At 62.8% G+C, this 57,671-nt stretch carries 48 protein-coding genes, 1 tRNA gene and 1 pseudogene (2 of these 50 cut by a window edge); 23 read left to right on the top strand and 27 right to left on the bottom strand.

Annotation, left to right across the window (positions count from 1 at the left end; translation table 11 throughout):
• Window positions 1–216, bottom strand: the 5' end (the start) of a protein-coding gene (locus V1277_RS22365; protein ID WP_334418139.1) for a cytochrome P450. The gene continues 1,017 nt to the left of window position 1, outside the view; the window shows 216 of its 1,233 coding nt (coding positions 1–216); its start codon is at window positions 214–216; the stop codon falls past the left edge of the window.
• Between the two features lie 108 nt (window positions 217–324).
• Between V1277_RS22365 and V1277_RS22360 the strand changes: the two genes are divergently transcribed.
• Entirely contained in the window at window positions 325–936 is a 612-nt protein-coding gene (locus V1277_RS22360; protein ID WP_334418138.1) for a TetR/AcrR family transcriptional regulator, read from the top strand.
• Window positions 937–946: 10 nt separating this feature from the next.
• Here the strand turns inward: V1277_RS22360 and V1277_RS22355 are convergent, their stop codons facing one another.
• The 7 genes and pseudogenes from V1277_RS22355 to V1277_RS22330 all read right to left on the bottom strand — a co-directional run bounded on the left by V1277_RS22355 (window position 947) and on the right by V1277_RS22330 (window position 10,637).
• Window positions 947–2,248, bottom strand: a complete 1,302-nt coding sequence (locus V1277_RS22355) for an MFS transporter (RefSeq protein WP_334418137.1) — start codon at window positions 2,246–2,248, stop codon at window positions 947–949.
• A gap of 41 nt (window positions 2,249–2,289) precedes the next feature.
• Window positions 2,290–3,555 (bottom strand): tetratricopeptide repeat protein, encoded by a 1,266-nt coding sequence (locus V1277_RS22350; protein WP_334418136.1) that lies wholly within the window; start codon window positions 3,553–3,555, stop codon window positions 2,290–2,292.
• Window positions 3,539–3,949 (bottom strand): hypothetical protein, encoded by a 411-nt coding sequence (locus V1277_RS22345; protein WP_334369862.1) that lies wholly within the window; start codon window positions 3,947–3,949, stop codon window positions 3,539–3,541. Before V1277_RS22345 ends, V1277_RS22350 begins: the two co-directional genes overlap by 17 nt.
• A gap of 73 nt (window positions 3,950–4,022) precedes the next feature.
• Window positions 4,023–7,130 (bottom strand): ATP-binding protein, encoded by a 3,108-nt coding sequence (locus V1277_RS22340; RefSeq protein WP_334418135.1) that lies wholly within the window; start codon window positions 7,128–7,130, stop codon window positions 4,023–4,025.
• Between the two features lie 105 nt (window positions 7,131–7,235).
• Window positions 7,236–7,358: pseudogene (locus V1277_RS35030) on the bottom strand (double zinc ribbon domain-containing protein); the annotation flags it as partial.
• A gap of 145 nt (window positions 7,359–7,503) precedes the next feature.
• Window positions 7,504–8,490 carry a hydroxyacid dehydrogenase gene (locus tag V1277_RS22335; protein ID WP_334418134.1) on the bottom strand — a complete coding sequence of 329 codons (987 nt, stop codon included), beginning with the start codon at window positions 8,488–8,490 and terminating at the stop codon, window positions 7,504–7,506.
• Between the two features lie 104 nt (window positions 8,491–8,594).
• Window positions 8,595–10,637, bottom strand: coding sequence for an adenylate/guanylate cyclase domain-containing protein (locus V1277_RS22330; RefSeq protein ID WP_334418133.1), 2,043 nt, complete (start codon window positions 10,635–10,637; stop codon window positions 8,595–8,597).
• A gap of 198 nt (window positions 10,638–10,835) precedes the next feature.
• Here V1277_RS22330 and V1277_RS22325 point away from each other — a divergent pair, with 198 nt between their 5' ends.
• From V1277_RS22325 to V1277_RS22285, 9 genes are all read left to right on the top strand, one after another.
• Window positions 10,836–11,567, top strand: coding sequence for a cytochrome c biogenesis CcdA family protein (locus tag V1277_RS22325; protein ID WP_334418132.1), 732 nt, complete (start codon window positions 10,836–10,838; stop codon window positions 11,565–11,567).
• Between the two features lie 114 nt (window positions 11,568–11,681).
• Window positions 11,682–12,146 carry a DoxX family protein gene (locus V1277_RS22320; RefSeq protein ID WP_334418131.1) on the top strand — a complete coding sequence of 155 codons (465 nt, stop codon included), beginning with the start codon at window positions 11,682–11,684 and terminating at the stop codon, window positions 12,144–12,146.
• Window positions 12,147–12,236: 90 nt separating this feature from the next.
• Window positions 12,237–14,021, top strand: a complete 1,785-nt coding sequence (locus V1277_RS22315; protein WP_334418130.1) for a thioredoxin domain-containing protein — start codon at window positions 12,237–12,239, stop codon at window positions 14,019–14,021.
• 386 nt (window positions 14,022–14,407) lie between these two features.
• A complete protein-coding gene (gene bufA2 / locus V1277_RS22310) occupies window positions 14,408–14,671 on the top strand; it encodes a BufA2 family periplasmic bufferin-type metallophore (RefSeq protein WP_334369871.1) in 264 nt (87 codons plus the stop codon).
• Window positions 14,672–14,868: 197 nt separating this feature from the next.
• Complete coding sequence (gene bufA2, locus V1277_RS22305) at window positions 14,869–15,126, top strand: BufA2 family periplasmic bufferin-type metallophore (protein WP_057846977.1); 258 nt, start codon at window positions 14,869–14,871, stop codon at window positions 15,124–15,126.
• Between the two features lie 112 nt (window positions 15,127–15,238).
• Complete coding sequence (bufB, locus tag V1277_RS22300) at window positions 15,239–16,144, top strand: MNIO family bufferin maturase (RefSeq protein ID WP_334418129.1); 906 nt, start codon at window positions 15,239–15,241, stop codon at window positions 16,142–16,144.
• The gene (locus tag V1277_RS22295) at window positions 16,141–16,926 is read left to right on the top strand and encodes a DNA-binding domain-containing protein (RefSeq protein WP_334418128.1); all 786 of its coding nucleotides are present in this window, start codon (window positions 16,141–16,143) and stop codon (window positions 16,924–16,926) included. Before bufB ends, V1277_RS22295 begins: the two co-directional genes overlap by 4 nt.
• Before the next feature lie 24 nt (window positions 16,927–16,950).
• Window positions 16,951–17,733, top strand: a complete 783-nt coding sequence (locus tag V1277_RS22290; protein WP_334418127.1) for a creatininase family protein — start codon at window positions 16,951–16,953, stop codon at window positions 17,731–17,733.
• Window positions 17,730–18,716, top strand: a complete 987-nt coding sequence (locus V1277_RS22285) for a hypothetical protein (RefSeq protein ID WP_334418126.1) — start codon at window positions 17,730–17,732, stop codon at window positions 18,714–18,716. Before V1277_RS22290 ends, V1277_RS22285 begins: the two co-directional genes overlap by 4 nt.
• Before the next feature lie 66 nt (window positions 18,717–18,782).
• On the opposite strand, the gene V1277_RS22280 is transcribed toward V1277_RS22285, so the two are convergent.
• Window positions 18,783–19,481 (bottom strand): outer membrane protein, encoded by a 699-nt coding sequence (locus tag V1277_RS22280; protein ID WP_334418125.1) that lies wholly within the window; start codon window positions 19,479–19,481, stop codon window positions 18,783–18,785.
• 211 nt (window positions 19,482–19,692) lie between these two features.
• Entirely contained in the window at window positions 19,693–21,111 is a 1,419-nt protein-coding gene (locus V1277_RS22275) for an FAD-binding oxidoreductase (RefSeq protein ID WP_334418124.1), read from the bottom strand.
• A gap of 82 nt (window positions 21,112–21,193) precedes the next feature.
• Between V1277_RS22275 and V1277_RS22270 the strand changes: the two genes are divergently transcribed.
• Window positions 21,194–21,718: a thioesterase family protein gene (locus V1277_RS22270; protein WP_334418123.1), complete on the top strand. Its 525-nt coding sequence runs from the start codon at window positions 21,194–21,196 to the stop codon at window positions 21,716–21,718.
• An 8-nt stretch (window positions 21,719–21,726) separates the two neighbouring features.
• Here the strand turns inward: V1277_RS22270 and V1277_RS22265 are convergent, their stop codons facing one another.
• A complete protein-coding gene (locus tag V1277_RS22265; RefSeq protein WP_334418122.1) occupies window positions 21,727–23,262 on the bottom strand; it encodes a helix-turn-helix domain-containing protein in 1,536 nt (511 codons plus the stop codon).
• Window positions 23,263–23,420: 158 nt separating this feature from the next.
• On the opposite strand from V1277_RS22265, the gene V1277_RS22260 reads away from it, so the two are divergent.
• A complete protein-coding gene (locus V1277_RS22260; protein ID WP_334418121.1) occupies window positions 23,421–24,263 on the top strand; it encodes a class I SAM-dependent methyltransferase in 843 nt (280 codons plus the stop codon).
• A gap of 76 nt (window positions 24,264–24,339) precedes the next feature.
• On the opposite strand, the gene V1277_RS22255 is transcribed toward V1277_RS22260, so the two are convergent.
• Complete coding sequence (locus tag V1277_RS22255; RefSeq protein ID WP_334418120.1) at window positions 24,340–24,513, bottom strand: DUF1328 domain-containing protein; 174 nt, start codon at window positions 24,511–24,513, stop codon at window positions 24,340–24,342.
• Window positions 24,514–24,803: 290 nt separating this feature from the next.
• Here V1277_RS22255 and V1277_RS22250 point away from each other — a divergent pair, with 290 nt between their 5' ends.
• Window positions 24,804–27,428: an ATP-dependent helicase gene (locus tag V1277_RS22250; RefSeq protein ID WP_334418119.1), complete on the top strand. Its 2,625-nt coding sequence runs from the start codon at window positions 24,804–24,806 to the stop codon at window positions 27,426–27,428.
• A 67-nt stretch (window positions 27,429–27,495) separates the two neighbouring features.
• On the opposite strand, the gene V1277_RS22245 is transcribed toward V1277_RS22250, so the two are convergent.
• A tRNA-OTHER gene (locus V1277_RS22245) sits at window positions 27,496–27,599 on the bottom strand.
• A gap of 104 nt (window positions 27,600–27,703) precedes the next feature.
• Between V1277_RS22245 and V1277_RS22240 the strand changes: the two genes are divergently transcribed.
• The 5 genes from V1277_RS22240 to V1277_RS22220 all read left to right on the top strand — a co-directional run bounded on the left by V1277_RS22240 (window position 27,704) and on the right by V1277_RS22220 (window position 32,071).
• The gene (locus V1277_RS22240; RefSeq protein WP_334418118.1) at window positions 27,704–28,684 is read left to right on the top strand and encodes a hypothetical protein; all 981 of its coding nucleotides are present in this window, start codon (window positions 27,704–27,706) and stop codon (window positions 28,682–28,684) included.
• 149 nt (window positions 28,685–28,833) lie between these two features.
• On the top strand, window positions 28,834–29,124 hold the full coding sequence (locus tag V1277_RS22235; RefSeq protein ID WP_334418117.1) for a type II toxin-antitoxin system HicB family antitoxin: 291 nt from the start codon (window positions 28,834–28,836) through the stop codon (window positions 29,122–29,124).
• Window positions 29,125–29,256: 132 nt separating this feature from the next.
• On the top strand, window positions 29,257–30,189 hold the full coding sequence (locus V1277_RS22230) for an ABC transporter ATP-binding protein (RefSeq protein WP_334418116.1): 933 nt from the start codon (window positions 29,257–29,259) through the stop codon (window positions 30,187–30,189).
• Entirely contained in the window at window positions 30,186–30,947 is a 762-nt protein-coding gene (locus V1277_RS22225) for an ABC transporter permease (RefSeq protein ID WP_334369887.1), read from the top strand. Before V1277_RS22230 ends, V1277_RS22225 begins: the two co-directional genes overlap by 4 nt.
• 332 nt (window positions 30,948–31,279) lie before the next feature.
• Complete coding sequence (locus V1277_RS22220; RefSeq protein WP_334418115.1) at window positions 31,280–32,071, top strand: L,D-transpeptidase family protein; 792 nt, start codon at window positions 31,280–31,282, stop codon at window positions 32,069–32,071.
• A 31-nt stretch (window positions 32,072–32,102) separates the two neighbouring features.
• Here the strand turns inward: V1277_RS22220 and V1277_RS22215 are convergent, their stop codons facing one another.
• From V1277_RS22215 to V1277_RS22205, 3 genes are read right to left on the bottom strand one after another with little or no spacing between them, the layout of a single operon-like run.
• Window positions 32,103–32,561 carry a DUF6691 family protein gene (locus tag V1277_RS22215; protein WP_334418114.1) on the bottom strand — a complete coding sequence of 153 codons (459 nt, stop codon included), beginning with the start codon at window positions 32,559–32,561 and terminating at the stop codon, window positions 32,103–32,105.
• Window positions 32,562–32,564: 3 nt separating this feature from the next.
• Window positions 32,565–32,990, bottom strand: a complete 426-nt coding sequence (locus V1277_RS22210; RefSeq protein ID WP_334418113.1) for a YeeE/YedE family protein — start codon at window positions 32,988–32,990, stop codon at window positions 32,565–32,567.
• Between the two features lie 57 nt (window positions 32,991–33,047).
• Window positions 33,048–35,309, bottom strand: coding sequence for a fused MFS/spermidine synthase (locus tag V1277_RS22205; RefSeq protein WP_334418112.1), 2,262 nt, complete (start codon window positions 35,307–35,309; stop codon window positions 33,048–33,050).
• Window positions 35,310–35,554: 245 nt separating this feature from the next.
• On the opposite strand from V1277_RS22205, the gene V1277_RS22200 reads away from it, so the two are divergent.
• On the top strand, window positions 35,555–37,156 hold the full coding sequence (locus V1277_RS22200; RefSeq protein WP_334418111.1) for a phytoene desaturase family protein: 1,602 nt from the start codon (window positions 35,555–35,557) through the stop codon (window positions 37,154–37,156).
• A 263-nt stretch (window positions 37,157–37,419) separates the two neighbouring features.
• The gene (locus tag V1277_RS22195; protein WP_334418110.1) at window positions 37,420–38,310 is read left to right on the top strand and encodes a 50S ribosomal protein L11 methyltransferase; all 891 of its coding nucleotides are present in this window, start codon (window positions 37,420–37,422) and stop codon (window positions 38,308–38,310) included.
• A 4-nt stretch (window positions 38,311–38,314) separates the two neighbouring features.
• Here the strand turns inward: V1277_RS22195 and V1277_RS22190 are convergent, their stop codons facing one another.
• Entirely contained in the window at window positions 38,315–38,503 is a 189-nt protein-coding gene (locus V1277_RS22190; protein ID WP_334369894.1) for a hypothetical protein, read from the bottom strand.
• 190 nt (window positions 38,504–38,693) lie between these two features.
• Here V1277_RS22190 and V1277_RS22185 point away from each other — a divergent pair, with 190 nt between their 5' ends.
• The 3 genes from V1277_RS22185 to V1277_RS22175 all read left to right on the top strand — a co-directional run bounded on the left by V1277_RS22185 (window position 38,694) and on the right by V1277_RS22175 (window position 42,905).
• On the top strand, window positions 38,694–40,529 hold the full coding sequence (locus tag V1277_RS22185; protein ID WP_334418109.1) for an aminopeptidase P family protein: 1,836 nt from the start codon (window positions 38,694–38,696) through the stop codon (window positions 40,527–40,529).
• A 331-nt stretch (window positions 40,530–40,860) separates the two neighbouring features.
• Window positions 40,861–42,138, top strand: coding sequence for a multidrug effflux MFS transporter (locus V1277_RS22180; RefSeq protein ID WP_334418108.1), 1,278 nt, complete (start codon window positions 40,861–40,863; stop codon window positions 42,136–42,138).
• Between the two features lie 176 nt (window positions 42,139–42,314).
• A complete protein-coding gene (locus V1277_RS22175) occupies window positions 42,315–42,905 on the top strand; it encodes a WG repeat-containing protein (protein WP_334418107.1) in 591 nt (196 codons plus the stop codon).
• Window positions 42,906–43,088: 183 nt separating this feature from the next.
• On the opposite strand, the gene ligA is transcribed toward V1277_RS22175, so the two are convergent.
• The 10 genes from ligA to murC form a co-directional block, all read right to left on the bottom strand.
• Window positions 43,089–45,239 (bottom strand): NAD-dependent DNA ligase LigA, encoded by a 2,151-nt coding sequence (gene ligA / locus V1277_RS22170; RefSeq protein ID WP_334418106.1) that lies wholly within the window; start codon window positions 45,237–45,239, stop codon window positions 43,089–43,091.
• Between the two features lie 172 nt (window positions 45,240–45,411).
• Window positions 45,412–47,085: a DNA repair protein RecN gene (gene recN / locus V1277_RS22165; protein WP_334418105.1), complete on the bottom strand. Its 1,674-nt coding sequence runs from the start codon at window positions 47,083–47,085 to the stop codon at window positions 45,412–45,414.
• A gap of 179 nt (window positions 47,086–47,264) precedes the next feature.
• Window positions 47,265–48,173, bottom strand: coding sequence for an outer membrane protein assembly factor BamD (locus V1277_RS22160; RefSeq protein WP_334418104.1), 909 nt, complete (start codon window positions 48,171–48,173; stop codon window positions 47,265–47,267).
• A 320-nt stretch (window positions 48,174–48,493) separates the two neighbouring features.
• On the bottom strand, window positions 48,494–49,453 hold the full coding sequence (lpxC, locus tag V1277_RS22155) for a UDP-3-O-acyl-N-acetylglucosamine deacetylase (protein WP_334418103.1): 960 nt from the start codon (window positions 49,451–49,453) through the stop codon (window positions 48,494–48,496).
• A gap of 351 nt (window positions 49,454–49,804) precedes the next feature.
• Window positions 49,805–51,610: a cell division protein FtsZ gene (gene ftsZ / locus V1277_RS22150; RefSeq protein ID WP_334418102.1), complete on the bottom strand. Its 1,806-nt coding sequence runs from the start codon at window positions 51,608–51,610 to the stop codon at window positions 49,805–49,807.
• 88 nt (window positions 51,611–51,698) lie between these two features.
• Window positions 51,699–53,018: a cell division protein FtsA gene (gene ftsA / locus V1277_RS22145; protein ID WP_065749606.1), complete on the bottom strand. Its 1,320-nt coding sequence runs from the start codon at window positions 53,016–53,018 to the stop codon at window positions 51,699–51,701.
• Window positions 53,015–54,004, bottom strand: coding sequence for a cell division protein FtsQ/DivIB (locus tag V1277_RS22140; RefSeq protein WP_334418101.1), 990 nt, complete (start codon window positions 54,002–54,004; stop codon window positions 53,015–53,017). The genes ftsA and V1277_RS22140 overlap by 4 nt, the downstream gene beginning before the upstream one ends.
• 309 nt (window positions 54,005–54,313) lie before the next feature.
• On the bottom strand, window positions 54,314–55,306 hold the full coding sequence (locus tag V1277_RS22130) for a D-alanine--D-alanine ligase family protein (protein ID WP_334418100.1): 993 nt from the start codon (window positions 55,304–55,306) through the stop codon (window positions 54,314–54,316).
• Between the two features lie 134 nt (window positions 55,307–55,440).
• Complete coding sequence (gene murB / locus V1277_RS22125) at window positions 55,441–56,361, bottom strand: UDP-N-acetylmuramate dehydrogenase (RefSeq protein ID WP_334418099.1); 921 nt, start codon at window positions 56,359–56,361, stop codon at window positions 55,441–55,443.
• A 286-nt stretch (window positions 56,362–56,647) separates the two neighbouring features.
• Window positions 56,648–57,671, bottom strand: the 3' portion of a protein-coding gene (gene murC, locus V1277_RS22120; RefSeq protein WP_334418097.1) for a UDP-N-acetylmuramate--L-alanine ligase. 380 nt of this gene lie beyond the right edge of the window; only the last 1,024 of its 1,404 coding nucleotides appear in the window; its start codon lies beyond the right edge, outside the window — the gene reads right to left on this strand; its stop codon occupies window positions 56,648–56,650.

The raw sequence follows: 57,671 nt of genomic DNA, 5'->3' as shown, positions 1-57,671 counted from the left end.
GACGGTGCGCTCGACATAATCCTTGCCGAACCGCTTGTCGCGCATGACGAGGCTGACCTCGGCATGGCGGCTAGCGACATACATGCCGAGCGGCGTCAAATGCACGGGATCGGTGGTGCGCATCCGCTCGTAATGTGGATAGGGGTTGCGAATGAATTCCGGAGCCAGCGGATTGAACAACGGCGCGCTACTGGCAGTCTGAACATGCTCGTTCATGGTGACCTCCTGCTGGCTGTGCGCCATTCAGCGCGTTTTCCCCCGGGCCGCTCGGTCGAAATTCGATACATTGTTGTATTGAGTTGCATTCTCGCCTAAACTGGACAGATGTCAAGAGTGCGAACCAGACCCACAAGGGACGACACCCGCGAAAAGCTGTTCGAGGCGGCGGCGCGCGTGTTCGAGGAACAGGGGATTGGCGGCGCCAGCATCGAGGCGATTGCGGCGGCCGCCGGCTTCACACGCGGGGCATTCTATTCGAACTTCAAGAGCAAGGACGAACTGATCATCGCCATGCTCGAAGATCACGTCGAGCAATCGATCGGGCGCATCCGCGATCTGCTCGAGCGGCATAAGAACCTCGCCGACTTCATCGACGCGCTCAAGACCATGAATAGAAGCCAGCAGGATCCGCTCGGCCGCTCGCCCCTGCTGCATATGGAAATGATCCTGTTTGTGGCGCGCGCCGAAAAGCGCCGGCCCGAACTCGCCAAGCGGCTGCGCGCCCGGCGAAAGCTGGTCACCGACATCATCGAGACCACGGCCAGGAACAGCGGCCGCACCACCATTCTCAATCCGCCATGGGCCGGCGCGCTGGTGCTGGCGCTGGAGGACGGCTTTCGCCTGCACCGCCTGATCGACCCGGAGACCACGCCGCCCGACAGCTTTTTTCGCGCCATCGGCGACCTGCAACGGGCGATGGGAATTTCATCGGCATGAGCTGTTGCGGCTACGCCTGGTCGTGCTTGATCGGCGCCTTGTGCATTTGTCCCGCGACCGCCCTCACCTTGCCTGGCGATGCCTGCCAGATCGCCACTGCCGACAGGACGCTGACGGCAATGCCGAGCGCAAAGGCGAGCGTATAGCTGCCTGAAAGGTCGTACAGCAGCCCGGTCGCCCATGGGCCCGCCGCGCCTCCGGCCAGCGCCGCCAGCATGATGGTGCCGAAGATGCTGCCGTATTGCTTGCCCTGAAAGATTTCCAGCACCACCGCGCCCATGATCGAGGTCAGGCCATAGCCGAGCGCGCCTTGCGTGAAGATCATGAGATAGACCAACGGCAGTACCGGCGCGAACTTCAAGGCGATCAGCGCCGCAAAGCAGATCGCAAAGCCGGCGCAGCTTATCGCCCAGATCCATTCGCGGCCGATCCGATCGGAAAGATGCCCGAGCCAGATCTGGCCCGGTATGCCGAGCAGGCTTACGACGCCGAGCGCCCACACCGCGACGTTGGCGCTGAAGCCGATGTCGAGCAGGTATTTGGTCTGGTGCACCTGCACCGCGTACCAGACATACAGGCCACCGAAATAGCCGAGCGAGATCCACCAGAATCGCGCGGTACGTAGCGCGCGGCGCAGCGTCCAGTCGGTAGCAGCCCACACGGGATCGACGACGTTCGAGCGAGACGCGGCCGATGTCGCCGACGGCGCCGCGTCGCCATCCGGCTCTAGACCGATGTCCTCGGGCCGCTTTCGCAGCAGAAGGTTGATCGGCGCGAGCACGGCGAGCACCAGGATGCCCATCGCGGTGCAGGCGGTGCGCCAGCCGGTCTGCTCGATCATGTGCTGCACCCAAGGCAGCAAGGTCACCGAGCCGATGCCGACGCCGGCAAAGGCGAGCCCCATCGCGAGCCCGCGGCGGCGAATGAACCAGTTCGGCAGGAACAGCGATTGGCCGGAATAGCCGAGGCACACGCTGCCCGCGCCGACCAGCACTCCGATGGTGAGATAGAGATGCCAGGGCTGCGTCGTCAGCGGCGCCAGCAACAGCCCGCCGCCCATCAGCGCAACGCCGAGCTCCATCACCGCGCGCGGACCAAGGCGATCCATCATGCGGCCGATCAGCGGGCTGACGCCGCCGGAAACCACGAAGCCGAACGAAAACGCACCCGCGGTGACGCCACGATCCCATCCGAACTCGCCGATGATCGGCGGAAAGAACAGCGAAAACGCCGTCCGCGCATTGACGCCGATCGCCATCGTGACGAACGTCACCACAACGATCAGCCAGCCGTAGAAGAAGGGAAGATGCATCACAACTTGCGAGCTCGATTACGTTTCGACAGGGAGAGAAGTCATAATCTTATGTTCGAGCGCGCCCACTGCTTGAGCGTGTCCAGGACCTCAATGTCGGGCAAATCAAATATCTCCTGACGGGAGGATATTCCGAGCGGGTCGATCTCCAGGGTTTCCTTGAACAGAAAGGCCGCCAGAAATTCCAGACCCAACTTACCGAAGCAAACGCCGGCCATGTACCGGCCGACCGAACTCGCTGGAGGGCCCAGCATCGCCGCAACGACATACGCTTCGGCCGCGCGTTGCCAATTACCCTGAAGGTAATGGACCTGACCGAGCTCAACCCAGGCCTTCGAATCGTACGGGTCTACCCGCGTTAGGTCGGAGGCCCTCGATGCTGCCAGCTCGAGATCATTCAGCCAAAGCGCTTCCTTGGTTCGGCTTTCCAACACCGCATGCAGATTCTCGCGATAAAGAATCTCCTCCGCCGCCGTCGTTGGCGCAAGGTCCCGCGCCTGGCGCTCCGCAATGTCCATTGTCCTGATCATCGCTTCCCGGTTGCCCGCAGCTTGAGGAAGGAAGCCCATTCCCCGATAAAATCTGCTTTTGAACAATTGCGCGGTAAATCCAGTCTCGCCGTCCTCCACGGCGGCAAAGGCAATCTCGAACCGCTTGCCCCAATCATCGAGTTCGGCGAGTGGCGCGCGGGCCTTGGCTTTCTGAACGAAGACCATTGCTGTTGCATTGAACCTTACGGGCGCATGGCACTGGTCATCGATCGCAATATTCTCAAAAGCGGACATGGTCCCGGAATCGTAGCTGGACGTTCGTTTCGGCAAATCGAGCATGAATTTTGCCGATGCCCGGCAGAACGCGAGTTGTGCGGCGCGAGGATCAGCATCGCTGTCACTGGACCAATCCTCCGGAATGAGTTTGAGCAATGGCTCGTACAGGCACATCGAGTGAAGAAGCGCCGCCAGCCGGCATTTGCGCGCGGACGAAAGCTTTGGCCAAAGCTCAAGGTCCTGACAAAGCTTGCGCCACCGATCAGTACGCAGATCCTTGGCAAGATCACGAGGATCGCTGACTGCATAAGGCGCGCCGGCCTGCTCTGCGAGTTGCACGCGAAAACCGGGCGACAATGCACGTTGTGGAAGGAAGGAAGGGCTATCCGGATCGGCATAGGCTTGCCAGCCGGCGTCAATAGATCTGGCATGGGTGGGTCCGGCTTGGAGCCGGCCCAGGTCAAGGTATGGACGAAGCAGCCAGGTTGAAAAGCGAGAGCCGAGGCTCTCGCTGAGTGCCAGGTTAGCCAAATCGCGCATGCATGCCGCCGCAGGCGGCGCTCTCATAGCTGGCACTCTTCTTTTTCTTCTTTAGCCAGGCGTGATAGTCGACATTCAATTTCTCAAAGTTTGCTGCATACTCCGGCGTCTCCTTCCTGAAGTATCTGATCGCCGGCTCAAGCACCTCATACATGTGACATATCGGAGTAACTTCATAGATCTTGTCTTTGGCTCTGACACCGCGCATCAGGACCGCGATCGACTCCCAGGTAACGATAAGGAGCCGAACCGCCGCGTGCTCTCTGCTATCTGATGGAGCGGCGGCCATGGTCTCCGCACCGCCATCGGTTTCTCGGCGCAGTACCTCCGCCGCGTGGTAATCGGAATCGCTTCGCATCCCCTGAATACCAAGCAGAAGCGAATTCTCATCCATGGGCCGCCTCCCCGTTGCCTTGTACAATTGCCAAGCGAACGAAATCTAGCCCGACATCTACAAGTTCACAAGCTCAGCCCCAGAAGCGCATTTCCATCGCGTCTGCCAGCGACCTGGAAATGCTGCGGTGGTGCTCTGCGCTGGATTTCCGATGGCCAAGATCGAACACGTTTGCGAGCCCCTTGTGGCAGTTCGCTTCCAGCGGTCGCATTCCTAATTCTTCAGCAAGCACTACACCTTGGGTAAGCCAACTCTCGGCATCGCTCAGCTTTGCTCGATACAGGTCGACCTCGCCCAGCATCCGCAACGAGTAAGCCTCGTTTGCTCGCTCCTCATGTTTGCGGGCGAGCTCGAGTGCACGCGTGGCCGCCTTCAGCGCCTCGCCCTCGCGCCCGAGCGAAAGGTAAGCCTCGCTGACATAAGCCAGACGCAGCGAATGACGGGCGACGAAACCTTTGGATTCGGCGACCTCGATGCTCTGCTCCAGAATTGGAATCCCCTCGTTCGCCCGGCCGGCTAGCGCAAGGGCATAGCCAAAATGCAGCGCAACGTAGGCAAAGCCGACGGGACTATCTGCGAACGCGCCGGCTGCCAGCGCGCGTTCAAATGAGCGCAGGGCGCGGCGTAAATTCCCCTGACGCAACGCGACGACACCGAGACCGAGATGCGCGTAACCGCAACTGAAGGGATGACTCGCATTTTCGGCGATGCGAAGGGCGTCTTCGCCGATGTTGAACGCTTCCGAAAATTGTCCGGTGTCGGCCAGGCCCCATGCGATAAAGCTACGCGAGAACGCGGCGGGCAGGACGAACATTCCGAAACGCTGGCTGGCCAGATTGCCCTCCAGATGGAGGACGTTCCAGCCGAAACATTCGCGCGCCTTCTTGTAATCTCCCCGCGTGTGATGCGCCAATCCTAGAGGAAGATTGGTGACGACCTGAAGAGGTAAATCGGATAGCGGCTCGGCAACCGCAAGGGCGCGTTCTCCGGCCGCGATCGATTCCTTGTATCGGCCGAGCATCCAGAACTGTTCGGTCAGATAGGACTGCACCCATCCATTACGTTGTTTGTCCCCGATTCGATCCGCCAATTGCTCCGCTTCGCGCAGCCGGGCGGCAATACGGTCGCGATCTCCGAGCGGTTGCAGAACATTGCGGATGTCGAATCGGATATCGATCGCCTTCTGAATGGCCTCCTTGCTTTGCGGCAATCCAGCCAGCGCTTCGAGGGCTTGCTCGAAGAGGATTACGGCCTCAGGATAGGCTTCTCGATCTGCAGCCTTCGTTCCGGCCTGGCGCAAATACGTCACGGCCTTTTCCTGAAGCCCGCCACGTAGCGCATGATCGGCCAGGCGCTCTACATGCTCGCCGATGCGGCCGGCATAAACCTTTTCTATCGCGAGAACGACGCGCTGATGGATGTCGCGGCGCCGCTCGCTCCGCAGGCCTCCATAGGCGACATCGTGAGTGAGAGCGTGCTTGAAGGAAAATTGAAGATCAGGAAATAACTGGGTGGGAAACACAAATTCGGCCGTCTGCAAACTGTCGAGCACTCCGCGAAGCTCGCTGTCGGGAAGACTGCTTATTTCTTTCAACAGTGAGAGCGGAACGTCGTATCCGATGACCGCAGCTTCCTGCAGCAGCCTCTTCTCGGCCTTTGCCAGCGCGTCGATACGTGCGGCGAGAACGGCCTGTACGGTGGGCGGGATTTCGTTTCCCGAAATCGGCTTGACCATCCTGTAGTTTTGTCGCGACCCCTCCAGCACCTTGCGGTCCACCAGCGTTCGAACCAGCTCTTCCACGAAGAATGGATTTCCGCCCGCGCGATCCAGAACAAAATTCTTGAGGTTTTCGAGTGCCGGGTCGGATCCCAGAAGTGAATGCAGAAGCGTGGTGAGACTTTCGCTCTGAAGAGGTTCAAGACGCAGGTTGCGGTAATTCGGCCGCCCCCTCCAATCGTCATGGAATTCCGGACGGTAGGTTACCAACAGCAGCAAGCGCGCATCGCGCGCATTGACGACGATTTCGTTCAGAAGGCCCAAGGTAAGAGAATCGTTCCAGTGCAAATCCTCGAACACGGCGACGACCGGCTGCACATGGTTTTCGCGCAACAGCAATCTGGTAATCGCCTGGTAAGTGTGCTGCCGGTGCTGGAGCGGATCCAGCGATTGGAACGGATGACCTGCATCCAAAGCGTCCAACAGATCGAGCAGCGGCGGGATTACGTCCTGCAGCGAAGGATCGAGTGCCAGGATCTTTTCTGTCACCTTTTCGCGGATCGACTTGGCGTTGTCGCGTTGACTGATCTTGAAATAATAGTGCCGGAGCAATTCGATCACCGGCAGGTACGATGCCGCATGGCCGTATGAAGCCGAGTTTGTTTCAAGAACCAGGCAGTCTTCGGTCCGGAACGAGTGAACGAACTCGTGAATCAGGCGCGATTTGCCCATGCCGGGCTCCCCGACGACTGCCACGACCTGACCATGACCGCCTCGGGCGTGATCCAGCGCCTGAGTGAGTTGTTGAATTTCCAGTTCGCGACCGACAAACGGCGTCAACCCGCGCGAGGCGGCAGCCTGCAACTTTGTCCGCTCAAAGCCCCCCTCGGTGATCTCGAAGACTTCAACTGGGTTCGCGAGACCCTTGATCGTCATTTCGCCGAGTGACTTGGCTTCGACGTATCCTTCAACGAGGCGGATAGTATCGGCAGTGGCGAGTACAGAACCCGGCATCGCCATTTGCTCCATGCGGGATGCCAGATGGGCCGTCTGTCCGACGACCGTATAGTCCATGTAGAGATCGTTGTTGATTGAGGAGACCACAATCTCACCGGAGTTGATACCGACCCGGATCGTTATTGGCGCGCCGTAAGCGCGGCGGATCTCTTCCGCATAGCGGGCAATCGTCTGCTGCATCCTGAGGGCTGCATAACATGCGCGCACGGCATGATCTTCATGCGCGAGTGGGGCTCCGAACAGCGCCATAATGCCGTCCCCCATGACCCTGTTCACCATGCCCTCATAGTGATGGACGGCTTCGAGCATGTGATCGAGAACGGGATCGAGGAGCTTCTGCGCTTCCTCAGGGTCGCGATCTGCTATTATTCTGAGAGATCCGACGATGTCGGCAAATAGCACAGTGACTTGTTTGCGTTCACCTTCAAGATCGCGTTTCGTCGTCATTATCCTGACGGCGAGATGTTTTGGAGTATAATTGTCAGGTGACAAGAAGCGGTTTACTGCTCGATGTTCTTCGTCAAGTCCAATTGGGTGTGCGCATTGGGAACAGAATTTGGCTCCCGATGACACGAAGCTACCGCAATTAGGACAGCCGCGCTCGAAAGGAGCGGCACACTGCTCGCAGAATTTCGCTTCAGGCCGATTGTCGTGTTCGCACCTGGGGCACTTCATCAGAACCGTCTAAGCGGTTAGTACGCAACGCAACCATCCTACTTCGCCGTACCGCATACAACAACCAGTAAGCGATTGCTTGCGCGTAGTGACGGGCATCGGCTCTGCAAGCTCGCGGACGTTGAGAAGCCGCCGGGGCGCTATCTTAAGGCCTAGACGGCCGCCGCTGCCAACGCTCGGCGTTGACGGCGCCGACCGGCACCTCGCCCGCGATAATCGCCTCGACCTGCCGCACCGTCTCCAGCGACTGGCTCTCGATCGCCGGCGGCGTCAGGCCGCCAATGTGCGGCGTCGCGATGACGTTCGGCAGGCTCGCGAGCTCCGGCGACGGCATCTGGTCCAGCGCGCGGCCGACATCCATCGCGGCGCCGGCGATGCGGTTTTCGCGCAAGGCCGCCGACAATGCGGCCTCGTCGACGAGATTGCCGCGCGACAGGTTGATGAAGAAGGCGTGCGGCTGCATGCGGGCCAGCGCCGCCTGGTCGATCAGATTCTCGGTTTGCTCGTTGGCGACCGCGAGGCAGACGACGTAGTCGGAACGATCAAGCAGTTCGCCGAGCGGCACATGCCGGATCGCGGCGTCGCTCACCGTCGCAAAGGGATCGGCGACCATGATCTCCATCCCCAACACCTTGGCGATATCAGCCAGGTAACGGCCGATGCTGCCATAGCCGATGATGCCGAGGCGGCTGCCGGCCAGTTGCCGGCCCATGATGACCTCCGGCTTGCGGCCGGCATGATAGTCGGCGGTCGCACGTGAAACCCCACGCGACAGATCGACCATGAAGCCGAGCGCGAGTTCGGCAACCGATTGAATAAAGCCGGGTTCCGCCCGCGTGACCAGGACGCCGGCGGCCGAAGCGGCTTCGACGTCGACGTTGCGGATGTCGACCGCGCAACGAACGAAGGCGCGCAGCTTCGGCAGCTTCAAAAATATCTCGCCCGGACCCGCGGTGAGCCGGTCGGCCACGATGATATCGACATCGCGGGCGGCCTCGATCAGGCCGGCCGCGTCGAGCGCGTCGCTTGCTTCATGCAGTTTCACCTGCGCGACGGCCTGCAGCCCGGCAAGACTACGGTCGCCGTAGTACTGGGCGCGCGACTGCGGCGTATGGGTCAACAGCACTTTCAACGCGGAACGGCTTCCCTATCGATCGCTAGCGAATGCAGCGCCAAGGCCGGCACATCTATGGCCAAACCGTCCCCGCAAGGCAAGGCGGCAAAGCCTGCGTCGGGCTACTTGGTCCGCGCCACCGTCGTTCCGTCCCAATCTTCGCCGGCCGGATTTTCGAGCTGCTGCCTGCAGCGCTGGATCATCGTCGCCGACGCTGCATCTTCCTGACGGATTTCCAGCACTTTCTCGAACGCGCCGATCGCAGCCGAGAAATCCCGCGCACGCCAGGCGGCAAGGCCGGCCTCGTACGAAGCCACCCAGGCAGGTGCGCCGATATCGCCGGCCATATCAAGCAACTCATAGATCTGCAAACCGCCCGCACGGCCATAGACCGCCAGCCGGTCGAGTTCGCGAACCACGATGCTCTTCCCGGCGAGCCGGCGCGTTTCAGGGCCAATAATGATCGTGGAGCCGTACGCCTTGTTGGTGCTCTCCAGCCGGCTCGCAATGTTAACGGCATCGCCGATCACGGTGTAGTTCAACCGCACCTCCGATCCGATATTGCCGACCAGCATGTCACCGGAATTGATGCCGATGCGGATCCTGACCGGCTGGCCGTGGTCGTCGACGAGGTCGGCCTCTTCCACCGCGCGCCGGCACGCCAAGGCCGCCCGGCAGCAATCGACGGCATGATCGGGGTTGGGCGACGGCGCGCCCCAGAACGCCATCACGGCGTCGCCGATGAATTTGTCGATGGTGCCGTTCTGGTTTTGAATCTGCGCCGAGACGCAATCGAAATAGCGCGACAGCAGCGGGATGATGCGGTCGCCGAGCCGCTCGGATATGCCGGTGAAGCCGGCCAGATCGACGAACATCACGCTCATCGGCCGCACCGCGCCGCCAAGCCGCGCGCCGTTGCCGTCGCTGATCAGCCGCCTGACCAGGTCGGCTGGAATGTATTTGCGGAACGCGGCAAGCCCCTGCGCCATGTCGCCGATCGCGCCCGACAGGTTTCCGATCTCGGTCAACCGTGACGGATGCCGCTGCACCTTGTCGAGATCGAAACGCTCGACATGCCTGATCTCGTTCACCACCTTGATCAAGGGCGCTGCGATCAGGCGCTGGGCGAGCCATGCCGACAATAGCCCGGCGAAAACGATCAGGACCGCAAGCCCGATCAGCAGGTTTCGGATCGTCATCTGCACCGGTCCGAGAAATTCCGATTCCGGCACCACCGTCACCAGCGACCAGCCCGGAAACGAAATCGGCGTGATCACGGCCTGATAGGCTTTGCCGTCGCGCGTCACCGTCGTGTTGAACGGCTGCCCCTCGCCGGGTTCGTAGGCGCTGCCGGCATTGCGGATCGCATCGACGGCGACCGGAAACAGCGGATGATCGGTCTTCAGCGCCACCAGTTCGCTGGCGTCGGAATCGGGCGAGGCCACCACCTTGCCGTCCCGCTCGAGAATGAAGGCACCCGCCGACTTGCCGACCGTGAGCTGCGATAGGAAATTCGAGACGCGGGTCAGCTCGATGATGATCGCAACGACGCCGGCCGGTTTTTGATCGATCTCGATCGGGGCAGAAAAGGCCGCGGCCAGCCGCTCCCCGCGCGGATGCGTCGTCAGCGTCGACCAGTGTTCGTCGTTGGTCTCTTTGGCGACCCGAAACCATTCCTGCTCGGTCACGGAATAGTCGGTGTCTTCGAACCAGCTCGCCTTGAGCCGAAGATCGTTACCGACGAATTCGTAGCGATTGATGCGCAAATTGCGGTCGGGCGTGATTTCGAGCATTTCGATGACGTTGTCGCCGAGCTTGTGCCCGGCAAAGAACGAGCCGTCCGGCCATCCAAATGCCACCCAGGAGATCGTCGGTTGCGACAGCAACTGCGAGCGGAAAACGATCTCGCGTTTCCTGGCGTCGCGCGGGTCGAACACTTTTTCAGCCAGCAGCGTTCGCACCGCCATCATGGAGGAGCGCGCCTCCGTCGTGACCGACTGCAGTTCGTCGGTGACCGCGGATACGATCTGGTCGTTGATGGTGTTGGCGAGCGTCTGGCTGACCTGATGGGCGGTGCGCCACCACAAAAGGTGCACGCCGACGGCACTGACGACGATGGACGTCAGCACGAGGGCGGAAATGGCGCTGCGGATGCCGAGGCGCATGCAGGGGTCCCGATGACGGTCTGATTACCGCAATACGGGACCATACCAGCGTCTGTTTCGCCGGCGAGGCAATTTCGGCGCCCCGGACACGGCTCTGTGACCGAAGTTGAGCCGTAATGACGACGAAACTTATCGATTGCCTGTTCCGTACAAGCGAAGACGGCGCTATGCCTTGCGGCAGTTCTCGAAGGTCATGCGATGCACGATGTTTCCATCCCGGCGGCCCTGATTGCCGGTCTCGTCAGTTTTCTGTCCCCCTGCGTGCTGCCCCTGGTGCCGCCCTATCTGATCTATCTCACCGGCGCGACCATCGAGCAGGTCGCCAATGCCGAGACGACGCAGGCGTCAAAGCGCGCGGTGATGGCTTCGGCACTGATGTTCGTGCTCGGCTTTTCCACCGTCTTCGTGGCGCTTGGCGCCAGCGCCTCGCTGATCGGCGGCCTGATCCGCGCCTGGTCGGCGGAGCTCTCGATCGTGGCCGGCATCGTGATCATCATCATGGGCCTGCACTTCCTCGGCTTGACCCGGATCGGACTGTTGATGCGCGAGGGGCGGATGCCGATGCCGAAACCGGTCGGCCTCTGGGGCGCCTATGCCATGGGGCTCGCCTTCGCCTTCGGCTGGACCCCCTGCATCGGCCCCATTCTGGCTGCGATCCTGTCGATCGCAGCCGCCGAGGCCACCGTCACCAAGGGCGCCGGTCTGCTCGCGGTCTATTCCGCCGGGCTCGGAATCCCGTTCCTGCTGGCAGCCTTCATGATCGAGCAGTTCTCCTCGCTGTTTGCGCGGATGAAGCGACACCTCGGCAAGATCGAGCATGCCATGGGCATCCTGATGGTGATCACCGGCATCGGCTTCCTGACCGGCTCCGTCACCAGCATCAGCATCTGGCTGCTGGAGACTTTTCCCGCGCTGCAAAATTTCGGCTAAGCCCCCGTAACAAGCGGGTCGGCGCCATCGAATTTCCTGTCAGGACCAGACTGCCGCCACCGCGGCCGCGACGTGGCCGCAGGCCGCGGCGTCACGAAATCTCAAGGGGGTCGCATGTATTCCATCGTCAATCTGCTCATCCTGTTGCCGGCGCAGATCGCCTCGCATTTTTCCTGGGCCGGCCCGCTGATCATGCGGCTCATCGTCGGTTACACCTTCATGCTGGCCGGCTGGGGCAAGCTCAATCATCTGGCGCAGGTCACCGAGAACTTTGTCGGCTGGGGCATTCCGTTTCCCAACATCCTCACCCCCCTTGTGGCGGGCGTCGAATTTTTCGGCGGCGCCATGCTGATCCTCGGCCTGTTCACGCGTATCCCGGCTGCGATGCTGGCGGTGGTCATGGTCGTCGCCATCAAGTCAGCCAAATGGGGCGACGTCGATTCGCTGGAGACGCTGCTCGGGTTTGAGGAAGCTGCCTACTTCGCTGGTTTCATGTGGCTTGCGATTGCCGGCCCCGGCGCGGCGTCACTGGACCGGCTGCTGCTGAATGCCAGCGGTCAGTCCAAAGCTTCAACCTGACACTCACAATCCCGTGACATCGGCTAATGCTTGAGCCCTGATCTCGCCGCGTGCGTAGCTGGAGAAAACGCCACGCTTCCGGGAGCCACCATGAAACTCGCCCGCATTGCCGCCTTCGCACTTGCCGCGCTAGCGGCATCGCCGTCGTTTGCTGCGGACCGGCCCGAATGGAGCGACTGGAGCGACGATCTGTTTGCCCGCGCGCAGGCCGAACAGCGCTTCGTCATTCTCGATCTCGAGGCGGTGTGGTGCCACTGGTGCCACGTCATGGAGAAGACGACCTACGCCAATCCCGAGGTCAGGGAATTGCTCGCCGCGAAATATCTGCCGGTGCGGGTCGATCAGGACGCCAACCCCGATCTGTCGAGCCGCTATGGCGACTGGGGCTGGCCGGCGACCATCGTGTTCGGCCCCGACGGCACCGAGATCGCCAAGATCAGGGGCTATATCGAGCCGGAGCGGATGCAGGCGCTGCTCAAGGCGATCATCGACGATCCCTCGCCCGGACCGTCAGTCGGCGAAGCCTTTGAGGTGAAGCCATCGACCTCCGCCTTCCTCGACAAGGAACAGCGCGCTGCGCTGACGAAGAATGTCGACGAATCCTATGAGGAAGAGCTCGGCGGCTGGGGCGAGAACCAGAAATACATCGACGCCGACAGCATGGACCTTGCGATCACCCGCGCCGAGTCCGGCGACGCCATCGCGACCAAGCGCGCCCGGCAAACGCTCGATGCCGCCATCGCGCTGATCGATCCGGTCTGGGGCGGCGTGTACCAATATTCCGAAGCCGGCTCCTGGACGCATCCGCATTTCGAAAAGATCATGTCGTTCCAGGCGCAATATCTCCGGCAATACAGCCAGGCCTATGCGCTGTGGAAGGATCCGAAATACCTTGCTGCCGCACGCAACATCGAACGCTATCTCGCCCAGTTTCTCAAGAGCCCCGAGGGCGCGTTCTATGTCAGCCAGGATGCCGATCTCGATCACGACACCGATGGGCACACATATTACGCGCTGTCGGACGGCGAGCGGCGCAAGCTCGGCATGCCGCGCATCGACAAGAACCTGTATGCGCGCGAAAACGGCTGGGCGATCTCGGGGCTTTCGGCCTACTACAACGTCACCAACGATCCGAAGGTGCTGGCGATCGCAGAACGCGCGGCGAAATGGGTGATCGACAACCGCGCGCTCCCCGATGGCGGGTTCCGTCATGGCGACAAGGATCGCGGCGGGCCATTCATCGGCGACACGCTGGCGATGGGCCAGGCTTTTCTCGATCTCTATGCCGCCACGGGAAATCGCGACTGGCTCAGTTCGGCCGCGAAGGCCGGCGATTTCATCGCGACCTTTCGTGATGAGGCCGGCGGCTTCGTGACCTCGAAGACAGCGGAAGGCAAAACCGGCGTGCTCGCCAAGCCCGCCAAGCTGATCGACGATCAGGCCGCGGTCGCCCGCTTCATGAACCTGCTCAACCGCTACTTCGGCAACGAGGCCTATCGCGAAGAGGCCGCGCATGCGATGCGCTATCTCGCCAGCGCCTCGGCCGGGATGATGCGTCCCCTGCCCGGCGTTCTGCTCGCCGACGAAGAGCTCGCGGTCGAACCCACCCACATGACAATCATCGGACACAAGGACGACGCCCGCGCGAAAAACCTGCACGCGCTGGCCCGTGCATTGCCGGCCCGCTACAAGCGTCTGGAGTGGCTCGATCTGCGCGAGGGCAAGCTGCCCAATCCCGATGTCGAATATCCGGATCTCGGCGAACCCGCGGCGTTCGCCTGCAGCAACCGTATCTGTTCGTTTCCGTCCTTCAACGCCGAGGAGTTGAGGGCCACTGTCGCGCAGATGGCGAAGCTGAAGCCTGTGCGGGGGTAGCTGGATCGAGTTTCGTTGTGCAACGCAAACGACCGCCGATGCTTGCGCTAATCCCTTGAAGCGCCGCGCTTTCTGCGCGGCGCGCGCTTGCGGAGATCACTGCTGCACGCAAATGAAATACTCTCAAGCCGCCGGGGTTAGACATGGACGGGATGTCCAACCGCAAAAAAGAAAATTTTCTTTTGAAACTCTGTAACCAAATCGCCCCATCCCCCGTAGCTGGTTTCGGATGAGCACTCAAATCACGGAGACCTGACGTCCTCTGGCAAGCCACCGCGATCTGATTGCCATCCGTCCCTCCCCTGCGTCAGCGGGCCTGTGATCGAACGATCAACAGGTCTCATGGCGTCACTTTTTGTCTGCAAACAATCATCGAGGAGATCGTCATGAAGTTGAATTCCAAGTCCGGTGCGACGCTCGCCGCAGCCGCCGCCACCCTGTTCCTCGCCGGCTCGGTGGTGTCGACGGTGTCGACGCCCGCGAACGCCGCCCAGGGCAAGTGCATGGCCGGCAACGCCTGCAAGGGCCAGAGCGCCTGTAAGGGTTCGGCCAATGCCTGCAAGGGCCAGAACGCCTGCAAGGGTCAAGGCTTCTCGGCGATCTCCGAGAAGGCTTGCGCCGCCATGGGCGCCAAGTTCGTCAAGGGCTGATCGTTCCGATCAGGTGCAACGAGGGTACAGCGCTTGCCGGACCCTCGTTGTTTCGTCCCGGCGGCCGAAATAAAGTCGGCCCCGCGCGTAACTAAATCCAGACCCGCCGCGTAGCTATCTCCGGGTGCAGTTTGTCGGCCGCGGAACTGTCGCGGCTTGCGGGCGATGCACCCTCACACTTCCTTTGGAGGATACCAATGAAGATGACTTCGAAGTCCGGCGCCACCCTCGCCGCTGCCGCAGCCACCCTGTTCCTGGCCGGCGCCACCGTGTCGACCGTGGCCTATGCCGCCGGCGAAGGTAAGTGCGTCGGCGCCAATGCCTGCAAGGGCCAGAGCGCTTGCAAGGGCGCCAGCAATGCCTGCAAGGGCCAGAACGCTTGCAAGGGGCAGGGCTTCTCGGCCATGACCAAGGAAAAGTGCGACGCCGCCAAGGGCAAATACATGCCGTCTTAAGTCGCGGTCCGATCGAGGCCCGGGTGTAGGCCGGGCCTCGCATCCATGCTAGGTTGACGGTGCAGTTTGGGACACGCCGCCGCACTTACGGCGCCGTTCGAGCGGAGACGAGATGAACGTCGCAAGCAGATTGCCAGATACTTCGGCGGCTGCGCTTGCAGACCGCACGGTGACATCGGCCAAGCCGCCCTTCCTCGGCTTCGGCCTCGGCTTGCGCCACCAGCATTACGACGAAATCCTGAGCGGCAATCCGCCGATCGACTGGTTCGAGGTGATCAGCGAAAACTACATGCTGCCCGGCGGCCAGCCGCTGCGCACGCTCGACCGGATATGCGAACGCTACCCCGTGGTGATGCATGGCGTGTCGATGTCGATCGCCTCCACCGCCCCGCCGAACTTCGAATATCTGCAGGCTCTGAAGGATCTCGCCCGGCGCGTCGAGCCGAAATGGGTATCGGACCATCTGTGCTGGACCGGCGTGCACGGCAAGAACCTTCATGACCTGCTGCCGATCCCCTACACCCGGGAAGCGCTCGATCACGTCGTCAGCCGCGTCCAACTGGTGCAGGATTTTCTCGGCCGCGCCATCGTGCTCGAGAATGTCTCGACCTACGTGCAGTTCAGCAACTCAGAAATGACGGAATGGGAATTCCTGTCCGAATTGTCGCGCCGCTCCGGATGCTGGCTCCTGTTCGACGTCAACAATGTCTATGTCAGCGCCTTCAACCACGGCTACGATCCCATGACTTTCCTCAATGGCATTCCGGCGGATCGCGTGGTGCAGTTTCACATGGCCGGCCACAGCCACATGGGCACCCATATCATCGACACCCACGACCATCCGGTGTGCGAGGACGTCTGGGATCTCTATACCGCGGCGTTGAAGCGTTTTGGCCGGGTCTCGACCATGATCGAGCGCGACGACAACATCCCGCCGCTCGATGAATTGTTGCTTGAGGTTGTCAGGACCCGTGAGATGGCCGAAAAAATCTTGCCGAGGTGCACGCAGGCGGAATGAGCGATTTTGCGCGACAGCAAGCCGAGTTTCAGCGCGGCATCCTTGATGGCGACGATACGGTGCTGGCTGAAATCCTCGACAGCCCGCGCGAGAAGCGCGAAACGCTGTTCGGCGTTTATCGCCATGCCTACGGTTCGCGGCTGGTCGAGGCAATGCGCAACGACCACGAGCTGCTGCACCTTTATCTCGGCGACGAGATGTTCGACGAGATGGGGTACGCTTATGTCAAGGCGCGCCCGTCCGCGCATCCGAATCTGCGCTGGTTCTCGCAAGGCCTGCCGGAGTTTTTGAAATCGGCGAAGCTCTACTCGGACCATCCCGTACTGTCCGATCTGGCCGCGCTGGAAAAGGCGCTCAACGACGCCTTCGACGCCGCGGAAAGCAAGGTGGTCGAACTGACCGACATGGCGGGCTTTGCGCCCGAGGCATGGTCGGGCCTGAGGTTTCAGCCGCATCCCAGTGTCTTCAGGCTCGATCTTGCAACCAATGCGGCTGCGATCTGGCTCGCGCTCAAGAACGACGAAACGCCGCCGGACGCGACCGCAATGGAGCTGCCGGCGCATCTTCTGATCTGGCGTCAGGACGTCACGCCGATGTTCCGCGAGCTTTCGGCGGAAGAGGCGATGATGTGGGACGAGGCCGCGAACGGCATTCCGTTCGGCGTGCTCTGCGAAATGCTCGCGACCTATGACGACCCCGACGGCGCGGCAGGCCGCGGCGCCGGCTATCTGCACGGCTGGATCACGGCGGGGCTTTTGACGGATGTTTCCGTCGGCTCATGAAGGGGGAGCGCTCGGCGAATGGGAATGGACACCGATCGCCACTTCATCGAGCGCATGCACTGGGACGAAGTCGCGCGGCGCATCGGTAGTGGCGCGGTGGCCATATTGCCAATCGGCGCCGCCGCCAAGCAGCACGGCTTCCATCTCCCGCTCAACACCGACCGCATCCAGGCCGAATGGCTCGCAGCCAGAATGGCGGAAAGGATCGACGCGCTGATCTGGCCGACGCTGACCTACGGCCATTATCCCGCCTTCGTCGAGTATGCCGGCAGCAGCAGCCTGTCGATTTCGACCTTCGAGGCGCTGGTGCGCGAGATTGCGGGGCAGATTCTCGCCGGCGGATGTCCAAAGCTGCTGGTGCTCAACACCGGGATCAGCACCCTGGCCCCGGTCGATCGCGCACTGGCGCGCCTCGACAGCGAGCGGATCAGGCATCTGTGGATCCACGAAGGCCCGCGCTATCCGCGCGTGGCGAGGCAATTGGCCGAGCAGAGCCATGGCAGTCATGCGGATGAACTGGAAACGTCGCTGATGCTGGCGCTGGCGCCGCATCTGGTCGACCTGACGCGCGCCGAAGCCAGCCCCGCCCTGAACCGGGAGACGCCGGGTGCACTGACGCCGTCGGATCCGTACTCGCCAAATTACAGCCGCTCCGGCAGCTATGGCGATCCGACACGGGCGACGTCGGCCAAGGGCGAAGCCTTGCTCGCCGCCATGCTCGGCGATCTCCACGAACAGGCCGCCTCGTTCATCGCGCAACGCCCAGGTGAGGAGCGGTCGGCCGCGGCCCAGACCGTGCTGCGATGAAAGCCGCCAGCGCCTTTCAATGGACCGTGGCCGCCGCCGTCATCACCGCGGTGCTGGCAAGCGCCGTTTCGTTCCGCGCCGATGCGCAATCGGAATATATGCGCGACCGGATGCCCTACGACGCTTTCGACCGGCTGCCCAAAACCGATATTGACGTGCCCGGCGGCATCATCCATGTCGCGCTCGCGCCGGGCGACTTCATGCTGCCCAGGGAAAAACTGCTCGACTGGATCAGGATGTCGGCTCGGGCCGTGACGACCTATTACGGGCGATTTCCCGTCAACTCGCTCCGGCTGCTCTTGGTACCCGTCGATGGTGGGCGCATTCGCGGCGGCACGACGTGGGGCTATCGCGGCGCCGCCATTCGCATTCCGCTCGGCCGCGATTCAAGCGAGGATGTGCTGCGCCGCGACTGGGTGATGGTGCACGAGATGGTGCATACCGCCCTGCCTGATGTGCCCGACCGCTACGCGTGGCTCTCGGAAGGATTGGCGGTCTATGTCGAGCCGGTCGCGCGGGTGCAGGCCGGAGATCTGAGCGCGCGCGAAATCTGGCAGGCGATGATGCGCGACATGCCGAAGGGGCTGCCGCAGGCCGGCGACCAGGGCCTCGACAACACCGGCACCTGGGGGCGGAAATATTGGGGCGGCGCGATGTTTTGCCTGCTCGCCGACATCGAAATCCGCAAAGCCACCGACAATCGTCTCGGCCTGCAGGACGCGATGCGCGGCGTGCTCGCCGCCGGCGGCAATCATGAGCAGGGCTGGCCGATCGAGCGCATCCTTGCAACCGCCGACAAAGCCGTCGGCGTCGACGTGCTGACCCGGCTTCACAACGAGATGGGGCCGAAGCCGGTGACGCCCGATCTCGCGGCGCTGTGGAGCGACCTCGGATTGAAGCGCGTTGGCGAAGATCTCGAGTTCGACGACACCGCGCCACTCGCAGCAATCCGCAAGGCGATCACCGCGCCGCCCGCACGATAAGACGCATGGAGAAGCGCGACATGATGATCCGGCAGCCAGCGCCGCCGGACCATCCTGAGCGAAGCATCAGAACCGATAACTGGCGCCCACGCGCACAAAATGCATCTCGTTGCGGAATTCAGCCCGGGTGCGGTCTCGGCTGGACATCGTGGCGCTGCCGTAATCGGCATAGAGATATTCACCGCGCGCGACCAGATGCTTGGTGAAAGCATACTCGATGCCCGCGCCTGCGATCAGCCCTGCCTTGACCTGCTCGTCCCAGATCGCCTGCTCCAGCGTGTCACACCCTCTCTGAACCGTATAGCGATAGCCATTGCTGATGCTGGCCACGCCGACACCGACCGCACCAAATGCCAGCAGGCGGTCGAACGCATAGCCGGCGCGCAGGCGAGCCGAGCCGAACGCGCCGAATCTCGATAGCAACGCACTGTCGCCAAAGACGAGTTCGTCCTCTGACGAGGTGGACTTGCCCCAATCGAATTCGGCACCAATTACAAAACGGTTGGCGAATTGATAATTGTAACCGCCGTAAACGCCGACGGCGAAGCCGCCCGCCTGCCCCTCTGCATGACGACAAGCACCATTTCGGCAGTAATCGGCGGCCCACGCCGCATACGCACCGCCGCCGTAAACGCCCGCATAGAATCCGGTCCAGTTGTAGTGAGGCGAAGGCAGGTCCGGAATACGGATTTCAGCAGCCTTCGCCGCCGGACCTGCCAATAAAAAGCCACACGCGGCAACAATCCCCCAGGAAAGAAAACGCATTAACGCACGACACACGCAACACATGTTGCGGGAACAAGCTGAAGAGGGCAGTTCGGGCGCGACGATGTTTAAGTCTGGCGGCGCTGTGTTGAAACGAGGCTATGTTTGGAACCAAACTGCGACGGCCGCCACAATGTACAACTCTTGAGCGAACAACGTTGTTGCAGGCTTTCGCCCGCTACCAGCGGTTTCAACATGAAGGTGGGCGCGTCTAGTTCACAGGCACGATCTTGCCGGGATTGAAAATGTTCTGCGGATCGAGCGCCTGCTTCAGCGCGCGCATGGCGTCGATCGCCTCGGGGCCGAGTTCGGCCTTGAGGTATTTCTGCTTGCCCTGCCCGATGCCGTGCTCGCCGGTGCAGGTGCCGCCCATCGACTGCGCGCGTTCGACCAGGCGATGCATGAACTCCTCGCCGCGCGCCATTTCTTCCTTATTGTCGACGTCGCAAACCAGCGAGCAGTGAAAGTTGCCGTCGCCGACATGGCCGACGATCGGCGAAAGCAGATTGAGCCGTTTCAGGTCCTCCTCGGTCTCGGTAACGCAATCCGCAAGCCGTGAAATCGGCACGCAGACGTCGGTCGCCACCACGCCCGCGCCGGGCCTCAGCGCCTTGACGGACCAATAGGCGTCATGCCGCGCCTGCCAAAGTTTTGTGCGGTCCTCGGGCTTGGTCGTCCAGGTGAAATCCCCGCCGCCGCATTCCTTGGCGATCTCGCCGAAATTTCTGGACTGTTCGGCGACCTCGACCTCGCTGCCATGGAATTCCAATAGCAGCAGCGGCGTCTCCGGCAGGGTCAGCTTGGAATAGGCGTTGCAGGCGCGCACCTGCTCGGCGTTGAGCAGCTCGATCCGCGCCAGCGGAATGCCCATCTGGATGGCCAGGATCGTGGCCTGGCAGGCGCCGCGCACCGTCTCGAACGAGCAGGCCGCGGCTGCGATCGTTTCGGGAATGCCGCGCAGCTTGATGGTCAGCTCGGAGATGATGCCGAGCGTGCCCTCGGCGCCGACGAACAGATGCGTCAGGTCGTAGCCGGCCGCGGATTTCTTCGCTCGCGTGCCGGTCGTGATGATCTCGCCATCGCCGCGCACCACTTTCAGCGCCAGCACGTTTTCGCGTATGGTGCCGTAACGCACCGCATTGGTGCCGGACGCCCGCGTCGCGGTCATGCCGCCGAGCGAAGCATCGGCGCCCGGATCGATCGGAAAGAACAACCCCTGGTCGCGCAGATGCTCGTTCAGCGCCTTGCGGGTGACGCCGGGCTGGATCACGCAGTCCAGATCCTCCGTATGAACTTCAAGAATCCGGTTCATGTCGCGCAGATCGATGCAGATGCCGCCGGCCGGCGCATTGACCTGGCCCTCCAGCGAGGTGCCGGTTCCGAAAGCGATCACGGGCACGCCGTGTTTGGCGCAGATCCGCACCACGTCCTGGATGTCGGCGGTTTCCTGCGCCATCACCACCGCGTCGGGCGGCTGGGTCGGCAGCCAGGTGGTGGTATGGGCGTGCTGTTCGCGCACCGCCTGCGAGGTGATCAGCCGGTTGCCGAACCGCGCCGCCAGCGCCTCCACGGCGCTTGCCAAAGCCTGCGGTTCCGGCCGCTTCACATTGCCTGATATCGTCGTCGCCACACCAAATTCCTCCTGAATTTGAGCGGACCGTGGCAAAGGATATAAATGGGGTCAAGATAGCGAAACGACAAAGGGATGGATGATGACGACCGCTGCCGCCGCCAGGGAAAACCTGAAAGATATACCGCTGCCGCCGGCCCCGTTTCTGTCCTCGGTGATGCAGATCGAGCCGCAATGGATCGACTATAACGGCCATCTCAACATGGCCTATTACAACGTGATGATGGACCGCGCCATCGACGAAATGTGGCTGCAGCTCGGGATCGGGCCGGCCTACATGAAAGAGCGCCACTGCTCGACTTTCACGGCAGAAGCTCACGTGCGCTACATCAGAGAAATTCACCTCGGTGACCCCATTCAGATTTCAGTTTATCTGTTGGGCGCCGACGAGAAGCGATTGCACACGTTCGAGGAATTGCGCCACGCGACCGAAGGCTGGCTTTCCGCGACTTCGGAAAACATGACGCTGCATATGGACATGCAGCAGCGGAAGGTTGCGCCCTTCCCGCCCGACATTCGCGCGCGCATCCAGGCGGTGGTGGCTTCGCATGCCGCCGTGCCGCGGCCCGACGGGATCGGCCGCAAGGTCGCGATGCCTGAGAAATAGCGACTCATTCAGGCCGGCAGCCCAGCCTCCTGCAGCGCGCCGACAACCAGATCGCACTGGCTTGGCGGCAGCGGCGGCATGCCGCCCTGCACTTCCGCCACCGTGAGATCAGGATAATGCCGCCGCAGTGCGCTGAGGCTGCGGCCGGCCTGCGGCCCTTGTCCGGCGAGCACATAGGCCGGGCACATGGTTCGGTGCACCCAGCTTGCGGAGGGATGTTCGATCAGCGCGCGCTCCTGCCAGTTCGCTGCCTCGGCATAGCGGCCGGCATTGAAATGCGCGCAGCCGATCCCGACCATGCTGTTGAAAGCCAGCGGATCGTGGGGCGCGAGGTCGAGCGCGATCTTGAATCGTTCGATTGCCGATTGTGGGTCGCCCTTGTAGACGTCGAGCCATCCTGAGCGGCTCCACGCCCAGGCCGAGCCGCCGTCGATGGCGAGCGCCTTGCGAATAACGAGATCCGCAGTATCGAACTCCTTGAGCAGCGTTAGCGCGTTGCCGAGCACGGCAAGCACGGTGGCGTCACCGCACAGCGCCCTCGCCCTGTGCGCCAGTTCGAGGCTTCGGGCGCGCTCTTCCAGCGGCGCGTGCGTGAAGTGATAAACCACGCGTTGGACATGGGCCCATGCGGCGAGTGCGATGGCGAGCGGATGGTTTTGATCCTGATCCATCGCACGCTCGAGCAATTCGAGGGCCCGGGCATTGCCATCGGCATCGAGGGAGAGAACGCCCGGCATCGCCCGTAGCGCGAGATCCTGGGCACCGAGGCAATTCGTCGGCTTGCGCAGCGCGCGATCGATTTCGGCCAGCCGCAAACATGGCTGCAGCGCCGCCGCGATCCTGGCTGCGAGATGTTCCGTCGTTGACGTATCGCCGCGCAGGACGCCATCGGCGCGATGCGCCCAGAGCTGGCCGCCGGTTTCGGTGTCGATCAGCCTGATCGTCAGGTACGTCTGCGTACCCGATCCCCTGATGGCACCGCCCAAATGATAGCGCGCCGCCATAGACCGCGTTGCGACCGCGATCCCAGCGCGACTCAATGCGGTGATGAGATCGTCGGCGATATCAGCCGCGATAGCCAGATTTTCCGTTGCCGCCTCGATCGGGCCCAACGCAACCGCCGGCCGGTCCCGCGCCGGCAAGAACAGCGAGGGCATCGCACCGAGCGCGTCGGTGAGCACCTCCTGCCGCTTCAGCGTCTGCGACGGCGTTTCACCATAGCGGCGGCGATACTCGATTGAAAACCGCCCGAAATGCGGAAAGCCGCAGCGCAGCGCCACATCCATGATCTTGATATCAGGCGTACCCTGCAACAGCTCGCGACGGGCGCATTCGAGCCCGATCTCGCGAAGCGCGGCACGCGGCGTCTTGCCGACGAAGCTAAGGAACTGCCGCTGCAGGGTTCTGCCGGATACGCCGCCGATGGCGGCAAGCTCCGTCAGCCGCCAATTGTGGCCGACATTGCCACGCATCGCGTCCAGCGCGCGCCTGACGCCGCGCGGCAGCGCCGATGTCGCCGATAAAGTGTTCTGGCCAGCAATCATCCGCAACTCCGAAGGCCCTGGTGATGGGTCCTGGGAACAGCGGAAAGGTTCACGTTCCGGATAGCAGTGTCGCGAACTGGATAGGCATCCGGCGGGCCCGGGGACTAAGCCGTCAGCACGCTGAAATCGGCAACTTCACCCGCTCAAAGGAGTAGAACATGGCTACATCCGCCGCCGCTCAAACCCTGCAACCCGGCCAGATCGATCTTTCCGCCCTGAAAACCCGGCAACACGGCGCATGGTCTTCCGGCGACTACGCCGTCGTCGGCACTACGCTGCAGATCGTCGGCGAAGAGCTGTGCGAGGCGCTCGACCTCCGGGCCGGCCAAAAGGTACTCGACGTCGCCGCCGGTAATGGCAACGCGACGCTTGCCGCCGCGCGCCGCTGGTGCGACGTGATCTCGACCGATTACGTGCCAAGCCTGCTCGAGCGCGGCCGGTCGCGTGCCGCAGCCGAAGGCCTATCAGTCGAGTTCAAGGAAGCGGATGCAGAGGCTCTGGACTTCGGCGACGCGACCTTCGACGCGGTGCTCTCGACCTTCGGCGTGATGTTCACGCCGGACCAGGACCGCGCGGCATCCGAACTTTTGCGGGTATGCAAGAGCGGCGGCAAGATCGGTCTCGCCAACTGGACGCCGGAGGGCTTCATCGGGCAATTGTTCAAGACGCTCGGCAAATATCTGCCGCCGCCGGCGGGCGCGAAATCGCCCGCGCTGTGGGGCACGCAGGCGCGCATCACCGAGATGTTCGGAACGTCGGCCGCTTCTATCAAGGCCGAGAAGCGTCACTTCATGTTCCGCTACCGCTCGCCGCTGCATTTTCTCGACGTGTTCAGGAACTACTACGGCCCGACGCTGAAAGCCTTTGCCGCACTTGATGAAACCAACCAGCGCCGCCTCGCCGACGATATCCTCGCGCTGATCGCCTCGATGAACCGTGCCGAGGACGGCACCATGGTGCTGCCGAGCGAGTACCTGGAAATCGTCATCGTCAAACGCTGACGGAATTCGGAGTGCACCTGCGGCGACGGCCCGCCTTGGCCGTCGCCGTCAATTTTTGCGCAGCCGTGCCGGCTAGCTAGACGTTGCTTCGTCCGCGCACCAGTCCGACCACCGCCGAGATCAGGAACAGAATTACGGCGACAAAGAAGATCGCCTTGGCGATTTCGACCGAAGCGCCGGCGATACCGCCGAAGCCAAGAACACCCGCGATCAGCGCGATGATCAGGAACGTAACGACCCAACTCAGCATGTCACGACCTCTATTGCCCGTTGCTCCTTCGATGGCGGCGATTGAGGCGTCGCACATCGCCTGTGGGACCAATCCGGGCTGGGAATGATGGTTCCGGGCGGCAAAAGCGCGAAATTTGACGTTTCGAGCGGAACAAAATCGCCGCAAAGCCGCGAAATCAGGCCGGCAACCGCGACCGCATAAAACCTGTCAAAACGGCCGAACAGGCCCTATATGGCCCTTGATCCCTGCTATGAAGGCTCCCCTTTGCTGCCTCACGGTGCCATCGTGGGGCCGAGACGATTCGAGAAATGACCGAGCCGAGCAAACTGCCCCATCACGGCGTCCCCGAGCACCAGCCTGCGGCTGGCGGAATCGCCGCGCGTGCGCGGGCCGCCGCCGGCCCGCAATATCTCAACGGGCTCAATCCGGAGCAGCGCGAGGCGGTCGAGACGCTGGATGGGCCGGTTCTGGTGCTCGCGGGCGCCGGCACCGGCAAGACCCGCGTGCTGACCACGCGCATCGCCCATATCCTGAGCCAGGGCCGCGCGCGGCCGCATGAAATCCTCTCGGTGACTTTCACCAACAAGGCCGCGCGCGAGATGAAGCTCCGCCTCGGCCAGATGCTCGGCCAGGCCGTCGAAGGCATGCCGTGGCTTGGCACCTTCCACTCGATCGGCGGGCGCATCCTGCGCATCCACGCCGAGCTAGTACAGCTCAAATCCAATTTCACCGTGCTCGACGTCGACGATCAGGTCCGCCTGCTCAAGCAGCTCCTGCAGGCCGAGAACATCGACGACAAGCGCTGGCCAGCGCGCATGCTGGCCGGGCTGATCGACGGCTGGAAGAACCGCGGGCTGGCGCCCAGCCAGGTGCCATCGGGCGAAGCCGCGATGTTCGGCAACGGCAAAGGCGGCAAGCTCTACGCCAGCTATCAGGAACGGCTGAAAATCCTCAACGCCGCCGATTTCGGCGACCTGCTTCTCGAGAACATCCGGCTGTTTCGCGAAAATCCTGATGTGCTCAGGCAATACCAGAACCGCTTCAAGTTCATTCTGGTCGACGAATATCAGGACACCAATGTCGCGCAGTATCTGTGGCTGCGGCTGCTGTCGCAGGCGCCGTCGCGGCCGGGCGTGCCGCTGTCGGCGATCATTCCGGGAGATATCGATCCGCCCGTCATTCCGGGGCGCGTCGAAGACGCGAACTCCGATGTGCAATCGCACATCGAAGAATCCCGATATGAAAAGGACTCATCTCGAGATTCCGGGTTCGCACCTGGCGGTGCGCCCCGGAATGACGGGGTAAATACAGTCCAGCCCTCCTCCCCACCGAAAAACATCTGCTGCGTCGGCGACGATGACCAGTCGATCTATGGCTGGCGCGGTGCGGAGGTCGACAACATCCTGCGCTTCGAGCACGATTTTCCCGGCGCAAAAGTCATCCGCCTTGAACGCAATTACCGCTCCACCGGCCACATTCTCGCCGCCGCTTCGCATCTGATCGCGCACAACGAAGGCCGGCTCGGCAAGACGCTGCGCACCGAGGATGTCGACGGCGAGAAGGTCACGGTCACAGGCTCCTGGGATTCGGAAGAGGAAGCCCGCGCCATCGGCGAGGAGATCGAGGAGTTGCAGCGCGCGGGCGAAAACCTCAACGAGGTTGCGATCCTGGTGCGGGCCTCGTTCCAGATGCGCGAATTCGAAGATCGTTTTGTTACCCTCGGCCTGCCCTATCGCGTGATCGGCGGTCCGCGATTCTACGAGCGCGCCGAAATCCGCGATGCGCTGGCCTATCTGCGCGTGATCAATTCGCCCGCCGACGACCTCGCCTTCGAGCGCATCGTCAATGTCCCGAAGCGCGGGCTTGGCGACGCCACCGTGCAGTTGCTGCACGACCACGCCCGCAAGCGGCGCATGCCGCTGTTCGAAGCCGCGCGCGCCGTGGTCGAAACCGACGAATTGAAACCGAAGGCACGCGGCGCGCTGCGCGACCTCATCCTCCAATTCGACCGCTGGCGCGCCCAGCGCGAGGTGACCGCGCACACCGAGCTCGCCGAAATCGTGCTCGACGAGAGCGGCTATACCGAGATGTGGCAGAAGGACCGCTCGGCCGACGCCGCCGGCCGGCTCGACAATTTGAAGGAACTCGTACGCTCGATGGAGGAGTTCGAGAACCTGCAAGGATTCCTCGAACATATCTCGCTGGTGATGGACCGCGACGGTGAGGCCAGCGACGAGGCGGTGTCGTTGATGACGCTGCATTCGGCCAAGGGGCTCGAATTCGACAACGTGTTCCTGCCCGGTTGGGAGGAAGGCTTGTTTCCGAGCCAGCGCACGCTCGACGAACAAGGCCGTGCCGGCCTCGAGGAAGAGCGGCGCCTCGCCCATGTCGGGCTGACGCGCGCCCGTCGCCGCGCCAAACTCTATTTCGCCACCAACCGCCGCATTCACGGCACCTGGTCGACCACGATTCCGTCGCGCTTCCTCGACGAACTGCCGTCGGCCAATGTCGAGATCACCGAGTCCAAGGGCGGCTCCGGCTGGGGCGGCACCGGCGGCTACGGCCCCTCGCGTTTCGATAACGTCGAATCCTTCGGCTCCAGCTATACGACACCGGGCTGGCAGCGCGCGCAGGCCAATCGCAACCGCGGCCAAAGCGGCCGCAGCGGTCAGGCCCGCGGCGGGTTTGAGGAAAGCCAATCGTCATTTTCGTCCAGCGGCTTCTCGCGCAATAAGCGCGGCCCGATCGTGATCGAGGGCGAGTTGGTCGCGAAATCCACCGGCACGGTTTCAGAATTCTCGCTGGCCGATCGCGTCTTCCATCAGAAGTTCGGCTATGGCCACGTGGTGAAGATCGACGGCAACAAGCTGACGATTGCGTTCGAAAAGGCCGGCGAGAAGAAGGTGGTCGATAGTTTCGTGGAGCGGGTCTGAAGGACGCATCCATCTGGAGCATCCGGCAGCGCCGCACGCAAGAATACGCAGCACCGAACTGAATTGATCGCAGCGGCAGGACTTGAACCTGCATCTCTCCGCCCTTACTCTCCAACTGCCAAGCTGAATTTCAGTAGAAAGCAGAGGCTCTATCCCTTGAGCTACGCCGCGTTGCCTTTGCGCGAACCATTCCGTTCGCCGCGCAATTGATTCTGTATCCATTGCCGATTTGATCTATAATGGCGTTACCGGTCAACGTAACTTATCGGTAACGCATGGAATCGCTCAGACAGTTCGAATGGCACAAAGACCCCAACGGATATCGGTTGGTGTACGTAGCGCCTCGCACTCGACGAATTCACTTCGCCAAGCCTCATATCGAATGGGAGGCGAAGCCTGAGAAGGATGAGGGATCGGCGCGCGAATTGAGTATTAAAACAACGCTATATTGGGGAGAAAGAAGGCCACCCAAGTCCGGGCTGTATATTGCTGGATATCGCAGTTACCTCAATACGAGGAAGGGTAATGCTTCCTACGTTACCGTGAGGCCGTTCGAAAACGACGATCTTGTGTCTTTGAATCTGGTGAGCCAATCGTGCTCTCCACAAGCATGGATTGATTTTTCAAATAGATTTGGAATGCTAGGAACCGAAAAAGAGAGATGGCACCTTACCGGACGCGACCCCAAGATATTCATGTACTCCGTCGAATCGGAGGGTGCATTCCACCACCTCGTCAACGTTCTTCTGAGAATCTATCAATATTTCCCGGCGATCCAATCAAAGAACTCAGACTATCTTCGCCGCTTCATCGAGTGGGACTCCAACGACGTTGTCCGGGAAACATGGGGACCGAGACTCGGTGCGACACAAACTCGCCCCGCCATCGTGATGAAGGGGTACAGCGACATCGAAGACGAAGCGCTCAACTGGATAAAGAAGCCCGACCTCGTAGGACCGGCAGCGTTCTCAATTCAGGACCATGTCAATCGATACCTGAGGGATGCCTTATCCCTCGAAATTGAGTTTGATCAAAGAGAGCGGAAATTTACGCCGTCGTTGCGGTATGGTTCTTTGGGTGCGGCCTTGGTGGCTGAAGCCGTTGAATTTATGACCGGACGATTCGAGGCAAAGCAATGCAAAATTTGCAGCCTGTGGTTTCGGACTGGACACGAACAAAAACGTCGAGATCGGATATTTTGTTCAGCAGCGTGCAAAATGCGCGACTACAGAAGCCGGAGGATTGTTTGCAGGTAATCGTTCGGGATGCCGCCGAAATTTGATCCAGCGCGGCGTTAGCTCCCGATTTCGCAATCGTCCTCGTCGTTCCCTTCCGCCTGCTAATTAAAGGGCCTGGTTCGTGCCATCTATAAGCGCGCGGGATGGAAACCTGACTAAGATTGACCATGACCCATTACATCGCCCTTATTGAAGATGCCGGACCGGACCATGCTGTTGGCGTGTGGTTTCCGGACCTACCCGGCTGCACTTCCGGAGGCGATGACATTGACGAAGCACTGCGCAACGCGCCAGGAGCTCTCGAGCTATATGCAGAGAGCTTCGAAGAAGACGGTAAGCCGCTGCCGCGTCCACGCACGTTGACTGAACTGAAATCCGATCCGGCCGTTGCCGATGATCTCAAGACCTATGTGGTCGCTCTGATCGAATTGCCCGCGCGCGCTCACGCTGCCGAATAAGCGCTTTTCATCCGTCCGATGCATTGCGGAACCTCCGCCGCGTTCCTATCTCCGGGTTCCCATCCTCTCCTGCGTCGACCCCCGGCCGAAGTGCCGCTGCGCCGTTCGCCACACATCTCGTTTCAGATTGCCATGCTAGCGCCACCTCCCATCATATCCGTCTCCAATCTTTCAAAGACCTACGGCTCCGGCTTCAAGGCGCTGAAGGGCATCGATCTCGATATCAAGCGCGGCGAAATCTTCGCGCTGCTCGGGCCGAACGGCGCGGGCAAGACCACGCTGATCAGCATCATCTGCGGCATTGCCAACTTAAGCGAGGGCCGCGTCACCGTCGGCGGACATGACATCAATAAGGATTATCGCGCGGCGCGGTCGCTGATCGGCCTGGTGCCGCAGGAACTGCACACGGACTCGTTTGAAACCGTATGGGCGACCGTCAGCTTCAGCCGCGGACTGTTCGGCAAGCCGAAGAACCCGGCGCATATCGAAAAAGTGCTGAAGGACCTGTCGCTGTGGGACAAGAAGGATTCCAAGATCATCACGCTCTCCGGCGGCATGAAGCGCCGCGTGATGATCGCAAAGGCGCTGTCGCACGAGCCGCAGATCCTGTTCCTGGACGAGCCGACCGCGGGCGTCGACGTCGAATTGCGCAAGGGCATGTGGGACGTGGTGCGCGGCCTGCAGGCCTCCGGCGTCACCATCATCCTGACCACGCATTACATCCAGGAAGCCGAGGAGATGGCCGACCGGATCGGCGTCATCAACAAGGGCGAGATCATCCTGGTCGAGGACAAGGCCGGGCTGATGCAGAAGCTCGGCAAGAAGCAATTGACGTTGCATCTGCAGCAGAAAATCGACGCCATTCCGCCCGCCCTCGCGCCTTACAAGCTCCAATTGTCCAGCGATGGCCGGCTCTTGACCTATGATTACGATACCAAGGGCGAGCGCACCGGGATCACCAGCCTGCTGAGCGACCTCCGCAATGCCGGCATCCACATCTCCGATCTCGATACAACTCAGTCTTCGCTGGAAGACATCTTCGTCAGCCTGGTGAGGGCGCCATGAATTACCGTGCGATCCGCGCCATCTATCTGTTCGAAATGGCGCGCACCTGGCGCACGCTGCTGCAGAGCATCGTCTCGCCGGTGGTTTCCACCTCGCTTTATTTCGTGGTGTTCGGCGCCGCGATCGGCTCGCGCATCACCGAGGTCGAGGGCGTCAGCTACGGCACCTTCATCGTGCCGGGTCTCGTCATGCTGTCGGTCTTGACCCAAAGCATCGCCAACGCCTCGTTCGGCATCTACTTCCCGAAATTCGTCGGCACTATCTATGAAATATTGTCGGCGCCGGTTTCCTATATCGAAATCGTGATCGGCTATGTCGGCGCGGCCGCGACCAAATCCATCATCCTCGGCCTGATCATCATGGCGACCGCCGCGCTGTTCGTGCCGCTGCACATCCAACATCCCCTGTGGATGCTGACCTTCCTGGTGCTGACGGCGGTGACCTTCAGCCTGTTCGGCTTCATCATCGGCATCTGGGCCGATGGGTTCGAGAAGCTGCAGATGATCCCGATGCTGATCGTGACGCCGCTGACCTTCCTGGGCGGCAGCTTCTACTCGGTGAACATGCTGCCGTCGGGCTGGCGCACCATCACGCTGCTCAATCCGGTCGTCTACCTGATCTCCGGCTTCCGCTGGAGCTTTTACGAGATCGCCGACGTCAGCGTGGCCTTGAGCCTCGGCATGACGCTCGGCTTCCTCGCCATCTGCATGGTGCTGGTGTGGTGGATCTTCCGGACCGGGTACCGGCTCAAGAATTGACACGCAGCGTCATTCCGGGGCGGCTCGCAGAGCCGAACCCGCAATCTCGAGATTCCCCGGTGCGCAATTGCGCACCTGAGGTCTGGTCCTAGCGGACCATCCCGGAATGACGGCCTCCAACTCTGTCGATGACAAGACGCGCAGCGCGTGGTTGCTCGCGAAAATGTCAGCACTTTGCCGCCGATTGCACCGCCCTGACGCCTTGTTTGCGCCGCGGGAGGCGTTAACGATTACGGACGCAGGCCACTGGAACCAGTGCCGGTTTCCGGGCATATTGGATGCCGGGGACGGAGAGCCGGCGCTTCATCAGGGGCCTGGAGGCCAAAGGTAAAATGCGTTCCTTCCTCATTGCCGTCACCGCCCTGACGCTGTTCGCCTCGGGCACCGCCCACGCCAAGATCGCCATAACAGTCGACAAGGACAACCAGCAGATGACCGTCGCCGTCGACGGCGTCGAGCGGTACCGCTGGCCGGTGTCTTCGGGTCTTCCCTCCTATGAAACACCGAGCGGCAGCTTCCGCGCCTTCCGGATGGAAGAGGACCATTACTCCAAGGAATTCGACGACGCGCCGATGCCGCATTCGATCTTTTTCACCAAGATCGGCCATGCCATCCACGGCACCGATTCCGTCAACCGTCTCGGCAGCCCGGCCTCGCATGGCTGCGTACGGCTGTCGCGCGAAAATGCCGCGAAGCTGTGGGATCTGGTGAAGCAGGAAGGCGTTCTCAACACCACGGTGACGTTGACCGGCTCATCCCAGGTGGCGCTGGCGCGCAATCCGCGCCGCGGCAATACGGCCGTCGCGCGCCGCGCGCCGCTGCCGCAATATGAACAGCAATACGACTCCGCAGCCGGCGACCCCGTCGTGATCACGCCGCAGCAGCAGCGCGTGGCGCCACAGGCGCGGGCCGATGACGGCTACATCTATCCGGCCGATGGCTCTTCCACTGGGGCGCGTTATCCGGCGCCGCCCAGCCGCCGCGTCTACGACACCCAGGCCTATCAGCAGCAACAGCCGCAATATTACGATAACCGCGGCTATGCGCCGGCGCCGCAGGGCTACTACTACCAGCCGCGGCAGCAATATTATCAGCAGCGCGGGCTGTCGACCTACCAGGATTAACGAGCGAGTTCATCGCGGTCGCAGGACTTCCTCAGCCGTCCGTCGCGCTCGCCAGCAAACGGTCGCGTTGCGCGGTCAGCCGCGACTGTTGCCAAGCGTCGTGAGCAATCATCCCCGCCGCCATCGCGGCGACGAAGACGATGATTCCGGGCGACAACGTCGCCAGGCTTTCCAGCGCCGGCCCCGGGCATAACCCGACGAGGCCCCAGCCGATTCCAAACAGCCCCGCGCCTGCGACCAGCGGAAGATCGATTCCCGATTTGCCCGGCCGAAAATATTGCCCGGCAAACCACGGCCGCACGCTGCGGTCAGCCAGCATGAAGCCGGGTATCGACACAGCCAGCGCCGCGGCCATCACCACCGCGAGACTCGGATCCCACGCGCCGAAGATATCGAGGAAGCCGAGGACTTTGGTCGGCTGCACCATGCCCGAAATCAGCAGGCCCGCGCCGAAGATCAGGCCGCACAACAAGGGAGCGATGATCCACATGGCTCAGCCTCCCAACGCATGATGGGTGATGGCGACGGTGATAACGGCCGTCACCATGAAGACGATCGTGGCGACGATCGAGCGCAGCGACAGCCGCCCTATGCCGCAGATACCGTGACCGGAGGTGCAGCCGCCGCCGAGCCGCGTACCGAATCCGACCAGCAGGCCTGCCGCGACAATGACAGCCCAGCTCGACGGCAGCTTTGGTTGCGCCATTCCGTAACCGATCAGGCCAGCGAGGATAGGCGCCAGAATGAGCCCGGCGACGAAAGCGATGCGCCAGCCCTTGTCCTCGCCGCGCAGATTCAACAGGCCGCTGAAGATGCCGCTGATCCCGGCGATCCGGCCGGTCGACAGCATCAGCAGCACCGCGGATAGCCCGATCAGGACGCCGCCGATCGCGGCCGATACGGGAGTGAAATTGGCCATCGTCGCTCCATCGGTTCAGGGCAGATCATAGGCGCACCCTGCCCGGCTGCAACTCGCCTATTCCTCGCCTTTTCTAAGCCGCCGCCATACCGCGCCCAGCACATTGGAATAATCGTCGGTCCAGACCCGCTGGTTTTCCCTGGCTTCTGTCAGCGCCCATTGTTCCGACGATGCCAGCTTGCCGACGTCAGTCTCTTCCCTCGCCGAGACCACGACCGAGGTCGAGAAGATGTATTCGCTGTCGCGCCCGGAGTCTTCGCTGTAGACCCAGCTCATCAAGTCGTTGGCGTCGGCGATGCCGACGACCACGCTCGACAGCTCCAGATGCCGGTTGGAGACGTGCATCACGACAGCCCCCTGCGGCGCCAGCTTGGACTTGTAGATTTCCATCGCCTCTTCGGTCGCCAGGTGAACCGGGATCGCATCCGACGAATAGGCGTCGACGATGATCAGGTCATAGACGCCGTCGGGCTCACGCGCGAAGGTGAGCCGCGCATCACCGATCACCGGCTGCATGTTCGGCTCGCAGACCTGAATATAGGTAAAATACTTTGGGTCGCGCGCGGTATCGACCATCGTCTGGTCGATCTCGAAGAATTTCCATTCCTCGCCGGGCTCCGAGGCGCAGGCCAGCGTGCCGGAGCCGAGCCCGATCACGGCCACGCGCAGCGGCGCGCCCTTGCGTTCCCGGATCGCCGTGATCGCCTGGCCGATGCCGCCGTCCCTGTAGTAGTAGGTGATCGGCTCCGGCTGGCCGGTGACCGGCGTGCCGTCGTCGTTCTTGAATTTCTCGGCGCCGTGGATGGTCGTGCCGTGCATCAGCACGTGATACTGGCCGTTCGGCGTCACCACGATCTTGTGGACGCCGAAGAAACTTCGCACCGTCTCGACCCGCCCGTCGTCGGATGGATAGGCGCGCAGCAATACCAGCGCCACCACGACCGTCGCAAAGATCTTCCAGCGGTTGGCATTGAGGGTAAGCGCCAAGAGCGCCGCCAGCACTCCGACCGCGCCGATCACCCAGACGCGATGATCTTCGAACCAGTTGAACACTTTTCCGGTCGACCAGGCCGGCGCGATCAACGCCACCGCCAACACAGCAAGGAACGGCCAGTACCACGCGCTCCAGCGCGGCAGCCGTTCGCCGCCGGTCGGCCGGCACAGCGCCGCGAGCGCCAGCAGGATTGGGTACTCCGCAACCCATGAGAAGGTGAACGGCGCGATCAGGCCGGCAAAGAGGCCGCCGACCATGCCGCCGAACGACAGCGCGACATAGAAGCCGGTGAGATATTTCGCCGCCGGGCGCGTGCGCGCCAGTTCGCCATGACAAGCCATCGCAATCACGAAAAAGCAGAACTGGTGCCCGCCGAGCGTCAGCAGCAGATTCTGTTCGCCGCCGAACGCGAGCAGCACCACGATGCCGGCGATCGCCAGCGGCTGCGCCAGCAACATCCATTTGTGCGGCAATAGCGGGCGCGACTGGAAGACGAGCACCCAGGTCAGGAGATAGAGCGACAACGGCAGCACCCACAGCAAGGGCGCTGCGGCAACGTCGGTGGAAATATGGGCCGTCACTGCGATCAGCAGCCCCGACGGCACGGCCGCGAGGAATATCCAGCGAGCGCGCAAAATCCATGACGGCGCCGGCACGTCGCGATCGTCGGGCGCCAGGTTCAGTTCCGCCGCCCTCACTGGCGAGCGCAGCAACAACACGCCGCAGGTCGCGATCAGCACGATCAAGAGGCCATAGCCGCCGGTCCAGATCAGGTTCTGCATGCGCAGGGTGAACATCGGCTCCAGCAGCACCGGATAGGACAACAGCGCCAGGAAACTGCCGACATTCGAGGAAGCGTAGAGGAAGTACGGATCGGGACCGTTGGGGTGGCCGGTGCGGACGAACCAGGCCTGCAGCAGCGGGTTGTTGGCCGCGAGCGCGAAGAACGGCAGGCCGATCGAAACCGCAAACAAGCCGAGCAGCCAGAGCGCATAGCCTGAATTCGGCGGATCGCCCCACCCGCTTGCGATCGACAGCGGCATCGTCAGCATCGCAACTGCAAGCAGCGCGAGATGAACCGCCACGGGAATCGTGCGATTGCGCGCCTGCATCAAAAAATGCGCATAGGCATAGCCGCCAAGCAGCAGCGACTGGAAGAACACCATCGCCACCGACCAAACCGCCGGCGAGCCCCCGAGCCGCGGCAGCACCATCTTGGTGAACAGGGGTTGCACCGAAAACAGCAACAACGCACTGACGAAGATCGCAGCGGTATAGACGGCCAGCACCAGCCGGTTTCGCGAGGCAGACGGTTCAGAAATCATGAAAGCTCCGGCTTGAACCCGGCGGGAGCCGGCGGCGAGCATTCCGGCAGGTTGTGCCAGAAGCGCAGATAGAGCATATGGCAACATGACGGGCAATGCGGGATGAGATGTCGTTCCGGGGGCGATGCAAAGCATCGAACCCCAATGTGCAATTGCACATTGTGGAACCTCGAGATTCCGGGTCTTGTCCTTCGGACAATCCCGGAATGACGGGTTCAAACTAATCAAACCTTCTTGAAGCGGACATGAGCGAAACCGAAATCGTCATCATCGGTGCGGGGCATAACGGCCTCACCTGCGCGGCCTATCTCGCGATGGCCGGCCTGCGCGTGAAAGTGGTCGAGCGCCGCAAGACGGTCGGCGGCGCCGCGGTGACCGAGGAATTCCATCCCGGTTTCCGCAATTCGGTGGCCGCCTATACCGTCAGCCTGCTCAATCCGCAGATCATCGCCGACCTGAAGCTCGCCGAACACGGCCTGCGCATCGTCGAGCGCCGCGCGCAGAATTTTCTGCCCGCCCCCGACGGCAGCTATCTCCTGACCGGCGAGGGCCGCACCCGGCAATCGGTAGCAAAACTCAGCGAGCGCGATGCCGTCACGATCGAGGCCTTCTCGCGCGAACTGGAAGCCATCGCCGACGTGCTGCGGCAATTCGTGCTGCGCGCGCCGCCGAACCTCGTCGAGGGCTTTGGGATCGGCGCGATCCGCGAGGCCTTCAACGCCGTCGGCACGGCCGGTATCCTGCGCAAGCTCTCACTCGAACAGCAGCGCAGCCTGCTCGACCTGTTCACGTGCTCGGCCGGCGAAATGCTGGACGAGCGTTTCGAGAGCGACCTGGTGAAGGCGCTGTTCGGCTTCGACGCCATCGTCGGCAATTACGCCAGCCCCTACGCCGCCGGCTCCGCCTATGTGATGCTGCACCATGCGTTCGGCGAGGTGAACGGCAAGAAGGGCGTATGGGGCCACGCCATCGGCGGCATGGGCGCGATCACGCAAGCCATGGCGCGCGCAGCCCGCGGCTACGGCGCCGAGATCGAAACGGACGCCGGCGTGCGCGAGGTGATCGTCGAGGGCGGGCGCGCCGCAGGCGTCATCCTCGACAATGGCGAGACCATCCGCGCGAAATACGTCGTGTCCGGCGTCAATCCGAAATTGCTGTATACGCGGCTCGTGCCGTCGGGTGCGTTGACGCCGGAATTCCTCGGACGCATCGCGCGCTGGCGCAACGCATCCGGCACGTTCCGTATGAATGTCGCGCTGAGCGCGCTACCTTCCTTCACCGCCCTGCCCGGCGCCGGCGACCATCTCACCGCCGGCATCATTCTCGCACCCAGCCTCGGTTACATGGATCGCGCCTGGCAGGACGCGCGCAGCTATGGCTGGAGCCGCGAACCGGTGGTGGAAATGCTGATCCCCTCGACGCTCGACGATTCCCTCGCACCGGAGGGCCGGCATGTCGCGAGCCTGTTCTGCCAGCACGTCGCGCCGGAATTGCCGGATGGAAAGTCATGGGACGATCACCGCGAGGAGGTCGCCGACCTCATGATCGCGACGGTCGACAAATTCGCACCGGGCTTTGGGACAAGCGTGATCGGCCGTCAGGTGCTGTCGCCGCTCGATCTCGAGCGCCAGTTCGGCCTGCTCGGCGGCGACATCTTTCATGGGGCGCTGACGCTAAACCAATTGTTCTCGGCGCGGCCAATGCTGGGCCATGCTGATTATCGCGGGCCGCTGAAGGGCCTCTACCATTGCGGCTCGGGCGCGCATCCCGGCGGCGGCGTCACCGGCGCACCCGGCCACAACGCCGCGAAGGTGATCCTGGGCGATCACCGCGCCCTGTTCGGATAGGCAGAACGCAGTGGACAATGTGGGTAAAGCCGGTGGGTAACGGCGGGAGAAGCCTGTGGATTACTTGTTGATAACCCGCGGCAACGGGTGTGGAAGACATCGGTATGCTTCCGTCGATAACGCGTTGGCAACTTCCCCGCTTGGCTGTGGATAGGCGGTGGAAACATGCAGCTTTTCCGAGGAGCACGACATGAAATTTGCTCAAATTTGAACGAAACGCCCATTCCCGATCGTATCCTTCACCGCTTTCGCCAGGTTCTTCAATGACTTCCCTCGCCTCCACACATCGCGTCCATTTTGCTGTCGGCGACGAGCACACAGCCAAGGGCGTCGTCGATGCCCTGACCGAAGTTTTTTTTGAAGGCCAGGCCGCAATCGCCGCGTTCGAACGGCCGGATGGCCGATGGGACGTCACGGTGCATTTTGGCGAGCCGCCCGATCAGCCGCTGATCCGCGAACTCGTGGCCAATGCGGCCGGCGCGGAAATCGCCGCGGGCATCGCCTTCGATACGGTCGAGGCCAAGGATTGGGTCAAGGCCAGCCTCGAAGACCTCGTTCCCGTGCCGGCCGGACGCTTCGTGGTCCACGGCCAGCATCACCGCGACAGGATCTCGCCCAACAAGCTCGGTATCGAGATCGAGGCGGCGCTGGCCTTCGGCACCGGCCATCACGGCACCACGCGCGGCTGCCTTCTGCTGCTCGATCATGTCCTGAAAGCCTGGCGCCCGCGCCGCGTGCTCGATCTCGGCACCGGCACCGGCGTGCTGGCGATTGCCGCAGCGAAAGCGCTGCACGAAAAGATACTGGCCAGCGATATCGATCCGCCCTCGGTGCAGGTCGCGCGCGACAATGCGCGGCTGAACGTATCGGGACATCTGGTGCGGGCGGTCCGCGCCACCGGCTTCTCGGCGCCGCAATTTGCCCAAGCCGCACCGTTCGATCTGGTGCTGGCGAATATTCTGGCCAATCCGCTGCGGCAATTGGCAGGGCCGATGGCGCGGCATCTGGCGCCATCGGCGATGGTCATTCTCTCAGGGCTTTTGACGCATCAGGCGCCCGCCGTCATCGCCGCCTATCGCGCCCGTGGGCTGGTTCCCGTGCGGCATCTGCGCATCGAAGGCTGGAGCAGCCTCCTGCTGCGCAAGGTGAACTGAAATTCTAATCGGCTGGTCTGTGCCGGTTGCGGGCGATGACGCCCTTCTCTCTCTTCAACGACCGCTTGACGCGCGCTTCCGCGAACCGATCGAGGATCTGGACGATGACGCCACGCTGCTTCTTGTTGGCCACGGGCGCCACGGGGCCGCGACGTTCAGGCGGTGAAATCTTCTCAAACGTGAAAGCAGGCATGGTGTATCCCCTCTTCGTTGAGTTGAAACACTCCTGGAGCTTCTCCCGGTATCTTTGAGCTGAGCGGCTACACCGCAATTCGCTCCGTCCGACTATCGCGGGCCGACATATTGAAGCACAGATTATGCCAAATTGTGGCGGAGATTGCCGCATTGCGGACCACTCCACCCAACCCTAAAGTGACCAGGCGATGTTCGAAGCCCATTTTCAGACATTCGAAGAACCCGAAGGCGGCGTGGCGCTGACCGCACGGCTGGCCCGCTTCCGCGAGGAACTCGCGCGGCGGAAGCTGACGGGATTCGTGGTTCCGCGCGCCGATCAGCAACAGAACGAATATGTCCCGGCCTCCGAAGAACGGCTGGCCTGGCTGAGCGGCTTCACTGGTTCGGCAGGCATGGCGATCGTTCTGACGCGCGATGCCGCGGTTTTCGTCGATGGCCGTTATACGCTGCAGGCCGCCAAGCAGGTCGACCGCAAGGCCTGGCAAATCGAGCCGCTGGCCGATCCGCCGCCGGAGCAATGGCTGACCAAGCACCTTGCGGCCGGCGACCGCCTCGGTTTCGACCCGTGGCTGCACACTTCGGCGGCAGCCGAGCGTCTGGCCGCCGCCTGCACCAAGGCGGGGGCGGAACTGATTGCGGTCGAAACCAACCCGCTGGATTCGATCTGGACCGAGCGCCCGGCCCCGCCGCTCGGCCGCGTCGCCACTCACGGCGTGCAGTTTTCCGGCGAGGTCGAAGCCGAAAAACTCAAGCGCATCCGGCTGGAGATCAACAAGCTCGGCGTCGAGGCGCTGGTGCTGTCGGACAGCCACGCGGTGGCCTGGACCTTCAACATCCGCGGCGCCGACGTCTCGCACACGCCGCTGCCTTTGTCGTACGCGCTGGTGCCGAAGGACGGCCGCCCCACCATCTTCATCGACCATCGCAAGCTGTCCAACCTGACGCGCGACCACCTCGAACAATCCGCCGATGTGCGGGAGCCCGACGCGCTGGTGCCTGATCTGACCGAGCTTGCGCGCAGCGGCGCCGCGATCGCCCTTGATGCCGCCACCGCCGCGGACGCGCTGAGCCGGCTGATCGCAGGTGCCGGCGGAAAACCGGTACGCGGCAACGATCCGGTGAGCCTGTTGAAGGCGGTGAAAAACATCACCGAGATCGAGGGCACGCGGACCGCGCACCAGCGCGACGCGGTGGCGCTGGCGCGCTTCCTCGCCTGGATCGACCGCGAGGCACCGTCGGGCGCGTTGACGGAGATCGATACCGTCGAGGCCCTGGAAACGTTCCGCCGCCAGACCTGCGCGCTGAAGGATGTTTCGTTTCCGACCATCGCCGGCACCGGGCCGAACGGCGCCATCGTGCATTACCGCGTCACCCGCAAGAGCAATCGGCGAATTTCGCCCGGCGATCTGCTGCTGATCGATTCCGGCGCGCAATATGAAGACGGCACCACCGACGTCACCCGCACCATCGCAATCGGCAATCCGACCGACGAAATGCGCGATCGATTCACTCGCGTGCTGCGTGGGCACATCGCGATTGCACGCGCGGTGTTTCCGGACGGCACCACCGGCGCGCAGATCGACTCCTTTGCCCGGCAATTTTTGTGGCAGGCCGGCCTCGATTTCGAGCACGGCACCGGCCACGGCGTCGGCAGCTATCTCTCGGTGCATGAAGGCCCGGCGCGCATCTCGAAACTCGGCACCACGCCTTTGAAGCGCGGCATGATCCTCTCCAACGAGCCTGGCTACTACAAGACCGACGCCTACGGCATCCGGATCGAGAACCTCGAACTCGTCATCGGCACCGATGTACCCGGCGCCGAGAAGCCGGTGAACGCGTTCGAGACGCTGACGCTGACGCCGATCGACCGCCGCCTGATCGACGTGAACATGTTGAGCGCAACCGAACTGAAATGGCTCAACGACTACCACGAGCGCGTCAACCGCGCGGTGCGCCCGCACCTCGACGACAACGCCACGAAGCTGTGGCTGGATGAGGCGACGGCGGCGATGCTGCCGCTTTAATCACATCCGCAACTGTCGTCCCCCGCGAAGGCGGGGGACCCAGTACGCCGCGGCCCATCGCTTCATCACTGAAGTCTCTGGAATACTGGGTCACCCGCCTTCGCCGGTGACGACAGCGGATTTGTTGCGCGTGACGAAATTCGCCGGCCCGCCGGCTACGCGTGGGCCCCGGACACAAAAACCGCGAAAACAACCCCATGCAAAGTAGAATCCAGCGGCCCAGCCTCGTAGCCGCCTCCCCAATTCAGCATGGCCGCATGCCAAAACGTCCCTGTTCGTGCTGAGCCATCTGGTTAAAAGTCCAATCCAAGCAAAACCGGATCTGAACTGAATGCACGGCGTCGTGGGCAAGCCGCCCGACGCGGCGGCGAGCGCCGTCGCGACCTCCAAGATCATGCTGCTGATGCTGGTGGCGATGACCGGCGTCGCGCCGATCTCGCTCTATATGCTGGTGCCGGCGCTTCCCGTGCTGGCGACGACGTTCGGTGGTGATATCTCCGTCGCGCAGATGACGGTGTCGCTCTACATGGTCGGCATCGCCTGCTCGCAGCTCATCATGGGGCCGCTGTCGGACAAGTTCGGACGCCGCCCGGTGCTGCTCGCAGGCCTTGCCCTGATGGTGGCGGCGAGCGTCGGCTGCTCGCTGGCGCAGACACTGCCGCAACTGATTACCGCGCGTTTCCTGCAGGCGCTGGGTGGCGCGACCGGCATGGTGGTGAGCCGCGCCATCATCCGCGACCTCTACAGCCGCGACCGCATCAGCTCCATGATCAGCCTCGTGATTGCCGTCATGATGATGGCGCAGATGCTCAGCGCGCTGGTCGGCGGCCTCCTGGAGACCGCGTTCGGCTGGCGCGCCATCTTCTATTTCATCACGGCGGCTTCGCTCGGCGTCGCGGTCCTGATCGCGCTGGCGCTGCCCGAGACGCGCGGCGAACGCAGCGAGAGCAGCAGCTTCCGCGGCGACGTCGGCAAGCTGATCCGCAACCGCGCCTTCATCGGCTATGTGCTGTGCCAGGTACTGGCTTCCCAGATTATTTTCATGTTCGCCGGCGGCGGACCTTACATCGTGGTGACGCAGATGGGCCGAACCACGGCCGAATATGGCGCGTGGTTCGCGACGACGGGATTTGCCTATCTGATCGGCAATGTGTTCTGCGTCCGCTTCGCGCCGCGGCATTCGCTGGAGAAGCTGATCTGGTTCGGGCTCGCGGTGCAATTCGGCGGCGCCCTCCTGAACCTCGCCTTGAGCATTGCCGGGATCAACCAGACACCGCTCTGGCTGTTCGGCACCCAGATGATCGTGATGGTCGCCAACGCCTTCGTCATGAACAACGCCGCGGCCGGCGCCATCAGCGCGCGTCCCGAGGCGGCCGGCACCGCCTCCGGCGCGATGGGCTTTCTGCAGCAGGGCATCGGCGCGCTGGTCTCGCAATTCGGCGCCTATCTCGGCGGCCACTCCACGACCACCCTGCCGCTGACGGCCGCCATCTTCGCACTGTCGATTGCCTGCATCTCGGTGATGTTCTTCATCGTGCCGCGGCGAAGTGTCGTGGTCAGCGAGGAGCTGGTGAAGAAGGCGGAGGAGGAAGAATCGGGAATGTTGTGAGGGGCGCGAAGTCGCCGGCCCGTCATTGCGAGCCAACGGGTCGCGCGAACGCGCGCCCGATGACAGGCTCCGCGAAGCAATCTACCTCGCCGCGTGAAGAAAATCGATCGATTACTTTCTCATGCCGCAATGGATTGCTTCGCTACGCTCGCATTGACCGCTGAAACGAAGGCATCATGCCTGATTTTCTCAAAATTGTTACGCTCGGCGCTTTGCTTGCACTTTCGTCCAAGCCGGTGATGGCGATTGATCGTGGCACGGCCGCGCCGGTGGTCTTCGATTGCTGGGAGCCCGAGCGCACCTTCAAGCAATGTGCGACAACCGGCCCCGACGGACGGCCGCGCCTGAAGCGATCCTACTTGGCTCGACTTCGATATGACCGTGATGGGATTGCTTCCGTCTTGTTGATGGATGGGACTGACACACGAAAAGGCCAGTGGTTCTATGCTCGGCGTGGCGTCGCCCCGGTGCCTGTTGAGTTAATGGACAACGGCCCGGACTATTTCAAGGATGGTCTCGCGCGATCGCGGGTCGGCGGCAAGGTTGGCTACATCGACCGCAAACTCAATCTCGTGATACCGGCAACGTATGACGGAGCCTATCCATTCGAAGATGGCGTTGCTGTTGTCTGCACGGCTTGCACGATTGTCGGCGAGGGCGAGCATAGCTGGTACGAGGGCGGGCAATGGGGACGCATTGACCGCAAGGGACGCGTCGTTTCACCCTTCCGGCCGTGGGAGAAAGGCAAGCGCCTCGAGTTCGACTGAGGGCCGAAGTCTCGTGATCTTATTCGAAGGCCGGATCGTAGGTGCGTTCGGCCGAGAACGATCTTTTTCAGCTTGTAGGATGGGTAGAGCGAAGCGAAACCCATTGGATGGAATGCAAATGATGGGTTTCGCTTCGCTCTACCCATCCTACCATCGTGCGTTCCTCCACGAGGAGAACGCCCCTCACTCCCCGATCAGCTTCAGCCACTCGTCCTCGGTCAACACCGGCACACCATGCTTCTTGGCCTCCGCGAGCTTTGATCCCGCACCCGGCCCAGCGACAACATAGTCCGTTTTCTTCGACACCGAACCGGCGGCCTTGGCGCCCAGCCGCTCGGCGGTGGCCTTGGCTTCGTCGCGCGTCATTTTCTCCAGCGAGCCGGTGAACACCACGGTCTTGCCGGCGACGGCCGAATTGCTCTTGGGCTTCTCGGCGTCGATGATCTCGTTGAGCTCCTTGACCAGCCGCTCGACGATGCCGCGGTTATGGCTTTCGCCGAAATAGGCAGCGACGCTCTTGATCACGGTGTCGCCGATCTGGTCGAGCGCATCCATCTCGGCGATGGTGTCCTCGTCGCCCTTGGCGACCTTGAGGCAGGCATCGTGGAATGCATCCCAAGAACCGTAGCCGCGCGCCAGTGCCAGCGCGGTTGTCTCGCCGACATGGCGCATGCCGAGCGCATAGATGAAGCGTTCCAGCGAAATGCGGCGGCGGTTGTCGATCGCGGCGAACAGGTTGCGCACCGAAGTTTCGCCATAGCCCTCGATCTCCTCGAGCTTCAGCCTGGCGTTACGTTTCGGCAGCGTGAAGATATCGGCGGGCTCCCGCACCCATTCGCGGTCGAAGAAGTACTGGAGCTGCTTCTCGCCGAGCCCGTCGATATCGAACGCCCGGCGCGACACGAACAGTTTCAGATGCTCGATCTTCTGGAACGGACAGGCGAACTCGCCGGTACAGCGGGCGCGCGAACCTTCCTCGCCGGTCGCCGTCTCCTCGCGCACCACGTCGGTATGCAGCGGGCACGGGCACTTCTTCGGGAAGTGAAATTCCTTGGCGCCTTTCGGCCGCTTGTCGATGACGACATCGACAACCTGCGGGATCACGTCGCCGGCGCGCTGGATCACGACGGTGTCGCCGAGCCTGATGTCACGGCCCTCGCGCAGCACTTCGCCCTTGTTGCCGATACCCTTGATGTAATCCTCATTGTGCAGCGTGACGTTCTGTACGATCACGCCGCCGACACCGACCGGCTCCAGCTTGCCGACCGGCGTGAACGAACCGGTGCGCCCGACCTGGATTTCGATATCGCGCAGCACCGTCATGGCCCGCTCGGCCGGGAATTTGTGCGCAACGGCCCAGCGCGGCGTGCGCGAGACGAAGCCGAGCCGCTCCTGCCAATCGATACGGTCGATCTTGTAGACGACGCCGTCGATGTCGTAGTCGAGCTCGCCGCGCTGCTCCTCGATCTCGTGATGGAACGCGATCAAGTGCTCGACAGAGTGACAGAGTTTTGTCAGCGGATTGGTCTTGAAGCCGCAGCGCTCGAACCAGTGAATCATGCCGGTTTGAGTCTTTTCGGGCATCGCGCTCATCTGGCCCCAGGAATAGGCGAAGAAGCCGAGCGGGCGCGAAGCGGTGATGGAGGGGTCCTTCTGACGCAGCGAGCCTGCCGCTGAATTTCGCGGATTTGCAAAGATGGTATCGCCCGCGGCCTTCTGCCGCTCGTTCAGCGCGAGGAACGCCTTCTTGGTCATGTAGACCTCGCCGCGCACCTCGCAGATATCAGGAACGTTGCGGCCTTTCAGCTTCTGCGGCACGTCTTCGAGCGTGCGGATATTTGCGGTGACGTCCTCGCCTTCCGCGCCATCGCCGCGGGTGGCGGCGGTAACGAGTTCGCCACCCTCATAGCGCAGCGACATCGACAGCCCGTCGATCTTCGGCTCGGCGGAAAAGTTGATCTTGTCGTCGCTGAGCTTGAGGAAGCGCTCGATGCGGCCGATGAAGTCGAGCACGTCCTGCTCGGCGAAGGCGTTGTCGAGCGACAGCATCGGCACCGCATGGCGGACTTTCCTGAAGCGGCCCGATGGCGTTGCGCCGATCTTTTGCGACGGCGATTCCGCTGTAACGAGTTCGGGAAACCGCTTCTCGATCGCATTGAGGCGCTGGCGCAGGGCGTCATATTCGGCATCGCTGATGCTGGGCGCATCTTCCTGATAATAGCGCTTGTCGTGCCCTTCAAGCTCCAGCGCCAGCCGCATGTGCTCGACCTTGGCCTGCGCCTTGGTGAGCTTTTCGACGTCGGTAAGAGTTTTTGTTTTCGCTGTCTTGGCCATGTAGGTTGAATACGACGAACGTCGCTCGGAGAAAAGGCGGTGGCGGATATCGTTCCCCGGATGCTGCGCAGCGCGAAAGCGGCGCGCTGCTGATCCGGGGTCCATCCGCACGGTGGGTCCCGGCTCTGCGGCGCAGCGTTTCACGCTGCACCGCGTCCGGGACACGAGCAAATCACGCCGTCGCCGCCCTTAACAGCCGTTCCGCCGCCGCCCGCGCCTCGGCGGTGATCTCCGCCCCGGCCAGCATGCGGGCGATTTCCTCGCGGCGGTGGTCGGCGGCAAGCGCGTTGACGCGGGTGGCGACGCGCTTGCCTTTGTCGAGCGCGTCCTTGGAAATCAGCAGATGTTGGTTGGCGCGTGCCGCGACCTGCGGGGCGTGCGTCACCGCCATCACCTGGACCTGGCCGGCGAGCCGCGACAACCGCGCGCCGATCGCATCCGCCACCGCGCCACCGACGCCGGTATCGATTTCGTCGAACACCAGCGTGGGCGCCGAACCGCGATCGGACAGCACCACCTTGAGCGCCAGCAAGAACCGCGACAGCTCGCCGCCGGAGGCGACCTTCATCAACGGTCCCGGCTTTGTCCCCGGATTGGTCTGAACCCAGAACTCGACGCGGTCGATGCCCTGCGGCCCTGGTAATTTCGCATCGGTGTCGACCTGCGTCATGAATTTCGCGCGCTCGAGTTTCAGCGGCGCGAGTTCGGCGTTCACTGCCTTGTCGAGTTTTTCGGCGGACTTGCTGCGGGCTGCAGACAGCCTCGCCGCCGCGGCGCCGTAGCGCTGGTCGGCCTCGGCAGCCGCCGCTTCCAGCTTCTTCAGCCGATCCGCGCCGGCGTCGATCAGCGCGACGTCGGAGACGAATTTGGCCGCCAGTGCCGCCAGCCCATCGACCGGCGTCGAATATTTGCGCGAGGCGGCGCGCAGCGCAAACAGCCGCTCCTCGATCCGCTCCAGCTCGGCCGGATCGAAATCGGCCGCAACCAGCGCGGCGCTGAGATGCTGGTCGGCCTCTTCCAGCGCGTTGATCGCAATGTCGATCGCCTTCACCGCCGGCTCAACCAGCGCAGGCGAATTGGCGGCGCGGCGCTCGAGGCGGCGCACGGCCGCCGCCAGCGCCGGCACCGGCGAGTTGTGGCCGCCGACCGCCTCCTGCGCCTCGCGCAGGTCGCTGGCGATCTTCTCGCCCTGCATCATGGTGGTGCGGCGTTCGGCGAGCGCGGTCTCCTCGCCGTCCTTCGGCTTCAGCGCCTTGAGCTCGTCGGCGGCGTGGCGCAAATAATCCGCCTCGCGCGCGGCACGTTCCATGCTGGCGCGATGCTCATCGAGTGCCTGGTTGGCGGTGCGCCGCGCCTCCCACAGCGTCTCCAGCGCGGCGACCTCTTTCTCCAGCCCGGCAAACGCGTCGAGCAACTGCCGGTGCGTCGAGGCGTCGACCAGCGCGCGCTCGTCATGCTGGCCGTGAATTTCGACCAACGCCGCGCCGAACGCTTTCAGGGTCTGCACGCTGATCGACTGGTCGTTGATGAAGGCGCGGGTGCGGCCGTCGGCGAGCTGCACGCGGCGAAGAATCATTTCGCCGGTGTCGTCGAGGCCGTTCTCGGAAAGGATCTTTGTCGCGGGATGGCCCTTGGGAACGTCGAAGGTGGCGGTCACCTGGCCCTGCTCCGCGCCATGGCGAACCAGGCCCGCATCACCGCGGCCGCCGAGCGCCAGCGCGAAGGCATCGAGCAGGATGGATTTGCCCGCGCCGGTTTCGCCGGTCAGCACCGCGAGGCCACGGGAGAATTCGATATCGAGCCGTTCGATCAGGACGATGTCACGGATCGACAGACGCGCCAGCATGCGAAGTCAATTCCTAGTGGTCCGGTTCTAACATTCGCTCCCCGCCGGGGAGCCACTCTTGCGAATGTTAGAATCAAAAGGACCACTAGCAAATATCAAGCTGGTAGTGGAGCTTTATGGATTTGACATTCGCTTCACGAAGTCGCGGCAAGTATCGAGCGAATGTCAAATCCGCTCCACTACCCGAGACCCAACTTCTTGAAGGCCCTGGAGATGTAGGACCCCTTGTTCTCGCTCGGCTCGAGACCGCCCGACTTTACAAGATTATAGGCGTCCTTGTACCAGCGGCTGTCAGGAAAATTGTGCCCAAGTACGGCTGCCGCCGTCTGCGCCTCGCCGACGATGCCGATCGCCATATAGGCCTCGGTGAGCCGCGCCAGCGCTTCCTCGACATGCCGCGTGGTCTGGTAGCGGGTGACCACGGTCTTGAAGCGGTTGATGGCGGCGGTGTAGTCGCGCCGCTCCATGTAATAGCGGCCGACGTCCATTTCCTTGCCGGCGAGCTGGTCGCGCGCGCCCTCGAGCTTGGCCTTGGCGGAGTTGGCGTATTCCGAGGTCGGATATTTGCGAATCACCTCTTCCAGCGCCGCGATCGCCTTTTCGGTGCGGCCCTGGTCGCGAGAGATGTCCGGGATCTGGTCGTAATGCGAGGCCGCGATCAGATATTGCGCGTAGGCCGCATCGGCGCTGCCGGGATGCAGCGTGACGTAGCGGGTCGCTGCGCCGATGCAGCTATCGTAATCGCCGGCATTGTAAAAGGAGTAGGCCGACATCAGGAGCGATTTGCGTGCCCAGTCGGAATACGGATGCTGGCGATCGACCTCCTCGAATTTCTTCGATGCCGCCTTCAGATCCTTGCGCTGGTTCATCAGGTACAAGCCCTCATTGTAGAGCTTGTCCGCCGGCTCCTCGTTGAAGGTATCGTCCTTGGCGGTGAACTTGTCCCACAGCGCGCCGGTACCGCAGCCGCTCAAGGGAATGGCGAGCGCAATCAGGCCAGCCGCCAACCGCAACGACCGCGCGGCGCGAGCGAGGCTGGAGCGCCCGGGTGATTTGCCTGGTTCGAGCGTCATACGCTGTGCCGACATGGAATTTGTGACCTGACGCCCCGTGATGCGACTGATGAGTGAGCCCGCCCGTCCGTGAACCGCAGTCATGGACGTCATATTCCCCGTGCCCCAAATTTCTTGAGCCCCAATCGCTCGGTGCCCAATTCTTCAAGGCCCGTGGCGCCTTGTGCTACCGCGGGCTTCTCTAGCCGAAAAATGGTCCTCGACCAACCGAATACGCAGCCAATTCGCCCGGATTAAGGCGGCGGAACGGCCACGTTACCACCGTGGTTACCACGGAAAACGCGCCCAAGCGGCGCAAAACAGCTCAAAATTCAGAGCTTTTGCAAAGACGAAAGTCAGGAAACGTCGGGACCATAGGCCGGGGCGATCATGCCGCCCACCATGCCTGCGCCGGCCTCGACATAGGCGCGGGGACGGCGTGCCGGTTCGGCCTCGACCACCCGCCAGGCGCTGCGATCGGCCAACAGGGCGGTCAGCACGGCGTGGTTCAGCTTGTGACCGCCACGTACCGAACGGTAGGCGCCGAGCAGCGGCAGACCAGCCAGGGTCAAATCACCGACCGCATCCAGCGCCTTGTGGCGGGCGCACTCATCGCTGAAGCGCAGCCCTTCGGTGTTGAGCAGGCGGGCTTCGTCGAACACCACCGTATTCTCAAACGAGGCGCCACGCGCATAACCGGCGCTCCAGAGCCGCGCGACGTTGTTCATGAAGCCAAAGGTCCGGGCGCGGGAAATCTCGCGGCGGAAGCTTTCGGGGCTGAGATCGATGGAATATTTCTGGCAGCCGATCATGGCGTTGTCGAAGTCGATCTCGACCTCGACGCGGAACCCGTTACCATGCGGCCGCAACTCGCCAAAACTGTCGCCGATCGCGACCTGCACCGGCTTCAGCACCTGAATGAAGCGGCGGGAGGCCGACTGGGTGACGATGCCGGCTTGGTCGATAGCGGCAACGAAAGCCGCCGCGCTGCCGTCCATGATCGGAACTTCGGGGCCGTCGACTTCGATGATGGCGTTGTCGACACCCATGCCGCGCAGGGCAGCAAGGACATGCTCGGCGGTGGAAACCAGCGGGCCTTCGCGGTCGCCAAGAACGGTAGCAAGATCGGTGGCGGTTACGGAGGCCGCTACTGCGGGAACCTCGCGGTCGGCCTCATCCAGGCCGGTACGGACAAAAACAAAACCCGCATCCATAGGAGCAGGTCCAAGCGTCAGGCTGACAGGTAATCCGGAATGAACGCCAACGCCCGTTACGGTGGCTTGCGACCGAAGCGTGGTTTGGCGGCTGAATTTCATCGATAACTGCCCACTACCCGACTTAACCTAAAGACGGGAACCGCGCGCTAGCGCCGATTCGCGTTCTAGGCATCCCCAAGTCACGGCAAACCATAGTCATTGCCCTAAGGCGCACAACTCACGCTTCTTTACGGATTGTTACCCTATCTCTGCCGCATTCGCGCCAAGGGTTAACCAAACTCCGACACGGCCAGACGCGGTTCGAGCTTCGATATCGGATCACGAAATGAACAATTAATGATTTAAAATCAGTTGGTTGGCTAACTCGCTGAACCTCGGCACCAGGCCAAAGAGAAGGGCCCCGACTGTTCCAGCCGGGGCCCCTTGGATCACCTCGATTGTAACAAAAGCTCAGTTGGCCTGCCGTCGGAGGAAGGCCGGGATATCAAGATGGTCGTCGCCCTGTGGCGCCGGTGCAACAGGTGCCGGGCGACCATGAGCGTCCAAACCCTGCGGCGCCGAGCGCTTTGCGTACTCCGATACCGGCTCGTGATTCGCCATTTGCTGGGCCACGGTGCGCTGCGGCTTGCGTTCGGGGAGTGGCGGCAGTGGCGCCATCGACGGGCCGGAGGCACGCGCCGCGATCGGCGGCTCGGTCTCTTCGTCGCGGCGGCCGAGGCCGACATTGGCGAGCCGCTGCAGCAGCGACAGCCGCGTCTTCTGCGGGTGCTCCTCCTCAGGCTCGCCGCGGGCGTGCCGGATCTCGGCCTGGGCGGGCATCGGGAGATCCTCGAACTTCGGCATCCGCGGCGTGCGGGCGGGCGGACGTTCGGCCGCCTGCGGGATGAAGGTTTCGGGCGCTGGCGCCTCCGGCTCGACGCGGGCGGCCTCCTTGTGATCCGGGAACAGCGTCGGCTTTTGCGCGATCGGGCGAACCGTGACGTCGCCATAGGAGGCTGGCTGGATCGGGGCCTGTTGCGGCGTCTCAACCGCCGCGGCAATCGCGGCAAGCGCTGCGCGCTCGACGTTGCCGCGCTGCGCCGGCGTTGCGGCAGGTGCCGGAGCCGGAGCAACCGCCTGCGGCCCAGCCGCAGGCTCGAGCTTCTGGGCGCGTTCGGCCAGGCGCGCATTGTCGGCGCGCAGGCGAGCGGTCAGTTCGGCCAGCCGGTTGTCCGGCGAAGACGGCGTGGCAGCGGCGGTGGTTGCGGTGGTGGTGGCAGCGGCGCCGGCGCCCGCGTTGCGTGCAATCTGCGACTGGTCGATGCCGGTCGCGACGACAGAGACGCGGATGATGCCGTCGAGCGATTCGTCGAAGGTGGCGCCGACGATGATGTTGGCGTCCTGATCGACTTCCTCGCGAATCCGCGTCGCAGCTTCGTCGACTTCGAACAAAGTAAGGTCCTTGCCGCCGGTGATCGAGATCAACAGGCCGCGCGCCCCCTTCATCGAAGAGTCATCGATCAGCGGGTTGGCGATCGCGGCTTCGGCCGCGGTCAGCGCGCGCTTCTCGCCGGTCGCCTCGCCGGTGCCCATCATTGCCTTGCCCATCTCGCGCATCACGGCGCGGACGTCGGCGAAGTCGAGATTGATCAGGCCTTCCTTCACCATGAGATCGGTGATGCAGGCGACGCCCGAATAGAGCACCTGGTCGGCCATCGCGAAGGCGTCGGCGAAGGTGGTCTTTTCGTTGGCGACCCGGAACAGGTTCTGGTTCGGAATGATCAAGAGCGTATCGACCACCTTGTGCAACTCGGCGATGCCGGACTCGGCGGTGCGCATGCGGCGCTGGCCTTCGAAATGGAACGGCTTTGTGACGACGCCGACGGTGAGGATGCCCATGTCGCGCGCGGTCTTGGCAATCACCGGAGCGGCGCCGGTGCCAGTGCCGCCGCCCATGCCGGCGGTGACGAACACCATGTTGGCGCCCGAGAGATGGTCGCGCAGCTCGTCGATCACTTCCTGCGCCGCCGCCGCGCCGACATCAGGCTGGGACCCCGCGCCGAGGCCCTGCGTCACCTGGGTGCCCATCTGCACGATGCGCTGGGCCTTCGACATGGTCAGCGCCTGCGCGTCGGTGTTGGCGACGACGAAATCGACCCCCTGCAACCCGGCAGTGATCATGTTGTTGACGGCGTTGCCGCCAGCTCCACCGACGCCGAAGACGGTAATCCGCGGTTTCAGCTCGCTGATGTCAGGGGGGGTCAGATTGAGTGCCATGGTTGCCTCTCTTACGACGCGCGCGTTGGTTCACCCCGGCCGGCGGCCGCGGGATTTGGTGAAAATCGTTTGGTCACAGGACCGGTCATCAGAAGCCCTCCCGAAGCCATCGTCCGACCTTGCCAAAATAGCCGTCTGTCCCTGTCTTGAGCTGCCGCGTATGCCGCGGTTCGACGTGTTCAAGATGAGCGTATTGCGGATAGACCAGGAGGCCGGTGGGAACCGCGAACGAAGCGCTCTTGGCCTCGTTGGGCAGCCGGCCGAAACCGAGCGGACGGCCGATCCGGACCGGCCGGTTGAGAATGCGCGTGGCGAGTTCGACGGTGCCGGTGAGCTGGGAAGCCCCGCCGCTCAACACAACCCGCGCCCTCGGCTCTGCCGCAAAGGGGGAATCCGCGAGCCGGTCCCGGACCATTTCAAAAATCTCCTCGGCGCGATGCCGGACGATGTTGGCAATCGTGGCGCGCGATACGATCTGCGGCGCATCGTGTTCCTCGCCCGCAGTCGGTACAGACATCAGCTCGCGCGCGTCGGACCCGCCGGTCAGCACGGTGCCATATAACGTCTTGATTCGCTCGGCATCCGCAATGCATGCGCCGACGCCGCGTGCAAGATCCATCGTCACGTGCTGGCCGCCGAGCGCAAATCCGCTCGCGTGCACGAAGCGGCCGCCGGAATAGGTCGCAATCGTAGTCGATCCGGCCCCCATTTCGACCACGGCGGCGCCGAGATCGGCCTCGTCGTCGGTCAACACGGACAGGCCTGCGACATAAGGACTCGCCGCCATGGCCTCGACATTGAGGTGGCAGCGCTCGACCACCAGCATCAGGTTGCGGGCGACGGTGGCATCCGCCGTCACGACTTGCATGTCGACGCCGAACTGCCGCGCAACCATGCCGCGGGGATCGCGGATGCCCTTGACGCCGTCCAGCGCGTAGCCGACCGGGAGCGCGTGCAGCACCGTGCGGCCCTCGCCGGTGGCGTGGCGCATGCCGGTGGAGGTCACCCGGGTGACGTCATCAGCGGTAACCGCGCCGCCTCTGATATCGGCGGCCGCCTCGACAAGCTGCCCCTGCAGCCGGCCGCCGGAAACCGACAGCAATATTGATTCAACGCGGACCTTGGCCATGCGCTCGGCCAGCGCCACCGCCTGCCGCACCGCCTGCTCGCATTCGGCGAGATCGACCACGGCGCCCGCCTTGACGCCGCGCGACTGGATCTGGCTATAGCCGATCAGTTCCACCGCATGGGTACGGCCGCGCAGCGCGTCGCTCGGCGGCGACGGCTTCAGCCGCGCGATCATGCAGGCGATCTTGCTGGTGCCGACATCGAGTGAAGCCACCAGCGCCGTGCGCTTGTGGTCGACGGGACGTGTCTTCGGGGTCTGGTTGCGATCGAGGCCGGTCATGCTGAATCACCGGCCTTCTTCTTGGTCTTCTTGTCCTTGAACAGTTCTTCGCGGGCCTTGGCCGCGTCTTCCGACAATTGCACCGTCAGCCGATCCGGCAGGCGCATGTCGACGGCGACGATGTCGCGCGAGAACAGCCTGTCCTCCTTGTCGAGCTTGCTCAGCATGGCAAGCGCGTTGCCGACGTCGTTCTCCGGCAGGCGAATGTCGAGGCCGTCCTTCAGCCGCAAATTCCAGCGCCGTTCGCCGACCAGGATTGCAGCCTTGGTCACCGAGCGGACCTGCGGATAGCGGTCGAGCAGCGCGAGGAAATCACGGGCCCTGACATCGGCACCCCTGCCCACCACCAACGGCAGCGTCACGAAGCGGCGCGACACATAGGGCTCCAGCACCGCGCCATCCTCGGAGATCACGGACAGCCGTCCGTCCTGCTGCCACAGCGCAAACGCGGTGCGCTCGACGAGGTCGATCTGCAGCCGGCCGGGATAAAGCTTGAGGATGGTCGCGTCTGATATCCACGGATTCGCCTTGAGCTTGTCGCGCAGGGTGGCGGCATCGAGGAACAGCAGCGAGGAGCGGCCATTGACGCCGCCGATCGCGAGCACCTCGTCCTGGCTCAACTGCTTGCGGCCGTTGATGGCAACCTCGGTGATGCGGAAACCGGCTGAATTGGCCAGCGCGTTGCGGGTATCGCTGAGCGCAACCATGAATTCGTCAACATGACCGCCCTTGACGATGCCGAGGCCGGCGCTGCCGAGCAGTATCAGAACGGTCAAGGCAATGCCGGTACGGTTCGGCAGATAGCGTTCGATCAGAAGGACCAGGCGATTCGGCGGTTCGCGATCGATCATAGGCTTCGCCGGGACGCGGGCACGACGGCCCAGCCGCTCGCGCAGCAGCACGACCGCTCCAATAGCGGCTGCTTTCAGGTCAGCCTGGGGCCCCACCGATCTCAGCGACCGCGTGAGGCGTCCTGCACCATCCATTGCACGAGCCTGTCCAAGTGTTGTTCCCGCAAGCTTTTTGCGGGTCCTGGCCCAGATGACGTCTCGGCGTTGCCGGACTTAAGTGCTGACCTGAAGTCGGAACAGCGCACCCCGGCAGCCAAGCGCCACATGCGCCGCCAGCGTTAACCTTCGTTCTTCCTGGTAAACAAAGTGTAAAAACGGGGGGCTGGTGATGCGCTTTGGCCCGTCTTTTGAGTGGTTTGCCGGACAATTCTTAGGATTTTAGCAACAATTCTCGTGGCGAGGTTAGTTCCGGGTTAACGGCCTGTTAACGGGCGGCCGGACCGGTCACGCCCGTTCCCGGCTGCGGCGTTCGGCCAAGGCGATCTGATCACGCAGGAAATCCGGAAACTCGATCCCCTGGGCCTTGAGCGCCTTCGGGTAGAGTGAGGCCGCAGTCAGCCCCGGCAAGGTATTGGTTTCGAGGTAAACCGGCCCGTTCGCCGAGACGATGAAGTCGGTCCGGGAATAGCCGCCGCAGGAGAGCGCTTTGTGCGCCCGCAGCGCCTGATCCTGCAGTTGCGCCGTGATGTCAGGAGGAAAGCGCCCGGGGCAGATCTCCTGAGTCGATTTGAGCAGATATTTGGCCGTGTAGTCGAAGGTGCCCTCCCCCGGGACAATCTCGATCGGCGGCAGCGACATCAACGTGCCATCCGATTGCTCCAGCACGCCGCAGGTTGCTTCGACGCCGGCGATGAAGGGCTCGATCACATATTCTTCGATTCTAGCGGCGTTGCGCACCGCGACCAGGTCCTGCTTGGCGTTGACGAAGATCAGGCCGTAGCTCGAACCGTCTCGCGCCGGCTTTGCGATCAGCCTGCCATATTCGGCAAACGCTGCGTCAAGGTTTTCCAGGGCGACGCCGGCCGGAGCCGCAACACCGGCAATTGCCGCAAACCGTTTCGCTGCGACCTTGTCAAAAGCGAGGTTCGACGACGCCGAGCCGGACCCGGTGAAGGGAATGCCGCGCATTTCGCACATCGCCTGCAGTTCGCCGTTCTCGGCACGGCCGCCATGCAGCCCGAGCACCAGCACGCGGTCTTCCGCCTTCGCCTTGTCGAGCGCCGCTTCCAGCGCGATGCCGCGGTTGCCCGGCATGAATTCATCCTCAAAGGGACGCGAATGCTCGAGCAGCGCCTTCGAACTGACCTCGTGGACGGTATCCGCCACATGCCAGAACCAGAGATCGGCTTCCGGCAACGCGCGGTGCAGCGCCTGCGCGGTCGCCACCGAAACCAGCCGCTCTTTATTGGTGCCGCCAAAGAGAATGGTCGTTCGCATCAGCCTTTACCTATCCGTCATTCGGCTATCGGTCATTCCGGGATGCTCCGAAGGAGCAGACCCGGAATCTCGAGATTCTCTGATGTGCAATAGCACATCGTAGTTCGATGCTTCGCATCGCCCCGGAATGACGACTAGACCGAAATCCCGATCCGCTTGATTTCCCAGTGCAGCTCGATTCCAGAATTCGCTTTAACCCGCTCGCGCACGGTTTCGCCCAGCGTTTCAATATCATGCCCGGTGGCATTGCCGGTGTTGATGAGGAAATTGCAGTGCATTTCCGAGACCTGCGCCCCGCCGACGCGAAGCCCGCGGCAACCGGCGGCGTCGATCAGTTTCCACGCGCTGTTGCCGGGCGGATTCTTGAAAGTGGAGCCACCGGTCTTTTCGCGAATCGGCTGCGCGGTTTCGCGATGGCTCTGCACCTCGTTCATCCGGGCGCGAATGGTTTCGGCGTCCGCGATCTGCCCGCGAAAGCGCGCGGAGGTGAAAATGATCGAGGGGTCGACGCCGCTGTTGCGATAGACGAACTTCATGTCGGCATTGGAGAAGACGTGCTTCGTACCGTCACGGCCGATGCCGGTCGCCTCGACCAGCACGTCCTTGGTCTCGCTTCCATTGGCACCGGCATTCATCCGCAACGCGCCGCCGATGGTGCCGGGAATCCCGAAGAAGAATTCCATGCCGCCGATCCCGGCCGCCGCCGCCGTTTCTGCCACGCGCTTGTCGAGCGCGGCCGTGCCCGCGCTCACGATATCGCCCTCGGCTCTGGTCTCGCCAAACGCCCGCGGCGACAGCCGGATCACCACGCCCGGCATACCGCCGTCGCGGACGATCAGGTTGGAGCCGACGCCGACGACGTAGACCGGCAATTCCTTCGGAAGCAGCTTTAAGAAATACGCGAGATCGTCTTCATCCGCCGGCGTGAAAAGCACCTGCGCCGGCCCGCCGACGCGAAACCAGGTCAATTCGGCGAGACACTGATTCGCCAACAGTCGCCCGCGCAATTGCGGCATCGCGGCTTTCAGATCGGACGTGATGTCGGGGAAGGTCATGTCGCGCCAACCGTCTCGCGATGTTTGAGACTGCATCGCGTTGCGTTTGACGCCACCGCCCGGGGCTTACCCCTCTCCCCAACCCTCCCCCGCAGGGGGGGAGGGAGCCTGAACAGCGTGCTCGCCTCACATCCATGAAAGGTTACATCGATTGGTTCAGTCAGGGACGCACCAGCGGTAGGGTTCCCTCTCCCCTTGCGGGAGAGGGTTAGGGAGAGGGGTGGCCGCAAACACCGGCCCTCGTAGCTACGCGTCCCTTCAACCTCCACAGCAACAGCGACCATCATCACCCCAACGCCTTCAATTCGCCGGGCAGTGCGTAGGCCCATTGTGTGATGTTGCCGGCCCCTAAGCAAACGACGAGGTCGCCGGGACTGGCGATGCCTCGGACGACTTTAGCCAGTTCCGCCGAACTCGGCAGCGGGATCACTTCACGATGGCCATGCGCGCGCAGGCCGAGCACAAAATGGTCGCGGTCGATACCTTCGATCGGCGCCTCGCCGGCCGGATAGACCTCGGCGACGATGACCGCATCGGCATCGTTGAAGCAGGTACAGAATTCCTCGAACAGCGATTGCAGGCGGGTGAAGCGGTGTGGCTGCACCACGGCGATGATCTTACCGGCGTAGGAATCACGCGCGGCCTTCAACACTGCAGCGATCTCGACGGGATGATGGCCATAGTCGTCGATCACGGTGACGCCGTTCCACTCGCCGGTGCGGGTGAAGCGGCGCTTGACGCCGCCGAAGCCAGCGATCGACTTGCGGATCGCTTCATCGGAGATGCCGAGCTCGTGCGCCACCGCGATCGCCGCCGTCGCATTCGACGCGTTGTGCCGGCCCGGCATCGGCAACACGATGTCCGTTATCTCGTGCGTGGCCTCGGTCTTGCGGTTGCGGATCGCAACCTTGAACTTCGATCCGCCGGCGATCGGCGTCAGGTCCATCAGCCGCGCATCGGCCTGTGGGTTTTCGCCGTAGGTGATGATGCGGCGATCCTCGATCCGGCCGACGATGCTCTGCACCACCGGGTGATCGATGCACATCACCGCAAAACCGTAGAACGGCACGTTCTCGACGAAATTGCGGAACGCGTCCTGGATCGCCTCGAAAGTCTTGAAGTGATCGAGATGTTCGGGATCGACATTGGTAACAATGGCGACGTCGGTCGGCAGTTTCAAAAACGTGCCGTCGCTCTCGTCGGCTTCCACCACCATCCAGTCGCCCGCTCCGAGCCGCGCATTGGTGCCGTAAGCATTGATGATGCCGCCATTGATCACCGTCGGGTCGAGATTACCGCCATCGAGCAGC

The sequence above is a fragment of the Bradyrhizobium sp. AZCC 1588 genome (assembly GCF_036924735.1).
Classification (GTDB): Bacteria; Pseudomonadota; Alphaproteobacteria; order Rhizobiales; family Xanthobacteraceae; genus Bradyrhizobium.
The sequence above is the reverse complement of the archived record's forward strand: the minus strand, read 5'-3'. Positions and strand labels throughout refer to the sequence as shown.

Coding starts and splice junctions, on each gene's coding strand:
- V1277_RS22350 (WP_334418136.1), bottom strand. CDS start 3,555: ATGCGCGATTTGGCTAACCTGGCACTCAGCGAGAGCCTCGGCTCTCGC.
- V1277_RS22255 (WP_334418120.1), bottom strand. CDS start 24,513: ATGCTGAGTTGGGTCGTTACGTTCCTGATCATCGCGCTGATCGCGGGT.
- V1277_RS22330 (WP_334418133.1), bottom strand. CDS start 10,637: ATGCGCCTCGGCATCCGCAGCGCCATTTCCGCCCTCGTGCTGACGTCC.
- V1277_RS22280 (WP_334418125.1), bottom strand. CDS start 19,481: ATGCGTTTTCTTTCCTGGGGGATTGTTGCCGCGTGTGGCTTTTTATTG.
- V1277_RS22205 (WP_334418112.1), bottom strand. CDS start 35,309: ATGATTTCTGAACCGTCTGCCTCGCGAAACCGGCTGGTGCTGGCCGTC.
- bufA2 (WP_057846977.1), top strand. CDS start 14,869: ATGAAGATGACTTCGAAGTCCGGCGCCACCCTCGCCGCTGCCGCAGCC.
- V1277_RS22185 (WP_334418109.1), top strand. CDS start 38,694: ATGTTCGAAGCCCATTTTCAGACATTCGAAGAACCCGAAGGCGGCGTG.
- V1277_RS22260 (WP_334418121.1), top strand. CDS start 23,421: ATGGCTACATCCGCCGCCGCTCAAACCCTGCAACCCGGCCAGATCGAT.
- recN (WP_334418105.1), bottom strand. CDS start 47,085: ATGCTGGCGCGTCTGTCGATCCGTGACATCGTCCTGATCGAACGGCTC.
- V1277_RS22265 (WP_334418122.1), bottom strand. CDS start 23,262: ATGATTGCTGGCCAGAACACTTTATCGGCGACATCGGCGCTGCCGCGC.
- V1277_RS22270 (WP_334418123.1), top strand. CDS start 21,194: ATGACGACCGCTGCCGCCGCCAGGGAAAACCTGAAAGATATACCGCTG.
- V1277_RS22160 (WP_334418104.1), bottom strand. CDS start 48,173: ATGTCGGCACAGCGTATGACGCTCGAACCAGGCAAATCACCCGGGCGC.
- V1277_RS22190 (WP_334369894.1), bottom strand. CDS start 38,503: ATGCCTGCTTTCACGTTTGAGAAGATTTCACCGCCTGAACGTCGCGGC.
- V1277_RS22130 (WP_334418100.1), bottom strand. CDS start 55,306: ATGCGAACGACCATTCTCTTTGGCGGCACCAATAAAGAGCGGCTGGTT.
- V1277_RS22285 (WP_334418126.1), top strand. CDS start 17,730: ATGAAAGCCGCCAGCGCCTTTCAATGGACCGTGGCCGCCGCCGTCATC.
- V1277_RS22225 (WP_334369887.1), top strand. CDS start 30,186: ATGAATTACCGTGCGATCCGCGCCATCTATCTGTTCGAAATGGCGCGC.
- ligA (WP_334418106.1), bottom strand. CDS start 45,239: ATGGCCAAGACAGCGAAAACAAAAACTCTTACCGACGTCGAAAAGCTC.
- V1277_RS22215 (WP_334418114.1), bottom strand. CDS start 32,561: ATGTGGATCATCGCTCCCTTGTTGTGCGGCCTGATCTTCGGCGCGGGC.
- V1277_RS22345 (WP_334369862.1), bottom strand. CDS start 3,949: ATGGATGAGAATTCGCTTCTGCTTGGTATTCAGGGGATGCGAAGCGAT.
- V1277_RS22230 (WP_334418116.1), top strand. CDS start 29,257: ATGCTAGCGCCACCTCCCATCATATCCGTCTCCAATCTTTCAAAGACC.
- V1277_RS22195 (WP_334418110.1), top strand. CDS start 37,420: ATGACTTCCCTCGCCTCCACACATCGCGTCCATTTTGCTGTCGGCGAC.
- V1277_RS22290 (WP_334418127.1), top strand. CDS start 16,951: ATGGACACCGATCGCCACTTCATCGAGCGCATGCACTGGGACGAAGTC.
- V1277_RS22175 (WP_334418107.1), top strand. CDS start 42,315: ATGCCTGATTTTCTCAAAATTGTTACGCTCGGCGCTTTGCTTGCACTT.
- V1277_RS22140 (WP_334418101.1), bottom strand. CDS start 54,004: ATGGATGGTGCAGGACGCCTCACGCGGTCGCTGAGATCGGTGGGGCCC.
- ftsA (WP_065749606.1), bottom strand. CDS start 53,018: ATGACCGGCCTCGATCGCAACCAGACCCCGAAGACACGTCCCGTCGAC.
- V1277_RS22180 (WP_334418108.1), top strand. CDS start 40,861: ATGCACGGCGTCGTGGGCAAGCCGCCCGACGCGGCGGCGAGCGCCGTC.
- V1277_RS22315 (WP_334418130.1), top strand. CDS start 12,237: ATGAAACTCGCCCGCATTGCCGCCTTCGCACTTGCCGCGCTAGCGGCA.
- V1277_RS22340 (WP_334418135.1), bottom strand. CDS start 7,130: ATGACGACGAAACGCGATCTTGAAGGTGAACGCAAACAAGTCACTGTG.
- V1277_RS22220 (WP_334418115.1), top strand. CDS start 31,280: ATGCGTTCCTTCCTCATTGCCGTCACCGCCCTGACGCTGTTCGCCTCG.
- V1277_RS22360 (WP_334418138.1), top strand. CDS start 325: ATGTCAAGAGTGCGAACCAGACCCACAAGGGACGACACCCGCGAAAAG.
- bufB (WP_334418129.1), top strand. CDS start 15,239: ATGAACGTCGCAAGCAGATTGCCAGATACTTCGGCGGCTGCGCTTGCA.
- ftsZ (WP_334418102.1), bottom strand. CDS start 51,610: ATGGCACTCAATCTGACCCCCCCTGACATCAGCGAGCTGAAACCGCGG.
- V1277_RS22355 (WP_334418137.1), bottom strand. CDS start 2,248: ATGCATCTTCCCTTCTTCTACGGCTGGCTGATCGTTGTGGTGACGTTC.
- V1277_RS22325 (WP_334418132.1), top strand. CDS start 10,836: ATGCACGATGTTTCCATCCCGGCGGCCCTGATTGCCGGTCTCGTCAGT.
- V1277_RS22200 (WP_334418111.1), top strand. CDS start 35,555: ATGAGCGAAACCGAAATCGTCATCATCGGTGCGGGGCATAACGGCCTC.
- lpxC (WP_334418103.1), bottom strand. CDS start 49,453: ATGAAATTCAGCCGCCAAACCACGCTTCGGTCGCAAGCCACCGTAACG.
- V1277_RS22235 (WP_334418117.1), top strand. CDS start 28,834: ATGACCCATTACATCGCCCTTATTGAAGATGCCGGACCGGACCATGCT.
- V1277_RS22320 (WP_334418131.1), top strand. CDS start 11,682: ATGTATTCCATCGTCAATCTGCTCATCCTGTTGCCGGCGCAGATCGCC.
- V1277_RS22295 (WP_334418128.1), top strand. CDS start 16,141: ATGAGCGATTTTGCGCGACAGCAAGCCGAGTTTCAGCGCGGCATCCTT.
- bufA2 (WP_334369871.1), top strand. CDS start 14,408: ATGAAGTTGAATTCCAAGTCCGGTGCGACGCTCGCCGCAGCCGCCGCC.
- V1277_RS22210 (WP_334418113.1), bottom strand. CDS start 32,990: ATGGCCAATTTCACTCCCGTATCGGCCGCGATCGGCGGCGTCCTGATC.
- V1277_RS22240 (WP_334418118.1), top strand. CDS start 27,704: ATGGAATCGCTCAGACAGTTCGAATGGCACAAAGACCCCAACGGATAT.
- murB (WP_334418099.1), bottom strand. CDS start 56,361: ATGACCTTCCCCGACATCACGTCCGATCTGAAAGCCGCGATGCCGCAA.
- V1277_RS22250 (WP_334418119.1), top strand. CDS start 24,804: ATGACCGAGCCGAGCAAACTGCCCCATCACGGCGTCCCCGAGCACCAG.